This is a genomic window from Leptolyngbya sp. GB1-A1 (assembly GCF_039962475.1).
Classification (GTDB): Bacteria; Cyanobacteriota; Cyanobacteriia; order Elainellales; family Elainellaceae; genus Leptolyngbya_A.
In genome coordinates, this window is sequence record NZ_JAMPLI010000003.1 from 1 (window position 1) to 57671 (window position 57671).

The window sequence follows — 57671 nt, forward strand, 5'->3', positions numbered from 1 at the left end:
GGCATCCGTTAAATCGACGATGTAACGCTTCTGACTCATAATGATCTTCCTGGATTTGAGTCACCTTACCAGAAATAACCCCACCAGGCAAAGTTCCCTTGGCAGACTACTAGGGCCTAGGGGGCAAATCATACTCGAATTCAGCAACGCCGGATTTTATCAGGTTAAAAACGGTGATTTTGAATAACTTGCATCTTTGGATACCTCGCATCTATCTTGCAGCTAAGATAAGCGACGAGTTCTGAACTATGAGGCCTCCTGGCTCTCGATCGGAACCCAAACCGAGACAGAGCCGCCCTTACAGGAGAACTCGCCCCAGCCGTACTCATCGGTCATCACAGGTCTAGCAATGTGTTCAGTGATGTCGATATAAAGACGGTTGGGCTGACCCACCTCCATCCATTTACTGCCGCCTGCCCCGTTACTCAGCACCACTGCCATGCCACCCGGATGATCAGCGTTGCCAATGCGCGTCCAGCCAATCAGATTCGGATGATCAAAATAGTCATACTGGGAACCATAGGCATAGTTGCTCCGCGCCCATAGAAACTTGTCGATGATCCAGCGGTGACAGTCGAGCCAGATTTCGTGTTCGTTGCCGTCGTTGCCGCAGTCGCGATAGTGTGACCCGTAATAGTCGGCGTAGAAAACGCAGGGGTAGCCTTCGCGCCGCAGCAGGATTAAGGAGTAAGCGATCGGCTTAAACCAGGATTCCACGACCGATTCAAGCGACTGAAGCGGCTGGGAATCGTGATTGTCTACCAGCGTCACAGCGAGCGAAGGCTGCTGCTGCACCAGCGTATTGTCAAAAATCTGACGCATATCGTAGTGTTCACCACTTCGACTTGCCGCATGAAAATTGTAGTGGAGCGGCGCATCAAACAGAGCCACTTTTCCCTGGGTGAGCGAAATGAAATAGTGCAGTGCCTCAATTTCGTAAGACCAGTATTCGCCCACGGCAAACAGATCGCGCTGGGCATAGTGGCGAATGTGCTCAAACCAATCGTGGAAAAACTCGGCGGCAACGTGCTTCACCGCATCAAAGCGGAACCCGTCCACGTCGGTCAAGTCCATCAGCCATTCACCCCAATACTTTAATTCGCCGCGCACTTCGGGGTGTTCCATGTCCAGGTCGCAGCCCATCAGATAGTCATAGCTGCCTTTTTCCAGATCAACATTATCGTCAAACTGTTTGCCCTGGAGCAGATAAATGGCTTGCTCGTGCTCGTTCCATGAGTTGTAGTCGATCGCGTCAAAATGCCACCAGTGCCACTTCATGCTGGAGTATTTGTCGCCGCGTCCCGGAAAGTTAAAGTGCGTCCAGGCTTTAATTTTTTGATAGTCCCCGATCGGCGAGTAGCGATCTTCAGGATGAAACGGTGTAGCTTCGATTTCTTCCTGTTCGTCTGCGCCCATTTTGTGATTGAATACCACATCGGCATAAACGCGCAGTCCAGCTTGGTGTGCCGCTTTAATCGATCGCAAATATTCGTCTTTTGTGCCGTACTTTGTCCGAACCGTTCCCTTTTGATTAAATTCGCCTAAGTCGAATAAATCATATGCGCCATATCCTGGGTCTTCTACACCTGCATGACCTTTGTAGGCAGGCGGGAGCCAAAGTGACGTAATTCCCGCTTTCGCCAGATCAGCCGCATTTTTCTCAAGTTCTTTCCACAGGCTGCCGTCGCTCGGCACATACCAGTGGAAATATTGCATCATAACCCCATTCGGTTCAGACATTGGCTTATTGTAGTGGATTCAAAATAATGAAATTCGGCAAAATCAATCCGGGCAAAAACGCACACAAAAACGCACAGTAAAAAATCGCTTGAGATGCTGACCCGTGCAAAAACTCCCTCAAAACTTCCAGGGTCTTTGCAAGCTGGGCAAACGCTCAAACTTTATTCCTGTGATATGAAATTTACTGGAGCGATCGGCTCTATGCCATCCATCGAAAGACTTTACTGTGGTGTCTGTCCTGGGATAGGCTATCGCTAAAAACGCAAGCCGCAATGTCAGAACTTAATGTCAAAACTAAATATCAAAACTGCAATCGAAGGGTGAAGAAATCAGGTTAGATTAAAGGCAAGATTTACAATAAGGTAGACTGATCCCCGGCGTTTTCCGCTAACACTTCCGGCGGTAAAACAGCGATCGGCGGCAGCATTAAAAACTTGATTAGCATTCCGGTCAGGGTCATCAGCAGAATTACGACAAATCCCATTTCCAGATAGTTCGGAACTGCAAAAGCAAGCTCCAAGTGATTGAGCTGACTAGATTTGAGCTGCCAAGAGAGCTGCTTGCCCTGCTGTCGCATAATGATCCCTTTGGGCAACTGCGAATTAGCCGGATTAGCTACGCCATTGGCTGTTAAAACTCCGATGGCGGTGGGAGCTGTGAGGCGAAATTCCAGCTCCAGAAACTCATCCGAATTGAGTGCGGGATCTGACTGCGCGATGAGTTTTTTGATCGATCGAAAGTCAAAGTCCAGGGTCAAGCGTTCTCGCTCGCGAAACAGTCCATGACGAGTCTGCACCTGCATACGAATCGGCAAATTGAGCGGTTTTTGCTTGCGCTGGCTCCAGTAGCCGCCCTTAAGGGGAATCGTCCCCGGTGGCTGAAAGAACTGGTTGAACCGGGTTTCCAGATCCTTCGCGCTGTAGAAAGGAATTTTGAGCCACAGTTCTTCTTCCGAAACCGCGTTGACCTGTCCGCCAAACTGTTGTGCCTTTTCTTTCACACTGTCCAGCCAGCTTGCGGCGATCGTCTCACTTAACCCCGACGGCACTTTCTCAAGCCGAATTCGCTGCACCCACTCCCCATGATTGGCATCCTTAAAGCTCAAGCCCGTTTCATATCGCACACAGCCCGACAGGAAGACGATCGCAATCAGCGCAATTCCCAGCAGCCGCAGCCGCATCAACCCATGCCCCAAAGATCGCAGCAAAGTCAAACCCTCCTCTTACTCTCCCCGTGCCGCAACGCCCAGCTTCTCAAACAGAATCGGAGGCAAATAAGCTCCCCCGCCCACCCATTCTGGCTGGTCTCCCAGATCAACCAAGTGCTGAAAGGCTTCAAAAATGCTGCCTGCCACCATTGTATTTTTGACTCGTCCGACGATCTGCCCCTTTTCGACCTTGTAGCCCAGATCCAGATTGACCGAAAACTCACCTGCCAACTGGTTTGACTGACCCGCGCCCAACACCTGATCCACAATTAAGCCTTCGTCCATGCTGGCAATGAGCCGATCGATCGACGTACTGCCCGGAGCCATACAGAGATTCACCATATCAGGAGCCGGACGCGATAAGCCGCCCCGAAACCCGTTTCCGGTAGACTGTTTGCCTGCTCTGGCTGCCCAGCGGCGATCCCAGTAAAAACCCTGCACGGTTCCGGCTTCGATGTATGCCTTTTTGTGGGTCGGGGTTCCTTCGTCGTCAAACTTACAGGCGGAGACGCCTAGACTCGGATCTTCAAAGATGGTCAGGCGATCGTCAAACAGCTTTTCGCCCACCTTATCCGCCAGCGGCGAGGCTTTTTGCACCACTGCCTGACCCGACAGCACCGTATCAAACAAACCGCCGATCGTGCTAGCGACTGCTCTGGGCAGAAACAACACCGGATAGGAGCCGCTCTGAATTGTTGCACCGTGTTCGGCTCGCTGAAATTTTTGCAGTAGCTCGTTCAGGATGCGATCGTAGCTAGGAATGCCATCACGCGCCACGTCGTAGCTGTATGCCTCCAGAAAATCTTCGCCTCGCACCAGATTGCCGGAAACACTGGCACTCATGGTCTGGGTACTGCGCTCAGCGTAAACATCTTGATGGGTAGCAAGTTTGACTGTGCCCGATCGCACGTGAAAATTCACCCCCACCAGCACGTCTGGGTTATAGCGATGCACTTCCTGAATTAGAAACTCGCCCACCTCTACTAACTCAGAGGTAGCAGGCGGCTGAAAGCTCGATTGACCAGAACCGTCCCAGGCATGAAAGTTAGCGGCAAATTCGTACTCGACCGGACTGCCAATTTCTGAAGTTTGCACTGCCGCATCTACCAGATCTTCTAATCGCGTCAAATCAGTGGAACTGGCAAAGCCCAATCGTCCCTCGCGAATGACCCGTAGCGCAACGCCCTGAACGGCTTTCGTTTGCAGCGACTTTAGCCGATTGTTTTCAAACTCGATCGGCGTATCCTGACTGGAGACAAAATAGACTTCGGCAGCATCAGTTCGCTGGGCGGCAAGGTCGAGAATTTGTTGAAGAATCGAATCGTTCACGGTAAGCGCAATCTGAGGACTATCCCAATTCTAATGCTGGCTCAGCCAGACGAGTCCCCCCAGAATTAGCCCGATCACCCCCAGTGCCACCCAGATAAAGCCGTTGTCCTTTGTGTCTACCTGGCTCAGATCGATCGGCTCCAGCTCTGCCTGCGGTTGGGGACGGGCAGGACGGGCAGTAGGAGCCGGATAGGCAGACATCGCCTTGTTGGGCTCCTCGGCATCGGCAACGCCAGATAAATCGGGAATCTTCGTCATCCATTCTTCGCGGCGCTTTAGTTCGGGAGCCTTGAGAATGTAGAGCAATCGGCTACCTTCTTTGCGCGTTTTTAAATTGGGATGGTTTTGGAGCTGCTCACACAGGGCGATCGCTTCGGTTTGCTGTCCGTTTGCCTGATATGCCGTCACCAGCCAGATCTGGGACTCGCCGCCCAAAGTGGAATTTTGTCCCGCCAGGTTCACCGCCTTTTCCAGAAACTCGACCGATCGGCGATATTCCCCTCGCTCAAAGGCTGCCTGCCCTGCCTGATACTGTTCCCGCGCCAGTTCTGTATTGTCCTCTGCCACGATCGCCTCTTGTGATTGCTTTTCTTTTTAACCTAGCGCAAACCTCTTCATCAGAAGTAGAGACTCACGGAGGATAATAGGCGAATACCCCAGAGCGTGAGCGAGATGTTTGCCGATACCTTTTACCTGATTCGATCGCGCCAGGATGGACAGTACCTTGTTGCCCGCCCCCGCCGTGCCGATGCCGCTCGATCAGACGATTTGCCAGAACAGCCTTCTGCCGGATTTGTGCTGCTGTTTGGTGAACATGCCGATGCCCTCAGCTATCTCAACAGTCATGCCCGCGAACTCGCCGATCGATTTGCCGTCGAATCAATCCCCAAAACCCAGCTTGGCAGTCTGCTAAAACGCTGGAGCTTTGAAGGCTGCGGCATTGTTACCGATCCGCTCCTGCCCAAAGTTGAATTTCTGCTGCGAGAGCGACGCTTGCCCTAGCGTCTTCTGCCTGCCCGAATTCCTGTACGAATTTCCTTCGATCGACAGACGAAAACACTCGATCGCGCTGTCTAGGGTACGCAACAGTAGCAACCGTAAGCGATCGAAGGAATACAGGCAATGACCAAACACCAAGAAAAACATCACGACGATTACGACGAAAAATACACCGCCCCCGAACTGCGGCGACGGCTCAAAGATGAAATCATGGCATCAGACAAGGGCGGCGAACCGGGGCAGTGGTCAGCCCGCAAAAGTCAGCTTTTAGTGCGGGAATACGAGCAGCATGGCGGTGGCTATAAGGGCGAAAAAGACGAAGCCGCTCGATCGCTTGAAGCATGGTCGGAGCAGGACTGGCAAACGGAAGAGGGTGACGATCGTGCCCGCGAAGGCAATGTGACCAAGCGATACCTGCCGAAGGAAGTCTGGGAAAAGCTAACCGACGCAGAAAAAGCAGAAGCCGAGCGCACTAAAGAAGAAGCCTCAAAGCACGGTGAACAGCACGTTGGCTATACGCCTGCAATCAAACGCGCCCTGCACGAAGTCGAAGCCGAGCATCACCCCGATTCAGGCGAGCAGCAGCCTGACAAGAAAGGCTCTGAGAAAGATCCTGAGAACAGGACTTCTGACAAAAAACAAGCCAGCAAAAAGCAGTCTGAGTCAAAGCAGTCTGAAACCAAGCAGTCTGACAAGACCGACAAAAAGCAGTCTCAGCAGAAAGACAAATCGAATGATTCAAATGATTCAGAAGGTAGCCTGAGCCAGAGGGAACTGTACGAGCAGGCAAAAGAATTGCAAATTGCAGGACGCAGCAAAATGTCGCGCGAAGAGCTAAAAGCCGCAATTCATAAGGCAAAGCAGTAAACGCAGCTATCAACAGGGTGTCGCTTCTTCGGTACAATACGATCCGCAAGTTTTTAGCGTCGATCGCCTTCTACCGTAACTTTGTAGCACCCTTCCTAACACTATGACGAAACAATACCGCATCACGCTGTTACCGGGCGATGGCATCGGTCCCGAAATTATGACTGTCGCTGTGACCGTACTGAAGCGGGTCGGCGAGCTTTCGGGAATTGGGTTTCAGTTCAAAGAGGCTCTGGTAGGCGGGGCAGCGATCGACGCAACCGGAAATCCTTTGCCCGACGAAACCCTGGCAACCTGTAAAGATAGCGATGCAGTCCTGCTGGCGGCGATCGGCGGCTATAAGTGGGATACGTTGCCCAATGCTCAGCGACCGGAGAAGGGCTTGCTGAATTTGCGGGCGGGCATGGAGCTATTTGCGAATCTGCGTCCGGCGACGATTTTGCCGCAGCTCATTGATGCCTCCAGCCTGAAGCGAGAAGTCGTGGAAGGGGTGGACATTATGGTGGTGCGCGAACTGACGGGCGGCATTTATTTTGGGCAGCCGAGGGGTATTTTTGCCGCAGAAACCGGAGAGCGGCGCGGCGTGAATACGATGGTGTACTCGGAAGGGGAGATCGATCGCATCGGGCGAGTTGCCTTTGAAACGGCTCAAAAGCGCAAAGGACGGCTCTGCTCAGTGGATAAGTCGAACGTGCTGGAAGTCTCTCAGCTCTGGCGCGAACGAATGACCCAGCTTGCGAGCGAATATTCCAACGTGGAGCTGTCTCATTTGTATGTGGATAATGCGGCGATGCAGTTGGTTCGCAGTCCCAAGCAGTTTGACACGATCGTTACCGGAAATCTATTTGGCGATATTCTCTCTGACGCTGCCGCTATGCTGACGGGAAGTATTGGCATGCTGCCCTCTGCTAGCCTGGGGTCATCGGGTCCGGGCTTGTTTGAACCCGTTCACGGTTCCGCTCCTGACATTGCTGGACAGGACAAGGCAAACCCGATCGCCCAGGTGCTTAGTGGCGCAATGATGCTGCGCTATGGCTTGAATGAACCGGAAGCCGCCGATCGCATCGAGCAAGCAGTTCTCAAAGTGCTGGATATGGGCTACCGCACGGGCGATATTATGTCCGAAGGGATGAAGGCAGTCGGCTGTCAGGCGATGGGTGAGGCATTGCTATCGGCTCTGGGCTAGCCCCCTATTTTGCTAAAATGCCGAAAAAATTGTGGCTATCCCTTGCTGGAATTCCATAAATCGATTAGAGTCTAGGTCGAGTTACGCCAGAGGCAATTCTCATGGTCTATGCATCCCGGCCCGCAGTTCCCGCAGGCATCCCTGTTGAAGAAGGCAGTCTTTCTGCCCTGCTCGACCCCTCGCTGTTGCAGGCAGCCCGCAATATCTACCGCACCTATTACGAAGTGCATCCCGACGAAGTGCAGCGTCCGCTCGGCGTGGCGATCGATCGATTTAGCCTGCGTGGCAAGCTGATTTTCAACGGTAAGCCCGTCCTGCTGCCCAAGGAATGCTTTATTCCCATTAGCCAGATCGAGCCGGGATTGCGATAAACCGTCGATGACGCTCCCAGCTTCCGAAACAGCGATTCCTGATGTAGAAATTTCCTATGCGGCGATCGAGCAAGCTGCCGCCCGACTTGTCGATCGCGCTCAGATTACGCCTGTTCTCGGATCCCGCACGGTAAACGATCGCACCGGGGCACAAGTCTTTTTTAAGTGCGAAAACTTTCAGCGCACCGGGTCTTTTAAGTTTCGCGGCGCATTTAACGCTTTATCCCAGCTCACGCCCGAACAGAAGCAGCGCGGCGTTCTTGCTTTCTCGTCCGGCAATCACGCTCAGGGAATGGCGTTAGCAGGACAAATTCTGAATATTCCCACCACGATCGCTATGCCTCAGGACGCTCCTGCTGTGAAACAGGCGGCAACCCGCGGCTATGGTGCAGAAGTGATTTTGTACGATCGCGCCTCCGTGAAACGGGAAGAACTCTGTGAGCAAATCGCGATCGAACGAGGGGCAACCGTAATCCCACCTTATGATCATCCAGACATTATCGCCGGACAGGGCACGGCAGCCAAAGAGCTGATTGAACAGGTTGGATCGCTCGATCTGCTGCTGGTTTGCTGTGGCGGGGGTGGGTTGCTTTCTGGGTGTGCGATCGCCGCTCATGCGCTCTCGCCTCAGTGTCGCGTGATTGGTGTCGAACCGGCTGCGGCTGACGATGCTACCCGATCGTTTTATACCCGTACCCTGCAAACCGTTCACAACCCCGACACGATCGCCGACGGAGCCAGAACACCTTTCCTGGGCAAACTCACCTTTCCGCTGGTGCTGCGCCATGTGCAGGACATGGTAACGGTGAGCGATGAAGCACTGCTGCGATCGATGGCATTTCTCTGGGAGCGGCTCAAAATTGTGGTCGAGCCAACAGGTGCACTGGCAGCCGCTGCTCTGCTAGAAGGTATAGTGAAGGCTCCCGGAAGCCGAGTAGGCGTAATGATTAGCGGCGGTAATGTAGATTTGACCAAGATCGCGAGTTTACTAATTCACTAAATTCGCCGGGACTTTCCCGTCCATCCACTCATTCATCCACGCACCCGCTCTTCTACTTGCCCACCATCGCCCCTTCCTCAAACAGCTCCTGCGCCCGATCGCGAATCGCACACAAATTCACCACAAACCCACGTTTCAGCCGTCGTTCGATCAGCCCGATCGGCATGGTGCGAGGTGGCAGTACCCGAATTGTGTAGCTTAGCTCGGTGAGGCGATCGTTTAAGCGCAGCAGATCCCAGCTTCCCGAAAATTCCTTGAAGTCTCCTTCCACCATCTGAAACGCGATCCGATTGGGGAAACTTTCCACCATATCCAGCACAACTCGCGCCCGGAACTTGAAATTGAGGAATTTTTCTGCGCCGATTTGCTCGATGCGAATGCGGTGCGGATGAGAAAGTCGCTGGCTCTTTGCCAGGTTGGGCACAAAGTCTGCCAGACGATCGTAGTCCGTCAAAATCTGCCAGAGCTGCTCTGGTGGGTAGGTCAGTCGAATCCGGGCGGAAAGCTGGCGATGCCGTCCCTCAGCGCGATCGGTCGAAACCTCTACGTCTGCTGAATCGATCGGTTCTGCAACCGTCTCCTCGTTTTCTACGGGGTCGAGGGTGATGAAATCAGCTTGCAGTTCAGACTTCGCTTCCATAGATTCGGTGAAATAAACTTCAGTGCTGGAGGGGCGTTGGATGACTTGCGCTAGGCAATCCCTTAACAAAACTGGGGAACTGGACGGCAGAGCGGCGATCGTGAGCGGATGCCTCAGGAATGATGCCCAACCTTTACCTTATGATCACCTACATTTTCCGTTAATGCTACCTGATTCGATTTGCAAAATGGGTTTCTCAGAACTCATCAAAATAACTAAATTGAGTAGATTTGAGATAGATCACCTGTTCTTTTCCTATGATGATGGGAAAGGAGTTCATTTGATCTGATCTTCGACCATAACCCCTGCGGGTCTAAACTAACCGCTCTGACCGCGAAACCAGATCCGTGAATTCCCGTTATTATTCAGTACGCTGATTTTTTGCAAACGCTCAGCAAACCGATAAGCAAGAACGATCGCATTCCCTATGGTTTCAGCCCCTACTCGTATCGCGATGGCTCCAGTAATTGGCACGGTCAAAGGACCGGGGGAGAACGGCAACCAGTACGTTTTCATTACTGCCGATAACCGTCAGGTCAAAATCGGTGAATTTGTTTATTACCAAGCCACCATGTCGGGAGAAAACGGCTCTGAACCGTTGGTACTGCAAATCCTGGGGAAAATTTCCGATCGCCGCCTGCTGGATCATTTGCCCGATCGCATTTTTGCCGATACGGAAATCAGCCCGGAAACGATCGCCGCGCTGGTGGGTTTTGTCCATCCCAACCCGGAGATCTACGAAGTGACGGTCGAGGTGATTGGTCATTTTCATCCGGCATTAGGGTTTATGAACCCCCGACTCACGCCCGATCCGGGGGCAAAGGTTTATTTGGCAACCAACGATCGCCTCAAAGAAGTTCTGAGCAAAAAGCAGCCCGGAGCCATCGGGTCTGCCCATATTGGTTCGCTGCTGCTGCGTGATCCCCAGGCAGTGCCGATCGCCCTGGATGTCAAGGAACTCGTCAGCACCCACATGGCCATCCTGGCAGGTACAGGCTCCGGGAAATCCTACACCGCAGGCGTGCTGGTCGAAGAACTGTTGTCGCCCCACAACCGCGCTGCCGTCCTGATTTTTGACCCTCACGGTGAATACGGCACGCTGGCAGAACTGCGTGGACACCCTGCCTTCACTGCCCCCGACGGCTACGCGCCCCAGGTCAAAGTTCTGACGCCCGAAGATGTGAAAATCCGCATCTCGTCGCTGGACTACTACGATATTTTGACCTTGCTGCCGGAAATGAGCGATCGTCAGCAGTCGATTTTGAATAAGGCGTTTGTGATTGTCCGCAAGCACCGCTATGGAGATTACCGCTGGGGAGTGCAGGATCTGATTGCGGCTGTGTTTGAAGCCGATCGCACCCAGGACGACGAAGGCAACGAAAAAGTGGGAACCTCGGCTCCGGCGATCGAGTGGAAGCTGGAAAAACTGGCGCGATCGTCCTATTTCGACACCATGCAACACCTTTCGCCCAAGGATCTCTTTGCACCCGGACAAGTCACCGTTTTGCAAATGAACGAAATTAGCCAGGAGGAACAGCAGGTGATTTGCGCGGCAGTGCTGCGGCAGGCAAACCAGGCACGCATGAACACCCAAAAGGAGCTAATTACCCCAGACGACGAGAATTACTTGCCTTATCCGGTGTTTGTCTTGATCGAGGAAGCCCACCGATTTGCACCCGCCCACGAACCCTCGCGCTGCAAAATGATTCTGCGAACGATTCTTAGCGAAGGACGAAAGTTCGGCTTGGGCATGGGGCTGATTACCCAGCGTCCCGGCAAGCTCGATGCGGATGTGCTGTCGCAGTGTATGAGTCAGTTCATTATGCGAATCGTGAATCCGGTGGACCAGGACAGCCTCAAATACGGGGTAGAAGCCGCCGGACGCGATCTGCTCAAGGAACTTCCCTCCCTCACCAAAGGACAGGTCATCATCTCAGGAGCCTGCGTCAATACGCCTGTGCTGTGCCAAGTACGAAAACGCCTCACCAAACATGGCGGCGAGACCCTGGACGCTCCCCAGGAATGGCAAAAATTCTTCCAGTCTCATCAGGTGGAAGCCCGCAAAATTGAAGAAGCTCCAGTTGCAAGCCGATCGCGTCCCAAAACTTACAAAGGCTTGAGTATGGATTGAGCTTAATTCAGATTGGGTTGGCTCCTATTTATTACCAGCAGAACGTCATGCCGCAAAGTAAACAAACTTAACACAAACCTTAAATCATTCTAAAGCGCTTACCCAAATTAAATGGGGGGATCAATGGGTAAAATTCCCCTACTCAAGAAGCGTGCGCTAAGCAATCATAGATATATAGATAAAAGCTGCTGGCGTCCTGATATAGCCAGTTTTTCAAAAATCATCAACCCCGCGATTAGGTTGATAGTTATAAACACCAGACTCCAGGCTCCGGCTTGGGGTCTAATTGTTTTTAAACCGCTTCTAAGATGAAAAAGCCTCTCCAGTCAGAAGAGGTTCATGGGTGAATCAAAAGCATTGTTGCGATTAACTCTGAATTTCTAACTCTGATTTTTCAAAGCCTGCACAATCTCCTGCGCTAACTGTTTACTCCAAACCTGCTCAAACGGGCAGGAAACTCTGCTGTCTTCCCGCTCAAACCAGGTGAGGGCTTCTTCAAGCTGGCTCACAGAATAAGTGTCGTTAATCAGCATTTTGGTGAGCAGACAGCGCACAATCATCGCTTGAGCATCATTGAGCATCAGCATTACAGCAACTCCTGGCGATCGTGCTTGGACAAAATCACCATTGCTTTATCGATATCCCGCACTTTGATCGATCGGAGGGCAGCGAGAAGCGATCGAATCAATGCAACTTCGTCATCAGTGAGTGTGACCATTGGTAAAATCCTTTTTTCGTTTTGCCACATTGCCACAATACCATGATTGCATAATTTCGTATAGGAAAATGTGAGAGCAAAACTTGCATTAGGGTTTGGAATGAGCGCAAGAAGAAAGCCAGAGTTCAGAGTGTTTACAGAAGATGATGTGGCGACTCTGGTGAAAACGATGGCAGCCCTAAAGAACATCAGTATTTCTGAGCTGTTTAACGAGGCATTAGAGTTGTGGCTATCGCAACCTGAACAGCAAAAGCTGATTGAAAGACATAATCTGGACGCGATCGAGGAGGATGAAGGGTAAGTCCTCCTTCAGCAGAATGAGCCAAAATAGAGAAAATTTCTCTGTCAGTGGCCATGACGCAACCACCTGAACCGCAGGAGTCCACTTCCTTTTCAGCGCAATTGACTGACCTGGTTCTGAAAATCATTAAACCGGGAGGAGTGACGATCGGCGGTATCAGCGGTTTTTGGTTTCTGTTGGTACAGAGCGATATTCCGAAAGCGATCGCCTCTGCGGTAATTGGTTTGGGAGTTTCTTACGGGGCGAAACTGCTTCAGCCCATCCATGCAGGAAATGAGCGACGGTTAGAAAGTGCGGGGAAGGCGATTGACAAGACGATCGATAAAAGCACTCGATTTGTCCTGGACAAGATGAGCGGCGGAACGATCGAGGATCGGTATCTCCATGCTCAGGCAATGGATTGCCAGCGGTTGCGATCGGAGGGAGTTGCTCAACATTCGGGGATTTTTGTCCCGCTGTTGGAAGAGGTTTTTGTGCCGCTGTCGTTGGGTGTTGGGGCAAGTTTACCGGGGTTCAAGGTATCCGTAGACCCGATCGCTGATCAAGATGTGATTTTCGGGCGTAGTTTGAGCATTTGGGATGTGCTGGCAAAAGCCCCTAAGCAAGCGAATTTTCGACAGCTTGTGATTCTGGCATGGGGTGGGTATGGCAAAACAACGCTGCTAAAGCATATTGCTTACATTTACGGCACTCGTCAGCAGCAAAGACGCTATAACCTGCCGAAACGCATTCCCATTCTGCTCGCACTGCGAAAATATCGAGATCTGCTGGCACAGGAAAGCCCGCCGAGTTTACCTGAACTGATTGCAGCGCGACATATTCCTGATCTCCCTGAAGCCGCCGAACTACAGGTATCGCCACAGTGGACGAAGCAAATCCTCAAGGCTGGAGAGGCGATCGTGATGCTGGATGGCTTCGATGAGGTGGCGAAGGGGCAGCGTCCGGCAGTGGCTCGCTGGATTAATCAGCAGATGCATCAGTATAGCAAGTCTGTGTTTATCGTTACGTCTCGTCCGAGAGCATATACCGAGCAACCCACGAACGATCGCCTGGAACTGGCAACACCGCTGTGGGTACAAGACTTCAACGCTAAGCAGCGCAAATATTTCGTGGAGCGATGGTATCTCTGTCAGGAACGCTATGCCAGCGGCGGTGATGATACGCCTGATGTCCGACAGACAGCAATGCGATCGGCAACAGAGTTGCTAGAACAAATTGAAGCAAGACAGGAACTCAAGGTTCTGGCAAAAAATCCGCTCCTGTTAAACATGATTGTCACCTTTCATCGCCGCTATCCTGGTGCAGACTTGCCGAAACGACGAGTGGAACTTTATCGAGAAATCTGCCTCTTGCAGTTGCGCGATCGACCCAGTGCCCGAAGGCTAGACACCCTCCTAACTGAATGTGATGCCCAGGTGATTTTGCAAATCCTGGCATTAACGATGATGCGAAACCGATTGGAACGGATTGAACGCTCTCAACTTTTACAAGAACTGAATCAGATTTTGCAGCAGCAAGGCGAAACGATCGCAGCAACCGATTTTTTAGAGCAAGTTGTACAAATCAGTGAACTGCTGGTAGAACGAGAATCGGATGAATTTGAGTTTGCCCATCTCAGTTTTCAGGAATATTTTGCTGCAACGCAGTTTGCCCAGCAGCAGGAGGAACGTCCGCTCTATGACTACCTTCATGATGACTGGTGGAAGCCCACAATTCTGCTTTATGTTGCTCAGGTGAAAAACCCAACTTCCCTCATTCGTGAAGCACAGCAGCAAGGCGCGATCGACTTTGCCTATGCCTGTTTACAGGAAACTACTAAATCGCTCGATCCAGCATTGAAAGCAGAATTAACTGCCCTAAAACAAACTGTACAAACCTCGCGCTATGAGCAATTAGAAGCGTATTTGAGGGCACAGCAATGGAAAGAAGCAGACCAAGAAACCTATCGGCTAATGATTACAGCGATCGGCAAAGAAGAAGGACAGTGGTTTGAGCCGCAAGAGCTATTGAACTTTCCCTGTGATGCGCTGCGCTCGATCGATCAGCTCTGGGTGAAATACAGCAACGGTAGGTTTGGGTTTAGTGTCCAGAAACAGATTTATGTAGACTGTGGTGCTAAACTGGACGGCAATTATCCCGGAGAAGAAATCTGGGAGAAGTTTGGCGAGCGCGTCGGGTGGCGCAAGAATGGAAAGTGGCTGAAATACTCTAACTTGAGCCCCTCTTTTTCCTATCCCAAGGGAAATTTGGGAAATTTTCCAATGGGTTGGTTGGGTTGGTTGGGGTTTTGGATTCTCTTCTCTCGCATAGAGACTTGTGAAGTGTAGCACGAGCCAGTCCTGAGCGTTTTCAAAGTTTTATTTTCAGCGTTCTTTTTTACATAGAATCCCCTTTCAGAGATCCGTTACCTGACATTAGGGTAGATGTATTGCGGTCAGCACTGAGATGATCGCTCCGCTTTAAAGTGGAGGGGCGATCGCTGGAGTGGAGACGAGTATGGAATCGGCAGTTTACCAAATTAGTGCCTTTTGGGATGCAGATGCAGCCGTATGGGTTGCAACCAGTGATGATGTACCGGGATTAGCAACCGAAGCGGAGACGATCGAAGCATTGAGTCAAAAGTTGAGGGACATCGTTCCTGACTTGCTGATGACCAATCATGTAATTTCCGCAGACTATGCAGGTGCGATCGCGATTCAACTCATCAGCCATCGGCAGGGATTGATTGAGGTTGCCTCATAAATGGCTGCATCTCTGACACCTGCGCTCAAGAAACTGCTAATCGAAGCGGGATTACCCAAGGCTTTCTAGCATAGGAGTAGGCGAGAAGCTAGTCGATCGCTCTGTTCAGTTGACATCACCGCACCCGCCCATCCTCAGGCTAGAATTGAGCATTCCAGCTTTCAGGCAAAATTCCTTTCGCTATCAATCTTTCAATTCTTCCCCAATGGCAAACCCACTCGATCGCCTCAAACGCTTACCCTGGATGGAGCTATTGCTCAATGCGCTGCTAACGGCACTCTGCGTCACCGTGGCGGAATTTATCCTGGTAATTTTGATGCGAGCATTGACGATCGTGGCTCAGATTGCGATCGTGCTGCTTAATCCGCCGCTGGGCATTTTGACTCAACTGGCGATCGGGGTTGGGATTGGCGCATTAGCCGTTGTGCTGCTGGAGCGTTTCTTTCCCCAGGTGCGAATCGATACAGGCACGCTCTGGGCGTTGATTCCCTGTCTGATTGTGGCACTGATTGCAAGAACGCTGCTGCCGTCTCCGGTAAGTCTAATTAGCACCAGTCAGATTACCGCAGTGGCAATCCTGCTTGGCGTATTTTGGCGCGGCAGACGCTACTGGCGATATTGGCGGTAACGGGTGATGGGTCAATGCAAAAAGCCGATAAGGAAGCGATCGAATCAGCGATCGTCCTGATCATGAACTCCCCTGTTTAATGCGTTACGCTGCGCTAACACATCCGACGCGAACCTTCCTGGTCTGAAATTCCAAGTCCCCCAAATTGGGGGATTTAGGGGGCAGTGCAACACCTTCCTAAGCCGGAACTACGATCTTCTCAGTTCCCGATAGCTCAAATGCCGCGTGAACCGCCTGGAGTGCCCGCACGCCATCTTCTTCAGACACCACGCAGCTAATTTTGATTTCCGAAGTCGCGATCATCTGGATATTGATTTTCTCTTTTGACAGCGCATCAAACATTTTGGCAGCGACCCCCGGTTTTCCGACCATTCCGGTTCCGACAACGCTGACTTTCGCGATCGATTGATCCACGATCACTTCTCCGCATCCCAGCTCCACAGCAGCAGCATCGAAAATTGCTTTTGCCTCATCTGCGTCTGCCTGCGCCACCGTAAAGGCAATATCGCGAGTGGCAGTGCCATCAATTAAGCGGCATCGCTGCGACTGAATGATCATGTCTACGCTGATGTTGCGATCGGCAAGCAAGGTAAACACCCTGGCTGCCATGCCGGGGCGATCGGGTACATGGCGAATGGCGAGACGGGCTTGCTTCAGATCCAGAGCGGCTCCACGCACCGGAGGAATGTCACTGTCAGCCTTTCCACCTGGGGCTTTGAGCGGGGAAGTGTGAACTTCAAACTCACGACAGAGGGCGGCAATGGCTCGATCGCAGTCTGCCGCATCGATCGCACAGCTCACTTTTACTTCCGAGGTCGAAATCATCTGGATATTCACGCCTGCCGCTGCCAACGTGCGGAACATTTGCGCCGCCACCCCCGGACGACCAATCATCCCCGCTCCGGCAATGCTGACCTTTGCCATCTGGCGTTCCACCAGGACTTCCGCTTCTCCCGTGGTGGGGTCGCTGTAGTTTCGCAGCACAGGCGCGATCGCTGCCGCCACTGCTTCTGCCCGGTTGAGGGAATTTTTGACGACCGTAAAGGCAATATCGTTGCTGTTGCCTTCGTGAATCGACTGAATGATCAAATCCACGTCCAGGTCTTGCTGGGCAATTTCGCCAAACAGCTTTGCTGCCACGCCAGGGCGATCGGGCACGCGCAGCATTGCGATTTTTGCCTGATCCGTATCAAACTCGATCGCATCCACCGCATTGGCAATTTCTAGCCCTTCCAGCGGACGAGGTTGGCGGATCGGAGACATCACACGGGTTCCCGGATCGTCTGACCAGCTCGATCGCACCACCAGCATCACGCCATAGTTACGGGCAATTTCAACCGATCGCGGGTGCAGCACTTTCGCCCCCAGGCTGGCAAGCTCCAGCATTTCATCTGAGGTAATTTCGCGCATCAGGTGAGCATCGGGAACCAGTCGCGGATCAGTCGTAAGGATGCCGGGAACGTCTGTATAAATTTCGCAGCAGTCTGCTCGTAAAGCCGCCGCCAGTGCCACAGCAGAGGTATCGGAGCCGCCCCGTCCCAGCGTGGTAATTTCCAGGTCTTCTAAACTGGTGATGCCCTGAAATCCTGCAACAACGACGACTTTGCCATCCTGTAAATGCCGTTCCAGGCGATCGGTTGCGACGCTGAGAATTCGGGCGCGGGTATGCTCTGCTTCGGTGACAATGCCGACCTGTGTCCCCGTCATCGAAATTGCGGGCTGTCCGGCTTCCTGAAGTGCCATGCTCAGCAGGGCGATCGTCACCTGTTCCCCAGTCGAGAGCAGCATATCCATCTCGCGCCGATTCGGATTGGCAGAAATGTCGTGCGCCAGTTTCACCAAACCATCGGTGGTTTTACCCATCGCAGACACGACAACTACCACACGATGACCACCCTTAACGGTTTGCAGGACTCGCTGAGCCACTGCCTGAATTCGCTCTACCGTTCCAACTGACGTGCCGCCGTACTTCTGAACAATCAGTGCCATAGCTTTTGTGAACTGCCCAACCTGCTGGAGATGAATGAGGTGACCGGGAAATGCAGGGATCTAGCTCCTTTTTATGCGCTGCTAGCCTGTTTCTAACTCACCCGATCGAGGTAAATCGAGATACTTATGATCAGGATCGATCCGATCTAATAAAGGTAGCAGAGTCTTGGTGCGATCGAGCAAATGCTTTGGATTTCCTGACAATTTCCTCGGTGCGCTTAACCAGCTTAACCATATTTAATTTCCCCTCACTTGTCCCTTTTGCCCACTCACCGCATAATGGGGCAGGAGACTTCGCCTTACCCTAGGGAGCGTCGGGCAGGGTGGAGTCTCTCACCTGAAGACTTTGATTGCATCCCCGTTTCGCTACAGCAATCTGGAAAAGCCAGGTCAGCAAGATTCCTAAACCTCGTACACTAGTGAAAGATATCGGCTGTTCAAAAGCCGACGAATTCTATTGACTTTCACGAAAAATCCTATGTCTCAAGCGTCTGGCGATCTGGCAATTCAACTCAGCGATCTGCGACAGGAAGCGCAGCAGGCGATCGCCTCTACCACCAGCCTGGATGACCTCGAACAGCTCCGCATTCGCTATCTGGGCAAAAAGGGCAGTCTTTCCCAGGTACTCGGCGCAATGGGCAAGGTGGATGCGGCGGAACGTCCTCGCATTGGGTCGCTGGCAAACGAAGTCAAGGAAGTCATCCAGGGCGAACTGGAGCAAAAGAAATCTGGATTGCAAGCGGCAGCGATCGAGGCAAGATTGGCAGCAGAAGCGATCGATGTGACGATGCCGGGAACGTTTCGTCCGCAGGGTCATGCTCACCCGCTCACCAGCACGATCGATCGGGCGTTGGATATCTTTGTGGGTCTGGGCTACACCGTGGCGCAGGGTCCCGAAATGGAAACCGACTACTATAACTTCGAGGCACTGAATACGCCCGCCGACCACCCTGCCCGCGATATGCAGGACACCTTCTACCTGCCGGACGGCAACTTGCTGCGGACGCACACCTCCTCTGTGCAGATTCGCTATATGGAAAATAATGAGCCTCCCATTCGGGTTGCGGCTCCCGGTCGGGTCTATCGTCGGGATACCGTTGATGCGACCCACGCTGCCGTGTTCCATCAAATCGAAATTTTGGCGATCGATGAAGGGCTGACCTTTACCGACTTGCGCGGCACAATCAAAATCTTCCTCGAATCGATGTTTGGCGATATCGAAGTGCGGTTCCGCCCCAGCTTCTTCCCCTTCACCGAACCGTCTGCCGAAGTAGACGTGAAATGGCGCGGTCGCTGGCTGGAAGTCCTGGGCTGCGGCATGGTCGATCCTAATGTGCTGAAAGCCGTCGGCTATGACCCAGAAATTTACACTGGATTTGCTGCCGGATTTGGCGTCGAGCGTTTCGCGATGGTGCTGCACCAGATTGATGATATTCGCCGCCTGTATGCCAGTGATTTGCGCTTTTTGAGGCAGTTCTAGCTTTTTGAGGCAGTTCTAGAGTAAAGGCAGTTAGGAAGGCAGTCAGGAAGGTGAGAGGGGATAGATCGTTAAAGTACGGGAGTTAGAAAGTACAGGAGTTAGATAGGGCGTTGGAACCACCTTTGGCATCAATTACGAGCCGCATGATTTCCTATTCTCCTGTCCCCTCATCCCCCACTGTTCCACTCCCTCTCACCTCATCTCCAAACTGCTGCACTGCCTGCCCGATCGCCTCTCTCAAATTTGCATATTTCTTAGCAAAGGGCGGTTGCCATTCACCCATTCCAAGTAAATCAGAGGTCACAAGCACCTGACCATCGCAGCGATCGCCTGCGCCAATGCCGATTGTCGGAATCGTGAGCTTTTCAGTGATTTGGGCGGCTAAGTCTGCGGGGATGTGTTCCAGGATGATCGAAAAGGCTCCGGCTGCCTGGAGGGCGATCGATTCTTCCAGGATGCGGGCAGCGGCTTCGGGGGAAGTGCCCTGCTTGCGAAATCCACCAAGCTGATGGACGGATTGGGGCGTGAGTCCGACATGGCCCATCACGGGAATGCCTGCCTGAACCAGCCGTTTCACGGTTTCTGCCATTGCCGGATAGCCGCCTTCGAGCTTGACTGCCTGGACTCCGGCTTCCTTGAGTGCCCGTCCTGCCGATCGCATTGCCTGCACTGCATCTTCCTGATAGCTCAGAAACGGCAGATCAAGCACCAGTAGAGCATTTTTGACCGCTCGACGGACGGCTTTGGCATGGTGCAGAATTTCGTCCAGCGTCAGGGGCACGGTCGTTTCATAGCCCAGGGCGACCATTGCCAGGGAATCGCCCACCAAAATCACATCCACCCCCGACTGATCCAGCACTTGCGCGATCAGATAGTCCCAGGCAGTCAGGACTACAATTTTCCGTCCCTGCTGTTTGTAACGAATGAGCTGCTGTGTGGTGACTGCCATAAATGCTTGACCGACGATAAATGTAATGATTTGTGGGTGAATTAAATTCTCGCTCCCGCGAGGGACAGGATTTCTCCTACCATTTCTTTGAGAGTATCAGGAAGACTTGACACTGTGCGGAGACAGCCATGACCCAGGAGCCAAAATCCCCTTCTAAAGCCGCCACCCTTCAGCGTTTGCTGGGACAATTCAGCGGCATTGCTCAGACAGTGCTGGCAGCAGGCGTGAAGCTCGGTGGCAATTTGCTGCGATCGGCTGGAAAACTTTGGTGGAATACAATTCTGCCCTTTGTGCAAGGGTTGCTCCCGGCTCCCTGGAATCGTCGTTTGTCGAAACCTGTTCTCACCGGAATCACGATCGCCCTACTCACTCTGCTCTTGTGGCTTGCTTCTACGCTGTCTCGCCCTGCGGTTTCTTCGGTTGAGGAGCCTCCGACTTCCAGCCAGGAGCTGCGCGCTCCCGAATCCAGGGCTTCTCGTCCTGAACCTGCCCTCTCGCCCGAAAAGCTGATCCGCCTTCAGGAAAAGCTGGCGCAGGTGACAGAATCCTACGGCGAGGCATTTATCCTATCTGTGCAGCCCGGAGTCCGGCATCATCTAACGTTGACTCTAGGCGATCGTTGGTATAGCCTGCCTGCTGAAACTCAAGACCAGCTGGCCCGCGAACTCTGGGAGCGATCGCGCCAGTTTGACTTTACGCAGCTCGAAATTCTTGATCTAGAAGACCAGCGCATTGCCCGGAGTCCGGTGGTGGGGCAACAAATGCTAATTTTGAAGCGATCGGGGCGTCTGCCTGTGATTGAGCCGCAGTCCTCTGAAGGGGTCGAGCCTTCTCCAGAACTTGCTCCAGCAGACGTTTTAGAACCTGTTCTGGAACCCGCCTTAGAACCCGAAACTCCTTTTTTGGAATCGCCAGACCTGTAGAAGCCTGTAAAAGAAGGTTGGAGCAGTATATTGACTCCTTTGTTCCGTTGTTCAGTTTGGGTAGTAATGCCTTCTTTGCAACCTGCCCTTAACGCTCCTCGGCTTTAATAATGTGAAATCCGTTTAGAATGCCGATCGTCTCAACGTAGTAGGACGGCAATGACCCATCCAGCAGCGACGGCAGCAGCGGATCGAGAGACAGGTTGGTTTGATAGACGCTCCACAGCCCGTAATTCTCGCGACGTGTTCCCTTGGCAACTAGGCTGGCGATCGCGGTCTGATTGTCCTGAATTGCCTGACTGCAAGCACCCGTGAGCAGGCTACCTGCATCGGGGCAAACTTCGGTCTGCAAATATTCGCTGAGTCGCTCGGTCGCGTATTGATCGAACGATGCTGGGCGTGGGTTCGTGATTGCCAGTGCTGCTCCCAGTCCTGCAAAAACAATGCCTGCAATGGTCAGTCTGCGAAAATGTTTCATGCTCGATCGCCCAATTGCTGAACTCAAATTACCTATCTCCCGCTTGATTATGACATCTAGATCAACTGTGAAGCAGGATGCTATAATGACTAACGCATGGCGAGCGTGGCCAAGTGGTTAAGGCAGCGGATTGTGGTTCCGCCACTCGGGGGTTCGAGTCCCCTCGTTCGCCCTCAAAAAGGGATTGCAGCACTCACCATTTGCAATATCTACTAAGCGTTAGAAGGCAAACTGGGTTCTGAGGTTCCACTGTGTGATCTATCCTGCTGTTGCTCTTTCAGCAAAAGACTAAAACAAAGCCCCTAACTGCGACCGAGTTGAGGGGCAAAATTTTGGAGCTATCTCAGCAAAGTCGTCATTTTAGGCAGGATTTTAGGCAAGATTTCAGCCAATCAGTTTGCCTCAGCAGCAGAACAGAGCAATTAATCCTTGTCGTACAGATCTAAGCCCAGCCCAAACTTAGCGGCAGCACGGCGAAACGCCATCGATTCCGCGTTGCTGGAAGGATCGCCATAGCTGCCGCAGTCAAGCAGTTCTTGTCCGGTTGCGGTGCGAACAAAATCACCTTCTTCGGCGTGAATGGTCAGCGAGTAGGTCAGCACAATCCGTTCCCCCATCACCTGAATGTGGGTAATTTCCCCTTCCCAGGCCGGTGCGTAGAAGTCGAGCAGTTTTGCGACGTGATACCAGGGAATATAGTCTAGATAGCTGACTTTCCCAGTTCTGCGGTCTTTTTTCTCAAGCTGTCCGATAAAGCGACGGGGAATGGGTTTTGCTAGGTCAGCCAGGATATCGGCGATCGGACGCCTAAACGTTTTGTGCAGCGATTGCTCGGTTTGTGGCTTGAGAGGGGTTACTTTAGCGTGAGTCATCGTTCAAAATCCTTGAAGTCGAGTCGCTCTTGATGAAATTTGACTAGGTAGAGTCTGACCTTAAGTGGCTTCAAAAGTGGCTTCAGAAATGGCTTCAATATATTGGGCTTGTAGTTCAACTGTACTAAATCTTTCTGGAAATGACCATATTCGAGCAGCAAAAGAATTTTTTAGACAAGGTGGCGATCGTCACTGGTGGAGCACAGGGCATTGGCAAAGCGATCGCGCTGCGGCTGTTGCAGGCAGGAGCACGAGTGATAATTGCTGACCAAGATGCTGAGGCAGGACAAGAGACGATCGAGGAATATCGAGAACTGGGACAGGTGCGGTTTGTGAAAACCGATGTGGCAGATGAAACAGCAGTTCGATCGATGGTGGAGCAAACGATCGCAGAATTTAATCGCCTGGATCTTCTGGTGAACAATGCGGGGATTGCTAATCCAAACAATGAGCCGATCGAACAGCTCACTCTGGAACGTTGGAATCGAATGCTGGGCGTTAACCTGACGGGTGTGTTTCTCTGCACAAAATATGCCGTTCCCTATCTGAGGCGGCAGAGCGGAGCAATTGTCAATATTGCCTCCACGAGAGCAGCGATGTCTGAACCTGATACCGAAGCTTATTCCACTACAAAGGGTGGACTAGTCGCGTTGACCCATGCGCTGGCAAATAGCCTCGGTCCTCAAATTCGCGTGAACTGTATCAGTCCGGGCTGGATTGCGGTCAGTGAATGGCAAAAGCGATCGAAGCGTCGCCTACCAAAACTCAGCGAAGCCGACCATCAGCAGCACCCGGTGGGACGAGTTGGTAAACCCGAAGATATTGCAGCGATGGTGCTTTATCTGGCTTCAGAGGAAGCTGGATTTATTACAGGTGTGAATCTGACGATTGATGGTGGAATGACGCACAAGATGACTTATTTAGGATAGTCTCTGGCATTGCTGCATCACCGTTTTAATCGTGATCATGCTGCCTGCTGCTGCTGCTGCTGCACGGGAATTTCAATCGTGAATTCTGTTCCATTTCCTGGAGTAGAACCACAGCTAATTCTGCCAGCGTGCTTATTTACAATCACTTCATAGGCGATCGCCAAGCCTAATCCCGTTCCTTTTCCGACTCCCTTAGTCGTGAACAAATGATCATAAATTTTTTGCTTCACGTCCTCCGTCATTCCAATTCCATTGTCTTTGATTCGAATGACAACAGATTGTTTATCATCTGTCATGCCAGTTTTAATCGTAATTCGGTTGGGCTTTTCTTTGAGTGATTCAAAGCTGCGTCCCTGATTTGATTCCTCCAGTGCATCGATCGCATTCGCCAGAATGTTCATAAATACCTGATTAAGCTGTCCTGGAAAACAGGAAACCACTGGAATATTGTCATACAGCCGCACAACTTCGATCGCTGGACGTTCCTCGTTTGCTTTGAGGCGGTATTTGAGAATCAGGATTGTGCTGTCAATGCCTTCATGCAAATTGAACTCTACCGGATGGTCTGTGTCGGCTCTTGAGAATGCTCTCAGGCTGGTGCTGATATCGCGTATCCGTTCCGTTGCACCTTTCATCGAGTTAATGAGTTTGGGTAAGTCTTTGACCAGGAATTCCAGATCGATCGTTTCTGCATGGTCTTTAATTGTGGAAATCGGATCAGGATATGCCTGCTGGTACTGATGCAAATGGCTCAGCAAATCCTCAACATATTCCGTTGTGTTACCGAGGCTGCCTTTTAGGAATCCGATCGGATTGTTGATTTCGTGGGCAACGCCAGCCACAAGATTTCCAAGTGCAGACATCTTCTCACTCTGAATCAGCTGCATCTGTGCGTGCTGAAGATCCTGGATAGCTTGTTCTAAATCCTGTGCCTGCTGTCGAAGCCGTGCCTCTGACTGAAGTAAAGCTGCTTCTGCCTGTTTGCGCTGTGTGACTTCCTGTTCAAGCTGCTGATATGCTTCAACTCGCATTGCCGCCGCCTGAATTGTCTGGGCAAGAAACTGAATTTCGTTATCCGGCAATTCCGATGGCATCACAAAACGATCGATACTTTGACTTTCTGTAATCGCTTTGTTTAAACGCTGAATTGGACGCAGGATTGTCTGCTGGACTAGCATCGTCATGAGTACCAGAATCACTAACATTCCAACCAGCAGCGTCAGCGTTGAAGCCGAGAAAGTTTGCCAGGTCTGCTGCTGCAATTTTTCGACATCAAGAATCGCAACCACCAATCCGCGTTGGTCTGCTTGACCAAACAGGCTGCTGCTAAAGGGCAAAATTTCTACCAGTGCCGCTTTGCCGTCCACCGTCGTTCTAGAGCTTGTGTCTGAACCTGTGCGAGACGCTTGCTGCAAATCCTGCGCCAGCTCTGGATAAATCGAGGCATAGGGCAGACTTTGTGATACTGTGCCGCTACGAGCGAGAGTTTGCCCATCAGGACTGACGATCGCCACTTCAACCACGGTGGGGAGCGTGGCATAGTTTTGAACAATGCGCTTGATGATGCTGGTATTGCCCAGTTCGAGCAAACCTTCGGTGGAAAACCCGACTCCCTGCGTAATCGATTGGGCACGCTGCTGAAGCTCCTGCTCCAGTTTCACTTGAATCAGGAAGTAGTTTAATCCTAAGGTAGTTAAGCCAACGGTTACCAAGGAAAGACCAAATCCGGCAAGTAGTTGACGAGATAAAGAATGATTTCCAAATCGAGAGGGATATTTCTTCATGGCTTCCATGCTTTCATTGCCTCACTGACCAGTGCTCCACCGATTTCCACATCTTGTCGAATCGTGCGACCATGACGGCGATCGGTCTGCAATAGCTGAACAATTTCGGCTTGTGCAGCCTTGAGGCGACCATTTGCCTGAAACATGCGTTGGTTTAAAGCGATGTCTCCTTTTTCTAGTCCTGCATAGTCACTCGCAAAAGCTTCACCGCTTTGTCCAAGTTTTTGCCCAACGGTGTCAAATACCTGAGTCGGCTTTGTTTCGACGGCGTGCATAATGTCAAACCATGCCAGCATGAACTGCTTTAATTCTGCTTTTTTGGCATTCATCATGCTGTCACTAGACATCAATATGTCTATGACTAAGCTATCAACCTGTTTAGTAGTATGAATGACGTTGCCCTTGATCTTTGCAGCCGTTTCACTTAGCATTGGCTCCCACAAGACAGCAGCATCGATCGCTCCAGATGCAACTTGCTCCGCTGCGACCTCATTAGAATAATCGAGAATTTCGACTTCGCTGGGTTGAACTTGATGCGCTTTCAGTGCCTCTAATAAAATCAAATGATTGACGGTTCCTAGCTTTGCACCGACTCGCTTGCCGCGCAGGTCTTCAACTGCTTGAATACCCGATGTGGCAACCATTCCATCCGCCCCCGCAGAAATATTAGCCGTCATCAACACCACAGGTTTGGCATTGCCTGGATCAACCTGCATCACATCCCAGAAAGAAGTAAATGCGGCATCCAGGCTACCTCGCATTGCTGCCCGGCTAGCATCCTGGTTGCTTTCAAATCGCACCAGTTCAACGTCCAGTCCTCGCTGCTTGAAAATCTCCGATGGTTCACCATAGAGTGCAACATCAAAACCAATCCAATTGGGAATTCCTACTCGCAATGGCTGGAGCGACTGATTAAACCCGATACTACAGGCATTAATCAACACCGCGAGGGAAAGGGCGATCGCAAACAAACTGAAAAAGGCAGGCTGAATCCTAGGTTGCAGATTTTGCTTCCATTGCATCCCCAAACAAGCAGCGATCGGCGCAATTCTCATGAATTCCCTCACTAAGTCTTAGGAGTAAGGTTCAACATTCAGCATTCCCAAGGACTGAGAAGGCGTAACAAGAATTTTTAGGAAATAATAAAAAGAATCTTTTAGTTCCCTTGTGTCCGATCGCCCTAAATTTCAACTGGATTGGTTACAAATAAAATTGGCAAAATTTGAACTCTTGTAAAGAACTAGCACAATCTGTAAAACAAACGAATCAAATTAAAGAAATTCTGGGGATGATAAACGAATTATAGATAGCTCTAGCCTCACTCCGGTTTGGGCTTACTACGAGGAAAGACATTATGCAGATTTCGCTTCAAACTGCCTACAAAAATCTCCGCTTGCTGGATCAGGTAGATATTGCAACAAGCGCATCCTATCGGCAGTTGGCTCAAGACATTCTTGCTGATCCCTCGATTAGTCTGGAATGGCGACAAGCCATTAGCAATCGTTTGAATCGTGCTAATTATTTGCTGACTCTGGTTACCGTGAGCGGCGACGATAGCTATTAAAAGAAAAAGCTGATTGGCAGCAATTGGCAGGAAAAGGACTGTGTAGCAGTCATACTGTAGCAGTCACAAGGAGCTTTAAAGCTGGGTTGTAAGGGAAATCCCTCTTGCAGCCCCTTTGTTTTTAGGCTTATTGCTCGACGCAGCTCAAAGCGTTTTTTCTTCTGGGCGAGCGCAATTTGTCAGGCTCTGTTGGCAAGGTTAAGGAAAACCAAAAAAGATAATTTTGATACCATTTGCCGTCAGTAAATTCAGTGATTGGGAATCAATAGTTTACGCCGAAATAAAACTTTCTCTACAAGTAAACACCCCTCGCCATTGATTGATCTGGGGTTAACCCGTGGCTGACCTACTAATTGGCTAATTTGAAAGTCTTTTATAAAGTTGTGTTTCGTGTTGCCGTTAAGAACAGCGAGTAGCAATGCTATGATGAAAAACGCTTTTGCCTGAAGCATTGCGTAAAACACCCCCTGAAAATTCTAAATTTGTTAGTTTTTAATGCTCCAAATGAATGCTTCAAATGATTGAGTCAATGAAAGTTCTCGAATTGTTACGAATGCTGCTAGAAGACACCCAGTTGAGAATGCAGATCTGACAATTTCCTTAAGACCTGTGATGCGATCGCATAACTTATTAGAGAATCTCTCAATTAGCTCTCGAAGCGTCGCTTTTGAAGCGAGATAGAAAAACACCGGTTTTTGCCCCCACTTCCTGCCACTTGTAAGGCATTTATCAATGAACAGTAATCAACTGCCACCGAAACAAGGTCTCTACGATCCACAATTTGAACACGACGCCTGCGGTGTTGGCTTCATCGTTCACATGAAAGGGCAAGCCTCCCACGACATTGTCGAGCAGGCACTCACCATTCTGCTGAACATCGACCACCGGGGTGCCTGCGGAGCCGAAACCAACACGGGCGATGGAGCCGGAATTTTGCTCCAGATTCCGCACCAGTTTCTGAAGAAAGTCGCGGCTACCGAAAACATCGCGCTTCCAGAGGCAGGTCGGTATGGGGTGGGGATGATCTACGGTTCCCCTGACCCTATCCGGCGGGAAGAAGGTCGCCGAGTGTTTGAGCAGATTGTGGCAGAAGAAGGGCAGAAGGTTCTGGGCTGGCGCGATGTGCCAACAGATAACGCGTCGCTGGGCAATTCGGCAAAAGCGAGCGAGCCGTTTATGCAGCAGGTATTCATCCAGCGAAATCCAGACCTGAAAGACGATCTGGCGTTTGAACGGAAGCTCTACGTGATTCGCAAACGATCGCACAGTGCCATTCGATCGCCCCAAATTGATTCTGCTTGGTATCCCTCTAGTTTGTCGTGCCGCACGATCGTCTATAAGGGAATGCTGATGCCCGTTCAGGTGGGACAATACTATTCCGACCTGCATGATCCCGATCTGGAAAGTGCGCTGGCGTTGGTACACTCGCGCTTCAGTACCAACACATTTCCAAGCTGGGAGCGATCGCACCCTTATCGCTACATTGCCCACAACGGGGAAATCAATACGCTGCGCGGCAACATCAACTGGATGCACGCCCGTCAGTCTCTGTTTGAATCAGAGGCATTTGGGGAAGACATTCACAAAATTCGCCCGGTGATCAACATTGACGGCAGCGATTCGCTGATTTTCGACAACGCGCTGGAACTGCTGGTGCTGGCGGGACGATCGCTCCCCCACGCCATGATGATGATGATCCCGGAACCGTGGACAGCGCATGAGTCGATGAGTGATGAGAAAAAGGCGTTTTACGAATACCATTCCTGCCTGATGGAACCGTGGGATGGTCCTGCCTCGATCGCCTTTACGGATGGCACCATGATGGGGGCAGTGCTCGATCGAAATGGGCTACGTCCTTCTCGCTATTACGTCACGCACGATGATCTGGTGATCATGGCATCGGAGGCGGGTGTATTGCCGATCGAGCCAGAGCGGGTGAAACAAAAGGGAAGACTGCAACCGGGACGGATGTTCCTGGTGAATATGCAGGAAGGGCGAATTGTTGCTGATGAGGAAATTAAACAGCAGATTGCGACGGAGAATCCCTATCGAGAATGGCTGGATCAATATCTGGTGGATTTAGCACAGTTGCCGGAAGTGAATCTTGCCGATCCGGTTCTGGCAGCGAATCCTGACCTGACGACCGTAATGCAGCAACAGATCGCCTTCGGATACACCTTTGAGGAAGTGCGCTTACTGTTAACTCCGATGGCGCGAGATGGCGTAGAAGCCGTGGGATCAATGGGATCAGATACGCCGCTCGCTGTGCTGTCCGATCGCCCTAAGCTGCTCTACGACTATTTCCAGCAGCTATTCGCGCAGGTGACGAACCCGCCGATCGACTCGATTCGCGAAGAGATTATTACGTCTGCGGATACGACGATCGGATCGGAGCGCAATTTGCTGGAGCCAGTGCCGGAAAGCTGTCATTTAATCAAACTGAAAACGCCGATTCTTAGCAATGAAGACTTGGCGAAACTCAAGGGATTGAACGCGGACGGCTTTAAGTCGGTGATGATTCCGTCACTGTTTGATCCAAAGAACGGTGTACAGGGATTAGAACAGGCGATCGAATCTATCTGTGAACAGGCAGATCAAGCGATTGCGAATGGCGTAAATATCTTAATCCTGAGCGATCGGGGAGTGAATGCAAAGCAGGCTTCCATTCCTGCCCTGCTGGCAGTTGCCGGACTGCATCACCATCTGATCCGCCAGGGAACCCGGACGCGAGTGGGAATTGTCCTGGAGTCGGGCGAACCGCGCGAAGTGCATCACTATGCGACGCTGATTGGCTACGGCTGCGGCGGAATTAATCCCTATCTGGCGTTTGAGACGATCGCAAACATGATTGATCAGGGCTTGCTGGTGGGCGTAGACTACAAAACCGCCTGTAAGAACTACATCAAAGCCGCAACAAAAGGCGTGGTCAAAGTGGCTTCCAAAATTGGAATCTCGACGCTGCAAAGCTACCGGGGCGCGCAAATCTTTGAGGCGATCGGCTTGAATCAGACTGTGATCGATCGCTACTTTACCTGGACGGCTTCTCGCATTGAAGGGGCTGATCTAGAGGTCATTGCCAAAGAAGCGGTATCGCGTCATAGTCATGCGTTTCCCGAACGGGAAGTCAACGGTCACACGCTGGATGTGGGCGGCGAGTACCAGTGGCGGAAAGAGGGCGAGGCACACCTGTTTAGCCCAGAAACGATTCACGCATTACAAAAATCGGTTCGCACGGGCAGCTACGACCAGTACAAAACCTACGCCCGACTGGTGAACGAGCAAAACCAGAAGCATTTCACGCTGCGTGGTCTGCTCGACTTTAAACCCCGCCAAGCGATCCCGATCGAAGAAGTGGAACCGATCGAATCAATCATGGCTCGCTTCAAAACGGGAGCAATGAGCTACGGCTCGATCTCCAAAGAAGCCCATGAGGCGTTAGCGATCGCGATGAACCGGATCGGCGGTAAATCGAATACGGGAGAGGGCGGCGAAGATCCCGAAAGATATACCTGGACGAACGATCGCGGCGATTCAAAAAATAGCGCGATTAAGCAGGTTGCCTCAGGACGATTTGGCGTGACGAGTCTCTATCTCTCGCAGGCAAAAGAGATCCAAATCAAGATGGCACAGGGGGCAAAACCCGGTGAAGGTGGACAGTTGCCCGGTCGCAAAGTTTATCCCTGGATCGCCAAAGTGCGTCACTCGACTCCGGGCGTGGGTTTAATTTCGCCGCCGCCGCACCACGATATTTACTCGATCGAAGACTTGGCGGAACTGATTCACGATCTGAAGAACGCCAATCGCAATGCCCGGATCAGCGTCAAGCTGGTGTCCGAAGTGGGAGTCGGGACGATCGCTGCCGGAGTTTCCAAAGCTCATGCCGATGTCGTGCTGATTTCTGGATTTGATGGCGGTACGGGAGCCTCGCCCCAAACGTCGATCAAACACGCCGGGCTGCCGTGGGAATTGGGACTTGCAGAAACGCATCAAACGCTGGTGCTGAACAATCTGCGATCGCGCATCGTGGTCGAAACCGACGGACAAATGAAGACCGGACGCGATGTCGTGATTGCGGCTCTGCTGGGCGCAGAAGAGTTTGGCTTTGCCACGGCTCCCCTGGTGACGCTCGGCTGCATCATGATGCGGGTTTGCCACCTGAACACCTGTCCGGTCGGCGTGGCGACCCAAGATCCGCAGCTGCGGAAAAACTTTGTGGGTGATCCTGAACATACGGTGAACTTCATGAAGTTTATCGCGCAGGAAACTCGCGAACTGATGGCAGAACTCGGCTTCCGCACGCTAGACGAGATGGTCGGACGAACGGAGGTACTGGAAGCCAAGCAGGCGATCGATCACTGGAAAGCGAAAGGTTTGGATATTTCCAGGATTCTGTATCAGCCAGAAGCTGGTGATGAAATTGGGAGATATTGTCAGATCGCTCAGGATCATGGTCTGGAGAAATCTCTGGATATGACGGTGCTGCTAGATCTGTGCAAAGGGGCGATCGAAAATGGTGAACCCATCAAAGCTACCTTGCCGATTAAGAATATCAACCGCGCAGTCGGCACGATTCTCGGCAACGAAATCACCAAACGTCACTGGCAGGGATTACCGGAAGATACCGTTCATTTACACTTCCAGGGCAGTGCCGGACAAAGCTTTGGGGCATTTGTGCCAAAAGGGGTGACGCTGGAACTGGAAGGTGATGCGAATGATTACTTTGGGAAAGGGTTGAGCGGCGGCAAGATTATCCTGTATCCGCACAAGAACTCGACCTTCGTGGCAGAAGAAAACATCATCGTCGGTAACGTTGCCCTGTATGGTGCGACCTCTGGCGAAATGTACATTCGCGGTATTGCCGGAGAACGCTTTTGCGTCCGTAACTCTGGGGTCACTGCCGTGGTGGAAGCGGTGGGCGATCACGGCTGCGAATATATGACGGGCGGTAAAGTCGTGATTTTGGGAACAACGGGGCGCAACTTTGCGGCAGGGATGAGCGGCGGCGTTGCCTACATCCTCAACGAGTCCGGTGATTTTGCCGATCGCTGTAACAAACAAATGGTCGATCTCGAAACTCTGAACGACCCTGAAGAAATTGCCGAACTGCGGCAGATCATTCAAAACCACGCTGCCTATACCGGAAGCGAAAAAGCCAAACAGGTGCTCGAACACTGGGAGGCGATACTGCCCAAATTTGTCAAAGTCATGCCCAGAGATTACAAGCGCGTATTGCAGGCAATTAAGAATGCGATCGCTGCCGGACTCAGTGGGGATGATGCTCTGACCGCTGCTTTTGAAGAAAATGCTCGTGATGTTGCCCGAATTGGAGGAAGTTGAGACATGGGAAAACCAACTGGCTTTATTGAATATCTGCGCGAATTGCCTTCAGAACTGGAACCTCTAAACCGGATTCGGAATTGGGATGAGTTCCACCTGCCCATGCCGGAAGACCGACTCCGCACGCAAGGGGCACGCTGCATGGACTGCGGCACGCCTTTCTGCCATACCGGAACCATGATTAGCGGCATGGCGAGCGGTTGCCCGATTAATAACCTGATTCCCGAATGGAATGATCTGGTGTATCGCGGTTTGTGGCAGGAAGCCCTCGATCGTCTGCACAAAACCAACAACTTCCCCGAATTTACCGGGCGCGTCTGTCCTGCTCCCTGCGAAGGTTCCTGCGTCCTGGGCATTCATAACCCTCCGGTGACGATCAAGAACATTGAATACTCGATCGTCGAAAAAGGCTGGGAGAATGGCTGGATTACCGCAGATCCCCCCCCGAAACGGACGGGCAAAAATGTCGCGATTATCGGATCAGGTCCGGCTGGACTGGCGGCTGCCGCGCAGCTCAATCGGGCGGGTCACTGGGTTACGGTTTATGAAAGAGCCGATCGTCCCGGTGGACTGCTGATGTACGGCATCCCCAACATGAAGCTGGACAAAGAACAGGTCGTGCTGCGCCGCCTGGGAATCCTGGAGCAGGAAGGCGTGAAGTTTATCTGCAATACGGAAGTTGGAAAAGATATCCCTGCGGAAACGCTGCTGAAGGAATACGATGCGGTGGTTCTCTGCACAGGCGCAACCAAGCCGCGTGATTTGCCGATCGAAGGTCGTCCGCTTAAAGGGATTCACTTCGCAATGGAATTCCTGACGGACAACACCAAAGCGGTGCTCGATCGCCAGCCCGGAGACTCGTTCATCTCAGCGGCAGGCAAAGACGTGGTGATCATCGGCGGCGGAGACACCGGAACCGACTGTGTCGGCACTTCGATTCGGCACGGCTGCACCCAGGTCGTCCAGCTCGAAATCATGCCCAAACCGCCCTCTGAGCGGGCAGCAGACAACCCCTGGCCCGAATGGCCTAAGGTCTACAAAATGGACTACGGACAGGAAGAAGCTGCCGCACTGTATGGTCACGATCCTCGCGCTTACCTGACGACTGCGACCCACTTTGAAGGCGATGCCGATGGCAATGTCAAAGCCGTTCATGTGGTTGATGTGCAGTGGGAGCGGAACGAGAAAGGGCAATTCATCCCGAAACAGATTCCCGGTACAGAGCAAGTCATTCCTGCTCAGCTTGTCCTGCTGGCAATGGGATTTCTCGGACCCGAACAGCCCCTCCTCGATGCCCTCGGACTCGATCGCGATCCGCGCAGCAATGTGAAAGCGGAGTATGGCTCCTATGCCACTAGCATTCCGGGCGTGTTTGCCGCAGGCGACTGTCGGCGGGGTCAAAGTCTCGTGGTCTGGGCAATGAATGAAGGGCGAGGGGTTGCCCGCGAGTGCGATCGATATCTGATGGGAGCCACGGATTTGCCCTAAGGCAACGTCTTGGAGATGTCCTGAGTTGCACATCCTCTCCCATTTCAAGGAGTGATGTTCTAAAAGAGCGAGGGGGGACTTTGAGTATCGGGAGGATGCTCAGTTCCCCTCAGAATTGATCCGTTCGGAGGGCGATCTGAGTTGCAATCGCGACCTTTAAAACACCAAAACACCGTCTGAAATCAAGCCGATTAGACTGTTAATTAGACTAATTATCAGATTTTTCAATATGAGAACGAATATCGTTTAAATCAATATAGCGATCGGTGGCATTTCGCAGTTCTCGTGCAATCATGCCTTCGGTTGAAACGACTGTAATGTGGGTATTTTTGGCGCGCAGAAGTTCGATCGCCCGCTCAAAATCTCCGTCTCCGCTAAACAAAATCACCTGATCATACTGATCGACGGTGCTAAACATATCAACGACAATTTCAATGTCCAGATTTGCTTTTTGAGAGATGCGACCCGAACTATCGTCGTAGTACTCTTTCAAAATTTTTGTGCGAACGGTGTAGCCCAAACTGATTAGCGCGTCGCGAAAGCCTCGCTGATCCTGCGGGTCTTTTAGTCCGGTGTACCAGAAGGCATTCACCAGCTTGACATCAGTAATAGTACGGGTAAAGTATTCCAGCACCCGTCTTGGATCAAAGAACCACCCATTCTTTTGTTGAGCATAAAACATATTGTTGCCGTCTACAAAAATCGAAAGACGGTTCATCGATGAAGACATAGAAGCTTTAGACCTATATTTTTTAGAATTTTTAGGAAAAAGTTGAAGGATGGAAACTCAAATAAAGCGTTAGAGATAGGTGTGTCAATTGCGGCCCGCTGCCATTTTCAGGCAATCAGTAAAACCAGACAAATCAAAATCAACAAAATGATCGCTTCTGGCTGTAATCAGCCACTCGTAATCAGCCATTTGTAGTCAAGTCAATTTTATACGCGCAGCAGCCAGACTTGTAAAGTCAACTGTGCTGGATCACAGCAATCCGAGTTGAGAAGTCACAGCCGCCGCCGCAGTCAATCATCCTCCTAATGTCAGTGAAATGTCAGCAAAAACCTAAATTTGAGCATTATTTTGAGCATTATAAATTGAACATTATAGAATTGTTAAGTTAAAGTCAGCGATACGCCTCCAATGTTACAGCAAATCGCTCTCAGTGCAGCCTTTGACCCGATCGCAGGCTTCCTGTTGCTGATGGTAAAGGGCGTTTTCCTCAGGAGGCAGAGGATGTATCCGTCTGATACGAGCACCAGTCACTCCAGCTTCCGGCATAGAGCTTTCCCTGGGGCAAGTCTGCCATTGCCAGCGACAGCAGATTGACACAGGCCGTCACACCCGACCCGCAGTAGACCCAAATTTCTGGCGCATTTTGAATGTCTGACCATCGCTGCTGCTGAACCACCGGAGGCTGTGCCAATCCATCTGCGCCCGTCACTTCCTGCCAGGGATAGTTCACCGCACCAGGAATATGACCTGCGATCGGATCGATCGGCTCCCGTTCTCCTCGATAGCGTTCTGCTTCTCGCGAATCAACCAGCACAATGCCTGGATGATTTTGGCTTGCCCTGACTGTTTCGATATCGATTACCCAATCTGACCGCACCTGGGGCACAAAGTTGCCGGGTTGGGCGATCGAAGGTTCGCGGCTGACGGGATAGCCTTTGTCCTGCCAGGTTTGAAAGCCGCCGTCGAGCAGCACCACCTGATCATGTCCGAGATAGCGCAAGAGCCACCAGAGCCGCGCCGCAAAGCCAAACCGCGAATCGTCATAAGCCACGACGAGCGTTGGTTCCTGCCCCAATGCAGCTGATCGAATGCCGATCGCCTTGAGCTTCTCTGCTAGAATTGCCGGGTCGGGGAGGGGATGTCGTCCGCCGTGTTGCCCGACTGGACTGGATAAGTCCCGATTCAGATCCAGATAAAACGCGCCAGGAATATGGCTTGTGCGGTATTGCTCCTGTCCCAACTCAGGCTGCATCAGCGAAAAGCGACAGTCTACGATCGCAATCCGGGAATCGTTCAGATGCTCCGCCAGCCAATCGGGAGAAACAATCCAGCCTGAGCGTGAGACATTCCAGATCGGAGAGTGGGTTGAATGGGTCATTGCCTGTAATTTTGTTCTGGTTTGTTCTGGGTCGCCCGCACCGTTTCTTAGCCCTTCCATTTTGGGAAAGCCTGGCTTATTGGCTTAAGTTGATCAAAGAAAACCCGTTGCCAGCAGTGCGTCCTCGGCAATCTAGAAATCCTGTCCTGAATTATCTGAATTATAGGAATTATAAATAGTAAGTGCTGTGCATCAACTCTTGCGAGTCGGTCATCGCAGTCAGTCATTGCAATCAGTGATTGCGATCGCCCCAACTGTCCGGTAAAACCTTAGAGGAGGGTCTGTCACAATTGTGATCATGAAAACCCTATTTCGACAGTGAATTTCTTGCGTGAACGGGGGCGATCGGCGTGAAAATTTGGGTCAATGAGCAAATCGATTCTTCTGGGATTATCCGGGCTTGTATTGCTTGCTGCAACGAGGTTCAGGCGCAGGAGTGCCACGATTCGTTTGAAGCAAACCTGACGACGGCTCAGAAACAGGAGGGGTGGTTTACGCAGATGCGAGAGGTGGAGTCGTGGGATGAGGTTCCGGTGAATGCATTGAAGCTGGATTAGGGGGAGTCGAGGGAGTCGAGGGAGCTGAGGGGTGGAAAGGTGAGGGGATTACTTGGGATGGGGAGAGGTGCGATCGAGGAAGAGGGTGACCAGGGCATTGACCAAGCGATCGCCTGCCAAGGGTGCAACCTCTTTGCCATAGAGAATTTCTTGAGCAATTAAGAAAGAGATCAGGGAGCCGCAGAAGATCTGGGCAGTGGCTTCGGGGTCAGCGATGCGAAGTTCGGGGTGACGCTGGAAGTAGTCGGTCAGGATCGATCGCCCTCGCTGAATGACCGTGCGGGTGTAGAGGCTGGCGAGTTCGGGGAAGCGGGCAGATTCAGAAATAATAATTCGCAGCAGGCTCAGGAATTCTGGGTCTGCCATTTTTTGCAGAAACGATTCGGCGAAGTATCGCAGCAGTTCGGGTTCGTCGCTCAATTCCTCGGCACGGAAGATGTGCTGCATTCGATCGATCGTCACCCGTTCAATTAGAGCGGTAAATAGCCCTTGTTTATCTTGAAAGTAACTATAGATAGTTTGCTTGGAGACACCCGCCGCCGCCGCAACCCGATCCATGCTGGTGCTGGCGTAGCCCTGGCTTAAAAACACCTGCATTGCGCCCTGCAAAATCTGCTCTCGCTTGTCGCTGCCAATTACCTCAAGGGGGGAACTGCTGTGCATTGTGGCTTTGCTTGTCTCTGGCTTCAAGGGGTGGGTTTCAAAGAGGGGTTCAAGGAGGTTAAAGCTCTATCCTGTCCAAGAGGTCAGACCCAAGAATTTGCTTCATGCTCCTAGATCAGGGTCGTTTAATCCCTGCTATGTAAACAATTTTCAGGGATGCTTGTCCGGTTTGGGCGATCGCGCTAGGATTTTGCTTGTAATCATACTAGACAGTCTAGTGTGATCAAAGTTCCTTCCCCGGCTCCCTTTTCAAAACTTATTTCTCTCTGTATCTCCTTCTATCTCTTTCCTTCCCCGTATTTCTCTGAAATCTGTCTCAAGTCCCCCTCAAAGATTTCTCTCAAATCATTCGACTCTGGCGGTTCCCCGTATGGCACAAACACTTCCCAGTTCTGAAAAGACTGCCGTTCCGCCCGTGGTTCAGCCCCGATCGCGCCGCAAAAGGTTTCTGTTGCCGATCGCCCTGTTGGCTGCCGGGGGAGGATTAACTGCCTGGTATTTTCTGTCGCGCCCCGCTACAGACGAACTACAGCTCAGTGGACGGATTGAAGGCTACGAAACAGATGTGGGCACTCAGGTGCCGGGGCGAGTCGAAGAAGTCACCGTGCGGGAAGGGGCACAGGTGCAAAAAGGACAGCTTTTAGCGCGGCTGGACGATGATGAACTGCGGGCACAGCTCGCCGGAACCGAAGCCCGGATTCAATCTGCCAAAAATCAGGTACAAAATGCTCAGCTCCAGCTCAATGTGCTGCAAACTCAGATCGAGGAGGCACAGTTGCGGCTTCAGCAAGCAGAGGGCGATACGCAGGGGCGTGTTTCTCAGGCAGAGGCGCAGGTCGCCGCCGCCCAGGCACAGCTCGAACAGGCACGGGCACAGGTAACAGAGGCCCAGGCACAGCTTGAGCTAGCCCGCCAGGATCGCGATCGATTTGCTCAGCTCGTCCAGGAAGGGGCAGTCACTCAGCAGCGATTTGACGAAGCGAATGCCGCATTTCGCACCGCACAGGCAACCCTCACTAGTCGGCAAGCAGCGGTGAATGCAGCCCAGCGTCAGATTACGGCGGCTCAGGGCGGACTGACTCAGACGCAAACCACCACGCTTAACCCCGAAATTAACACCGTGCAGCTCGATCGCCTCAATGCTCAGGTAGCGCAGGCACGGGCACAGCTCGCCGCCGCCCAGGCAGAAGTCCGCAATGCCGAAGCAGAACGTCAGCGGATTGTGGCGCAGCTCAACGATCTAACGATCAATAGCCCGATTAACGGCGTGATTACCGATCGCACCGTAGAACCGGGAACGGTCGTGACGGCAGGCAAAACGCTGCTGACTGTGCTCGATTTAAACACGGTGTATCTGCGCGGCTTTATTCCAGCAGGACAGATTGGCTTAGTCCGAGTTGGGCAGCGTGCGAACGTGTACCTTGACTCTGACCCAGACCGCCCACTGGTTGCCAGCGTGGTCGAGATTGATTCGGAAGCCTCGTTTACCCCGGAGAATATCTACTTTCGAGAAGACCGGGTGCAGCAGGTGTTTGGTGTGAAGCTGGCGATCGAGGAACCGGGCGGATTTGCCAAGCCGGGAATGCCTGCGGACGCAACAATCGAACCTAATCGTTAGCCAATATGACTCAGACTCAGCCTGCTTCCTTTGCTTCTGCCCGTCCGGTTCCTGCTGCAACAGAACCCGTGATTCGAGTGGCAGGACTGCAAAAACACTATGGCAAAAAGAACAATCAGACGATCGCCGTTCAGAGCATTGATTTTGAGGTGCAGCGCGGCGAGATTTTTGGCTTGATTGGTCCTGACGGAGCCGGAAAGACGACGACGTTTCAAATTCTGGCGGGCGTGATGGAGGCAAGCGCAGGCGAGATTCAGGTGTTGGGACGATCGCCTCGCGATGCGCGGTTGGGCATTGGCTATTTGACGCAGCAGTTTTCGCTGTATCTGGACTTGAGCCTGGACGAAAACATACGCTACAGTGCCGGACTGCGCCAGATTCCGTCCGATCGTTTTCAGGAGCGGCGCGATCGCTATCTCAAGCTGATGGATCTCGATCGGTTTGGCGATCGGTTGGCGGGTCAGCTATCGGGCGGCATGAAGCAGAAGCTTGCCCTTTGCTGTGCGCTGGTGTCGGAGCCGGAAATTTTGCTGCTGGATGAACCCACGACAGGCGTTGACCCGGTTTCGCGACGGGAATTTTGGGATGTGCTGGCGACGTTGGCAAGTCAGGGCATGACGATCGTAGTCGCAACTCCCTACCTGGACGAAGCAGAACGCTGCAACCGAATTTCCCTGATGTATGAAGGCAAGATTCAGCAGACCGGAACATTGCGCCAGCTCAGGCAAAATCTGGGTTTATCTCGACTGGAACTGCGAACTCCTCAGCTTGCTGCCGTAGAACGGGCACTGTTAGCAGCGATGCGAAGCCCTTCCCCGTTGGGTGAAACCCGCGATTCGGCTTTAGTAGACGTGCAGACCTTTGGCGATCGGCTGGATGTGCTGGTGCATTCGCCGGAAGAGGGAACGAAAACGATTCAGCAAATTGCCCAACAGGAGCGGCTGAAAATATCGGAAATCGAACCCGTTGACGTGACGCTGGAAAATGTCTTCGTGACCCAGTTGCGCCATCAGGGGGCTGAGTCGCCGTTTGTGCCCTTTCCGCGATTACTCCCAAGCGGGAACTCCTTCGGATCGGATCGCGAAGGATCCAGAGCTGCGAAAGGAACTGCGGCGATCGAAACCCATCATCTCTACAAAACCTTCGGCAACTTTCAGGCGGTTAAAGATGTGACGCTGCAAGTTCGCTATGGCGAAATCTACGGCTTGTTGGGCGCAAACGGAGCCGGAAAAACCACCACGATCAAAATGCTCTGCGGCTTACTCTCTGCCAGCGGCGGCGAAATTTCCCTGGCAGGACAAACCAGTAATTTGCGCGACCCCGATTTGCGGCGACGGATTGGCTACATGAGCCAGAAGTTCACGCTGTACGACGACCTCTCGATCGTCCAAAATCTCGAATTCTATTGCGGGGTGTATGGCGTTCCTCGATCGCAGCGACGCGAAAAAATTGACTGGGTGCTGCACATCTGCGGTTTAGAAGGACAGGAGGACTTAATCACCGGAGGCTTGCCCGGAGGCTGGAAGCAGCGCGTTGCCTTTGGTGCATCCGTCATGCATGAGCCGGAAATCCTGTTTCTAGATGAGCCAACTTCGGGAGTTGACCCTCTGGCGCGGCGGCAGTTCTGGCGGTTAATTGAGGATTTTGCCCGTCGCGGCACAGCCGTTTTGGTGACAACGCACTATCTCGAAGAAGCGGAACACTGTAATTACATGGGATTTCTGGTGGCGGGCGAGGTCGTTGCAGAAGGATCGCCGACCCAGATCAAAGCAGCGCAGCCCGGACGATTAATCGAGCTGGTAACTAACCAAAATCAGGCAGCTTCAGATTTGCTAAAAACCCAGATGGAACCCTGGCGCGTCTCGATTTTTGGCGATCGACTTCACCTGGTTTTAGACAATCCCGATCGCGAGATGCCGCAAATTAAAACCTGGCTATTTGCCTATCAGAAGCCAGACGGAACCCGCATTGAAGTTCAATCAATTCGCCCAATTTCTTTCACGCTCGAAGATGCGTTTATCGGTATTGTGCAGCGAGCAGAAGCATAGCCAATTCAGAGGACAGCGCAATGATTAAGCCGCAGCGAATTTGGTCTCAGTGCATCAAAGAATTAGCTCAGTTCCGCCGCGATCGATTAACTGTTGCACTGGCGTTTTTGCTGCCTTTATTAACACTGTTTATTTTTGGCTATGCAATTCGATTGGAAGCAAAGAATATTCCGCTCACCGTACAGGATTTAGATAATACACTGCTAAGCCGCAGTTATATCGAAAGACTCTATGCGACAAATCAGCTGAATTTAGTTGAACGTCCCTTAAATCAGTCGGTGGTTGAGATGATCGATCGGGGCAAAGCGACAGCTGGAATTATTATTCCACCCGATTTCTCGCGCAATCTTAAGAACGGCGAATCTGTTACGGTTCAAGTTTTGATAGATGGAAGTGATGTCAATAATGCGCGGGTAATTCGCGGCAGCATTGAGTCTACCACGCGGTACTTTGTCAGAGTTTCTGGACTGCAGCAAAATCAGCCATTAATTGTTCCTCGAATTCGTATTTGGTTCAATCCGGGACGCAAAGAATCGCTCTACATTGTGCCGGGAACCTGTGCGGTGATTTTATGGATTTATCCATCGCTGCTATCATCGCTGGCAATGGTGCGGGAAAAAGAACAGGGCACAATTTTACAGGTTTATGCTTCCAGTTTAAGTGCGATCGAATTGATTCTCGGCAAGGCATTTGCCTATCTAGTGATTGGTTTATTGGAAGGACTGTTAATTATCGGCACAAGTGTGATTCTATTTGGCTTGCGCTTCACAGGCGACCCGACTCCATTTTTGATTGGAACGCCGCTGTTTATTCTGGTTGCGGTGCTGTTTGGCATCATGATCGGCACAAGAGCGGCAAGTCAAAATGCAGCAGTGCAGGCAGTCGCAACGATCGGCTTTCTCACCGCTTTTCTGCTCTCTGGTTTCATTTATCCGCTCAATAATATTCCCTTTCCGCTGTCGCTTATTTCTAATATTGTTCCTGCCCGATACTACATTCCCATTATTCGGGATGCCTTTGTGCGCGGAACCGGCTGGACTGGCGTGTGGTGGGCAGTGTTAATGCTGATTCTTTTGGGATTATTGTTATTTAATCGGGCACGGCAAAGTTTGAGCCGAATGCAGTTACCGGACTAAGAGGAGGTTTGAAACGTGATCACCACGACCCGAACCCCTAATTTTAAGGGAAACCGAGTTTTCTTTAAGATGCTCAAAGTTTCCCAGGCTTGAAGAGAATAGGGGCAATGTAGAACTCTTAAGACGGATTAAACAACTTCATCAATCAGGCAAACAAAGGTGTAGTTAAGGGTGATTCAGCGATGAAAAAAGTAATTGATTATCCACTGATCAATCGCCTGCTGAATAGCCGCGTTTGGGCACTGGCTCGCAAAGAAATTAATCAAATTCTCCGCAACAAACAGCTTATCTTTTTGCTGATCTTTCCACCCACCATTCAGCTTTTAATCTATGGATTTGCACTCAGCCCAGACGTGCATTTTATCAAGATGGGCGTGGTTGATTATGCCAACAGTAGCACGAGTCGCGAACTGGTGACGGCAATGACCGAAAACCGCATTTTTGTAACCGAAAATTATTTGTATAGCGAAGCGGAATTAGGGAAACAGGTACAGCTTGGCAAAATTACCGCAGGCTTGGTTATTCCACCAGATTTCGATCGCAAGTTAAAAGAAAATGAAACCGCAGAAGTCCAGGTTCTAATCGACGGCGTTGACGCTAATACTGCCGGAATCGCAAGCGGTTATCTCTCGCAAATTATCAATCAATTTAGCCGTCGATTGAATTCCAATCCTGTGTCTCCCTTGGTCGAGCCTGAAGTTGTTTTTCTGTATAATCCGGGCTTAATTAGTAGCTGGTTTTTTGTGCCGGGCGTGTTGGGACTGGTGCTCACGCTCACCGGCTCGTTGGTGTCTTCTTCAACCGTGGTGCGTGAAAAGGATACTGGAACCCTAGAACAACTTTTGATGACTCCCGCAGAAGCCTGGGAAATTTTACTAGCAAAAATTGTGCCGCTGTTTATTTTGCTGCTGGGGGATGTGTGTCTTGCGCTGACGGTGGGTAAGGTTGTGTTTAATCTGCCTTTTCGCGGTAATTTACTGCTGTTTTTCCTGATTTCTGCGCTGTATTTATGTGTGGGAATTGGGGTCGGAATTTTGCTTGCGACCATTTCTAAAAATCAGCGGCAGGTCGTTCTCACTTCGTTTTTTATTAACTTGCCGCTCATTCAAACTTCGGGGGCAATTGCGCCGATCGAAAGTATGCCTGCCTTTTTCCGCTACCTTTCCCTGCTCAATCCTCTCAGACATTATGTGGCGATCGCCAGAGGATTTTTATTAAAAGGCGTTGGCGTGGGTGAACTCTGGATCAATATTGTCGCGCTGGCTGTTTTTGCGATCGTCCTGCTTGGCTTCAGCATCCGACAGTTTCGCAATCAGTTGAGCTGATCAAAACTAAATTACAAACTGCTTTCTACAGTCCTTACAGAGATAGCACTGTTTGCCCCGTCGATACCCGTTCTTTGAGAGCTGTTTGGATTGGCAGTGAGGGCATATCATTACTTTCATTACATCACCTGACTGACGATCGCCCACATACGGTTCCAAATACGACACCATCACGTCCTCAATTTGCTGCATCAGTCGTTGACGATGTGCCGGATCAGGACTGCGAAGTGCCGCGAGAATCAGGGCATTGGTGCTATGCACACACACCTCTGCAAGGAGACTGTACTGCGCTTCAGGCAAGGCAGGGTTTCGATGCTTCAGAATATTCGCCATAAAGCCGATCGCGTCCTGCGTCATACTTTCATCGATCGATTGAAAAATCTGACGGGCTAGATAAAACTGTACAAACACCACACGCGATACTGGATGGGTAAACAGTTCTGCGGTTGCTGATACCAGTGTGTGAATCATTTGGCGCAGTGGTAGCTGAACGATCGAAGGAATCTCTGCCTGTTGCCAAAATGCGTTTACTCGCTCTGCATGGCGTAACTCCATCGCCTTGAAGATGGCAGCTTTGTCTGGAAAAAACTGATAGAGCGAACCGATCGCCGTTCCTGCTCTGGCAGCGATCATGTGAGTAGTTGCAGCTTCATAGCCAACCTCATCAAACACTGCCGCCGCCGCATCCAGAATTTTCTCAACCCGTGCCTTACTGCGCTGCTGTTTAGGCTGGCGACGCAAATTGATGGGCGAATGAGGGCTTGACGAATGTGAAAGTTCTGTCATATTTTGGAAACACGACGGATTTTTCACAATTTTAGCTTTAACGGAGAACACCATGCGCTCGATGCTTCCTGGTGCGCCTTGGCTATTGGCACATCAATCGATGCTAAAGGTAAACCAACCCCAAAAGATTGCTTTGTATGGCGTTGATTATGTGATGTGGAAGGATGGTGTGGGGAAAATTCATGCCTTACCCAATGCCTGTCCGCACATGGGAGCAATGCTGTCAGAAGGATGGTGCGAAATGCAAAAGGACGGCACCAGTGTGGTGGTGTGTCCTTTTCATGCCTTGCCCTTTGATCCGGCGGGCTGCACTGTTCTACCGGGTTCTGGTAAGAAAACATTGCCGCAATTGAAGCCCTTAGAACTCATTATTCAAGGCGATTTCATCTGGTCATACGGTGGATACGAACCCAAGGTTCCGATTCCGACCGTGTTGAATGAAATTGCCGAGAAATATTACTTTATTGGGCATACGGGCGATCGAAGTGTTGAAACTGATTTATTAACGATGCTGCTGAATATGCATGATTACAACCATCAAAACGGCACGCATCGAGACTTGTTTCGCATTACAGACGTAGAGTTTCATCAGTTTATGGATAACGGGCATCATTCCCATGCGTTTTATGACTTGCCCACCGCGCCCTACAAGCTAACCGAAAAACTGAGAAAACCTGATTTGTTTCTGCTTCCCACCGTAATTAAGGCACACCTGGAAAATCACTTTCCTTCTCTCATCATCTTTCATGGCGAAATGCCGTTGGGCAAAGCAGTACAGTGCCATTTCTTTGTCCCAGAAGCCGAGAATCGCACTCGCACCTACATTCTGCTGTTTGGTCAAGCGAAACATCCTGCCTTTAAGCTGTTTGGCAGTACCTATCTCAAATTCGGTAAGGTCGTTATTGATCAGGATGCTGACATTTTGGGCAAGCTTTATCCCGGCACGCTGCAGAAGATTAAACTCAACAACGAAGTGGGAATGGATTGGGTACGACGCAACTTTGAGAGTTTTCCCACTGTGGTCGAACCAAATCTTTCCAAATAATCACTCGTCTATTTACCCGTGAGCGAAGAAGCTCTTGCTCGAAATCCTGCCTGCATCAGGGCATTCACTGCGGCTTCCGGGTTGGGAATGCGAAACTGTGCCCCTAACCGCACCAGCTCACGCCGCTCCTGTCCGGTGACGACCGCGATTACAGGAATCTTACCCTGGTCGTCTGTGCCGCGCTGATCGAGCAGAATGGTTCGCAGTTCGTGCTGTTTGACGACATCGCCTGCCAGCCTTGCCTCTAACTCCACCATCACCATTCGCACTGCCTCGATCGCCTCCGCATCTTCAATCACAAGCTGATTGCGATCGTCTCGCCGATCGACCTTGCCCCACACCATCAGACGGGCATCGACTTCCAAAAGATGGGCAATTCGCTCATACGCTTTCGGGAAGACGACGGCTTCTGCCTGTCCGGTCAGGTCTTCGATTTGCAGCACTGCCATGCGATCGCCTTTCTTGGTCATCACGGGCTTGAGGTTGCTGATCATGACGATCGCGCTCAGGGTGACGCTATCCGGCTTGTCTCCCAGGTCAGAGAGGTTGATGGGTGCGAGCACTTTGGCGGCTTGATGCACGGATTTCAGCGGATGATCGGAGATGTAGAAGCCGAGCAATTCCTTTTCTAGCCTTAGCTTTTCCTGCGGCGGATAGTCCTCGGTGGAGGGAGCCTTGGGCGCACTTTCAAAGTTGGTAGTGGTGGTATTACTCTCACCCGTGCTGCCGAACAAATCAAACAAATTGCCCTGACCCACTGCCCGATCTTTTGCCCGCGACTGCGCCCAGTCCAGCACATATTCCAAATCGTTTACCAGCTGTTTGCGATTGAGATCGATCGAGTCCATTGCGCCGCACTGAATCAAAGCTTCTAAGGCTCTGCGGTTGACGGTGCGCGGATCAATTCGATCGCACAAATCTGCCAGTGATGTGAATTTGCCGCCTTCTGTTCGTGCCACCAAAACATGCTCGATCGCCCCTTCTCCGGCATTTCGCACGGCGGATAATCCGAACAGAATGGTGTCGCTTAAAGGTGTGAAGTCAAAGCCCGATCGATTAATGTCCGGCGGCTCAACCGTAATTCCCATGCTGTAGCAGGTGGCAATATATTTCTGCACTTTGTCCTGATCGCCGCTGTTTGCGGTCAGCAGTGCCGCCATGTATTCGACAGGATAATTTGCTTTTAGATAGGCAGTTTGAAACGTGACGTATCCATACGCTGTCGAGTGGGATTTGTTGAAGCAGTATTCGGCAAACTTAACCATTTGCTCAAACAAACCTGCTGCAACTTTAGGTTGGACTTGATTCTTTTTTGCCCCTTCCACAAAAATGCTTTGGTGCTTTTCCATTTCCTCCTTTTTCTTCTTTCCCATTGCTCTTCGAAGCAAATCCGCTTGTCCTAAGGAATATCCGCCCATATCCTGAGCGATCTTCATGATCTGCTCTTGATAGACCATAATTCCGTAGGTTTCATTGAGAATGCCTTTCAGCAATTCATGTTCGTATTCAATCTTTTCAATACCGTGTTTGCGATTAATGAATTTTGGAATCAGTCCTGCATCCAATGGTCCCGGACGATAAAGCGCAAGCACCGAAGAAATATCTTCTAAGCCCGAAGGTTTGAGGTCGCGCACGATTTGACGCATTCCCGAAGATTCAAGCTGAAAGATGCCTTCGAGTTCGCCTCTTGCAAGTAGTTGATAGGATTTGGGATCGTCTAACGGAAGGCGATCGAGATCCAGCTCAACCTGATGATTTGCCTTCACCAGATCCACCGTTTTCTGGATCATCGTCAGGTTTTTCAGCCCCAGAAAATCCATTTTCAGCAGTCCGAGCGATTCGATATCCTCCATCGGATACTGCGTCACTGCGCCGCCTTCCTTGCTCATTTCCAGGGGCACGATCTCATCCAGCGGTTCAGCAGAAATCACAACACCAGCCGCATGAACTCCGGTTGCTTTGTTCGTCCCTTCGATCCGCATCGCCATATCAATCCAGCGGCGATAAGTCACAGGCGGCTCAGTGGCTGGAACGACCATATCTTTGTCGTATTTCTCCTTGAATTCTGGAGCAGGCGTTCCCTCAGAAATCATGACCTTCAGCTTGGTCGGCTTGCCGCGAAAGACAGGAATCATCTTCGTCATGCGATCGGATTCGCCGTAGGGCACATTCAGCACCCGCGCCACGTCCTTCAGCACCGCCTTGGAAGCCATGCGGTTATAGGTAATAATCTGCGCGACTCGCTCTGTCCCGTATTTCTCGGTGACGTACTGGATGACCTCGCCCCGGCGATCGATACAGAAGTCGGTATCAATATCCGGCATCGATTTCCGTTCGGGGTTGAGGAATCGCTCAAACAGCAGCCCGTGATGCACCGGATCAATGTTGGTAATACCCAGCGCGTATGCCACCAGCGACCCCGCCGCTGACCCCCGGCCTGGACCCACGGGAATGCCATTATCGCGAGCGAATTTAATATAGTCCCACACCACCAGAAAGTAGGCATCAAAGCCCATCTGGTGCATCATTTGCAGTTCGTATTCCAGCCGCTCCTGATACTCCGGCTCAATTTCTGCGTAGGATTGGCAACCAAAGCGATCGACCAATCCTTTTCGGGTCATTTCCTCGAAATAGGCGGCGGTTGTGTAGCCAGGGGGAACTGGGTATTCAGGGATTCTTGGTTCTCCCAAAATGTTGTAGTCTTCGACTTTCTCTGCGACTTCCAGCGTATTGACGATCGCTTCTTCAATGATCTCTGTGATCAGGTGATCGCGGAATAGCCGCCGCATTTCGTCCGCCGATTTTAGATACTCTGTGCCGCTATAGCGCAGCCGCTTTTCTTCAGTGATAAGCTTTCCGGTTTGAATGCACAGCAGCGCGTCGTGTGCCTCCACATCGAAACAGGAGATGTAGTGCGAGTCGTTGGTGCAGATCAGCTTGATATCCAGCTCGCGCGCAATTTTCACCAGCTCCACGTTTACGATCCGGTCTTCCTGCGATCCGTGATCCTGAAGCTCCAGATAATAATCGTCGCCGAAAACTTCCTTGTACCAGCCCGCCCGCTCGCGTGCAATCTCGGGTCTGCCCTGCAAGATTGCCTGCGGTACTTCTCCACCCAGGCAGGCACTCGTTACCATCAGCCCTTCGCGATACTGCACCAGCAAATCTTTGTTAATGCAGGGACGCGCAAAAATGCCTTTCCCCTGGTAGCCCTTCAGGTGCGAAATCGTCGTCAGCTTCACCAGATTCTTGTAGCCCTGCTTATTCTTCGCCAGGACGACCTGATGATATTTCGGTCGGCGTTCTTGCTTTGTGATGTCGCCGTTGATCACATACATTTCATTGCCGATAATCGGCTTTACGCCCTTTGCCTTGCAAACCTTTAGCAGCTCGATCGCCCCATACATCACGCCGTGATCGGTAATGGCAACGGCAGGCATTTCCAGTTCCAGCACGCGATCGACGAGTTCGGGCAACTGACTCGCGCCATCCAGCAGGCTATAGTCGCTATGAATGTGAAGACCAACGAAAGACATAAGCTCTCATACCACACACAGGGCTGAGATAAGGTTAACCGAATTCCTGCAACGTGCAAACTATATATAGGATTTTCTACGACTTTTCACCGCGGCAAACGCTATAAGTAGGATATGTCGATAAAACTCGATGCAAAACTCGCTCCCGCTCAAACAAGGGTGGGCTCAAAGTAAAGATGGGCTCAAGCAAGGGTGGACGATCGGCAGAAACACTATCTACTTAGTACCAACGTACCAAATTTTTTAGGATCAGGTTCAGATCAGCGCAGGAATTTTTGGTGTTCGGGAATGCCAATGGTTTCAAGTCCTCTACTTGAGGGGGATTCGCGGGAGATTTCGGGGCGGGCAATCCGTGCAGTAAACCCCAGTAAATCAAACCACAAATCAAACCACAGTAACTCACTTGAACCCGATGCTTGAAGACTGGCTGGAAGTAAAGCAAGGCTTACCCCATTCAACGACAAAGCTCAAGAATGCGAGATAAAGTTCCGTATCGGAGCGTTAAATAAATCACCCCTAAGGAATAAAACAGCGTCTATTATCAGGGATGGTATGCACGCAGTTTCGGAGATGGTTCGACGGTGCTAGACCTGTTTCAAGGACTCCTTTCCCTTTTCTTTAGTCAACAAGAGCCAAAACTTCAGCTTTTGCGATCGACCAATCTTTCCCCCTGGCTCGATACTGTTTGGGTGCGATCGGCTGCCGTTCGCAAGCCCGACCCCCAGGCAGAACTCGCGGTGCGGCTCCATCTGGCAACCATGGCGCGGCTCAATTTACCGATCGAGGGCCAGGGTGTCTGGGTTCAGGCGGGCAACGAGATTCTGGCAGAAAATCAGGGGATTGCGCCGCTGTCGGCTGCATCTCTCACCAAAACGGCAACCACGCTTGCAGCCCTCCAAGCCTGGGGGATCGATCATCGGTTTGAAACGCTAATCAGCGCGTCAGGCCCGATCGAGGATGGCGTTTTGAAGGGCGATCTGATTGTGCAGGGGGGCGGCGATCCGTTTTTTGTGTGGGAAGAGGCGATCGTCCTGGGCAATTCGCTCAGCCAGAAAGGCATCCGGCAGGTGACAGGCAACTTGGTCGTATCTGGCAATTTTGCGATGAACTTTGAGACTGACCCCGCACAAGCCGGATCGCTGCTAAAGCAGGGAATTGATGCAAATCTCTGGTCAGCCGAAGCCGCAGCGCAGCACAGCAAACTTCCTCCCGGAACTGCCCGCCCGCAGATTCAGATCAACGGCACCATGCAGGTCAACTCCCTAGAGCAGCTTAAAGCCCGCTCGCTCACGCCCCTGATTCGCCACCGATCGCTGCCGATGATCGACATTCTCAAGGCGATGAATATCTACAGCAATAACATCATGTCTGAGATGATGGCGCAAATGCTGGGCGGGGCGGCAGGCGTGACGCAAAAAGTATTGCAGGCAACGCAGATTCCCCCGGAAGAGATTCAAATCATCAACGGTTCAGGCTTGGGAGAGCAAAATCGGCTGTCCCCCAGAGCCGTAACGGCAATTCTGATCGCAACGCAGCGATATCTTCAGCCGCGCCAGCTCTCCGTTGCTGATATTTATCCGATTCAAGGGCGCGATTCGGGCACGCTCAAATGGCGAGAACTGCCCAATGGCTCAGCCGTCAAAACGGGAACGCTGAATGCCGTCAGCTCGCTGGCAGGCGCGATTCCTACCCGCGATCGGGGCTTAGTCTGGTTCACAATCATCAACCTGGGCGCAGGCGACCTCGAAACCTTCCACCAACAGCAAGATCAGCTCCTCCAGAGACTTCAGCAAGCCTGGGGCGCACCCAACCCGCTCCCGCCAGCAATTCAGCCTAGCGATCGACCGCGTCCGTCTGCTTCTCGTCTGGGGGCTGCGGAGCGCAACGAGATACTATAGTCGCACCCGCTCTAAGCCCGTGTGGGATGGAAATATTGTGAGCTGGAAACGGTGAACTGGAGACTGTGAGCTGGAAACATTGAAGAGACCGGGTCAGCGAATCGGATCGTGAACGGTCACAAGCTTTGTACCGTCGGGAAAGGTGGCTTCGACCTGAACTTCGTGAATCATTTCGGGGATGCCTTCCATCACGTCCGCTCGTGTCAGCAGCGTTGTGCCATAGGTCATCAAGTCGGCAACGGTGCGTCCTTCTCTGGCTCCCTCCAGAATTGCTGCTGAAAGATAGGCGATCGCTTCTGGATAGTTAAGCTTGATGCCGCGATCCTTGCGTCTTTCGGCAACCAGAGCAGCCGTAAAAATAAGAAGCTTGTCCTTCTCTTGAGGAGTTAGTTGCATAAAATTAACTCTGAACTGGGGTGCTAGGATTCGAACCTAGGAATGGCGGGACCAAAACCCGCTGCCTTACCACTTGGCGACACCCCATCGTCTGCGCCTTCATCATATTACCAACACAGGTCGGCAAAGTGTCAAGCGGTTGGAAAAATTTTCCTGAGGCAAGGGCAGAACTCCTACCGTATTCGGGATGATATATAGAATCAGCCCTCCGGCAGAAGCAAACTGACCCCATTCTAGGCAATGGTGATTTTATACTCTGCTTACGGGGTTTGTGTGCGATCGAGCGATCGCCTCTCTTCACATAACCTTTGTTAAGGATAGATGGAACTCAGTGAGAACCGCATAAAGAGATTCTGAAACTTGAGCGCAGCGGCGTATTTCCCTTTTGCTTTACGTTAGCTTTTTGACCGTAGCTTCCCAGAATCTCAACTTATATCTCAACCTCATCTTGACCCTTCGACTCAGGTTCCAGCGATATTTTCATCGATCGATTTTTCTCTCGTGCGGGTAGATTAAAATTATCCCCCTCCCTCTTCACCCCTATGGATACTGTTCAAAGCCCCTTTAGTCGCGCCAATTATTCGTTTCGGCGGGCAGACTACGCTCACTGGCATCGACAGCAGAGCAAACAGCACATCCTTCGATCGCAGCTTGGCTTTCGGGACGTTAGCTCTTCGCGTCCAAGAGCCTGTGCGGGCTGTGTCCACTACCATGGCATTGCCTACGGCTATAATCGCGACAGTCGCAGTCTGCTGGTGTGTGGCTTTCATCCCTATGGCTGGCAACAGGACGATACCTGCCCAGACTGGAACGATCAGCAGTAGCCGCCCGATCGCTGTAAGATCCTACTGGATAGGTTTTGAGGAAAATGAATGCTGAAGCGGATTGCAGCAGTGCTGGTCGTTGTGTTGAGCCTGAGTCTACAGAGTTGCACTCCGGCGGCTACCGGAACCGGTTTGAAAAGCTATGTGAACACGTATCAGGGATACCAGTTCCTCTATCCCAACGGCTGGGTTGAGGTAAAGGTGAACAACGGTCCTGATGTAGTGCTGCATGACTTGATCGAGGAAACAGAAAACGCCAGCGTGATTATTAGCCCCGTCAGCGACAACAAAACGCTAGAAGACCTGGGCACTCCGACGGAAGTGGGTTATCGGCTCTCAAAAAGTGCGATCGCCCCAGAAGGATCAGGACGGCAGGCAGAGCTAGTATCCGCCGAAGCGCGGCAGGACGATGAAAAGACTTACTATCTGCTGGAATATGCTGTAACGCTCCCGAATCAGCTTCGTCACAGTATTGCCAGCGTGTCGGTGCGGCGGGGACAGCTTTATACCTTTAATGTTTCTACCACCGAGCGACGCTGGGGCAAAGTGGAAGACCTGTTTCGGGTCGTTGCCAAATCCTTCTCGGTCTATTAATCAATTTAATTTAGTGGAGTGAGGGTGGTTTCATGGCGGTTAATCCCTTGATTCCTCGCTTTGTTTTAGCGTCTGCGTCTCCGGCTCGTAAACGGTTGCTGCAAACGGCTGGAATTCCGGTGTTTGTGCAGCCGAGCGACTATGACGAGTCAAAAATTCAAGAATCAAAACCCGATCGCCTCGTTCAACAATTAGCCCAGGGCAAAGCCGAAACCGTTGCGCCGCTATTGTCGGATTCACTGATTCTGGGCTGTGACTCGGTGTTGGCACTAGAGGGCGAAATCTACGGCAAGCCGAAAGATGCGGCAGAAGCGATCGAACGCTGGCAGAAGATGCGCGGGCGAGTCGGGCAGCTTTATACCGGGCACTGCCTGATCGATCAGCCGCAACAAAAAACACTGGTGCGGGCTCAGGTGACGCAGGTGCATTTTGCAAACGTGAGCGATCGAGAAATTGAGGCTTATGTGGCGACGGGTGAACCGCTTCAGTGTGCAGGCTGCTTTGCGCTGGAAGGGCGGGGGGGACTGTTTGTAGAGCGACTCGAAGGCTGCCACAGCAACGTGATTGGGCTGAGTCTTCCCCTGCTGCGCCAGATGCTGGTAGATTTACAGTACGAGGTCGTGAACTTTTGGTTGAGCTAGCACTAAAAAATAAAAACTCGCCTCAGGGTTCATGTTGTCTTTATGAAGTCAATAGGGCTACGGATGCTATAGTCCCTAGGAAGACGGGACAATACGGATAAGCCGAGTGACAGCCGCACAAGTGCATGGATGCTTCAACTCCCCCTATCAATGATCTGCGTTCTGGCTCGCCTCAGCCAAGTCAACTCAATCAGCTCTGTGGTTCTGAAACGCGATTTCGCGATCGATATCAGATTGTGCGGGCACTGGGTCGGGGTGGCTTTGGGGTGACTTTTCTGGCAAGGGATGTTTTGCTGCCCCATCATCCCCTTTGCGTGATTAAGCAGCTCTGCCCCAAGGTTGCCAACCCGATCGTGTTGCAGCGCGCCTGCCAGCGGTTTGAACGGGAAGCAAAAACGCTCAGCCAGCTCGGAAGTCATGCCCAGATCCCCTGCTTGCTCGACTACTTTGAGCTGAATGGCGAGTTTTATCTCGTGCAGGAATATGTGCGCGGTCGCACCCTGGCAAAAGAAGTTAAACTGCGGGGCGTTTTTTCAGAAGCAGAAGTTAAAACTTTTCTGCGGGAGCTATTGCCCGTGCTGAGCTACATCCATCAGCAGCAGGTGATTCATCGCGACATTAAGCCACCCAATATTATTCGCTGTCAGGATGACGGCAGGCTGGTGCTGATCGACTTTGGAGCTGTGAAAGAACAGTTCATCAAGGTCGATGAAATGACTCATAAAGGGGCAACAACCCACTTTGTCGGAACGCTGGGCTTTGCTCCGCCGGAGCAGCTCTCTCTGCGGTCAACCTACGCCAGCGACATTTTTGCGATCGGTGTTACCTGCCTTTACCTGCTGACTGGAAAGCCGCCGATGGAGTTTGACTATGACATCGAAACTGGGGAAGTGAAGTGGCAGGATGCTGTGCAGGTGAGCGGCTATTTTGCCAAAGTGCTGGACAAAATGCTGAAGGTGTCGCCTCGCGATCGCTATCAGTCGGCAGAGGACGTGCTGCGAGCGATCGAGCTAGAACCGTATCTTGACAGTTTGGCGTCCTGCATGAGTAACCATCCCTTGGGAACGATCGAGGATGAAGACTTATTGCATGGCAGCTATCTTTCCCCGATCGTGCGAACCGCAATTGCGATCCGACGCTGGCGCAAACGTAGACTGGCAGCCGAACGGCAGCGAAAACGATCGGAGATGGTGATTTACTAAGAGGGGATTGGCGCAGGATTGAAGGGGCTGCAAAACCCGGAACACCGGCAGGATTAACTCGTGTACACACCATAGACGAATTCCTCTGTCAGAGAACTGCGCCGCATCGCCACATTCCACACCGTGCAATTCTGCCCCATACAGTTCTGCGCCGTACAGTTCTGCGCCGTACAATGAAGAGCGTTGAGCGATCGAAAGCAGAGCTATGCCAGTTGCCCCCTACGGTTCTTGGAAATCCCCGATTACATCAGAGTTGATTGTGGCGGGAAGTTTGCGCCTGGGTGAAATTCGCCTGGATGGACAGGACATTTACTGGAGCGAGGGACGACCAACCGAAAGCGGACGCAATGCGATCGTTCAAAGAAAGCCCTCTGGAGAGGCGATCGATCTCCTCCCCATGCCCTTGAATGCGCGGACGCGGGTGCATGAGTATGGCGGCGGGGCGTATATTGTGGCGGATAGCACTGTTTATTTCTCGAATTTTGTCGATCAGCGGCTTTATCGTCAGTCACCGGGTCAGGCGGCAGAACCAATCACGCCCGAAGCCGATTTGCGCTATGCCGATGCGGTGATCGATCGCGTCCGAAATTGCCTGATCTGTGTGCGCGAAGACCATACGGGGGGTGGACATGAGCCGATAAATACGATCGCCGCCATCAGCTTAGCGTCTTCCAATCCGCAGACCGTTCTCGTTTCAGGGTCAGATTTTTATGCGGCTCCGCGTCTCAGTCCAAAAGGCGATCGGCTGGCATGGCTCAGCTGGAATCACCCGAATATGCCGTGGGATGGGACGCAGCTTTGGGTGGCAGAGGTTCGCCAGGATGGGTCATTGGGCGAGGCGCAGCTTATCGCGGGGGGAGAAACGGAATCAATTTTTCAGCCAGAATGGTCGCCGGACGGGACGCTGTATTTTGTCAGCGATCGATCCAACTGGTGGAATCTGTATTGCTGGCGGGGGGGAGAAGTTCAGCCCATTTGTCCGAAGGCGGCGGAGTTTGGGCAGCCCCTGTGGGTGTTTCGCATGACGAACTATGGTTTTGACTCCAGCGATCGCCTCGTTTGTACTTATGTAGAATCGGGCATTCAGCATTTGGCACAGATCGATACCGCCTCGCTTGAACTCACAGAAATTCCAATTCCCTATTCCAGTCTGGGTGGTTTGCAGGTAGGGGATGGGTTTGTGGCGTTTGTGGGCGGCAGTGCAGCGGCTCCCAGCGCGATCGTTCGATTAGATCTGGCAACAGGGGAAACGGTAGAACTGCGGCGATCGAGTTCTTTGGAGATTGATCCGGGCTATATTTCTGTGCCTCAGGCGATCGAGTTTCCCACGGCAGAAGGAAAGACAGCGTTTGCTTTCTTTTATCCGCCGCAAAACAAAGACTTTCAGGCTCCCAACGGAGAACGACCGCCGCTGCTGGTCAAGATCCACGGTGGTCCCACGGCAGCAACTTCTGCTAGCTTTAGCCCCGGCATTCAATATTGGACGAGTCGTGGCATTGCCATTCTCGATGTAAACTATGGCGGCAGCACTGGATACGGACGCGAGTATCGGGAACGGCTGAAGGGCAGATGGGGCATTGTCGATGTGGAGGACTGCATCAACGGCGCGAAGTATCTGGTGGATCAGGGCTTGGTGGATGGCGATCGGCTTTGCATTGACGGCGGCAGTGCTGGGGGCTATACCACGCTGGCGGCTCTCACCTTTCATCACACCTTCCGGGCAGGGGCAAGTCACTATGGCGTGAGCGACCTGGAAGCGTTGGCAAAAGATACGCATAAATTTGAGTCGCGCTATCTGGACGGTTTGATCGGCAGATACCCGGAAGAAGTTGCGACTTACCACGAACGATCGCCCATTTACGCCGTCGATCGCCTCTCCTGTCCCGTCATCTTCTTCCAGGGCGATGAAGACAAAATCGTGCCGCCCAACCAGGCAGAAATGATGGTGGATGCGCTGAAGGCGAAAGGGCTACCCGTGGCCTATGTCCTGTTTGAGGGCGAGCAGCACGGCTTCCGCAAAGCTGAAAATATCCGGCGTGCCCTCGATGGGGAACTCTATTTCTATTCGCGGGTGTTTGGCTTTGACTTGGCAGAGACGATCGAACCTGTGGCAATCGAGAATTTATAATCAAGACTCTAGAAATTCTAGAAATCATGCGCATCAAAATCTGCGGAATCACTGACCCGGAACAGGGAAAATCGATTGCCCAAATGGGCGCAACAGCGATCGGGTTTATCTGTGTGCAGCAGTCGCCGCGCTACGTCACGCCGGAACAGATTCGCGCTGTGGTCGATGATTTGCCTGAAGGCTGCACAGTCGATCGCGTTGGGGTCTTTGCCAATGCGTCGATCGAAGAAATTCTGCAAGTGGTGGCGATCGGGCGGCTTAATGTGGTACAGCTTCACAGCAGCGAATCGCCCGAATTTTGTCATCGGTTGCGCGATGCCTGCAAAAACAAATTTGGGATAATCGAGCTAATCAAGGCACTGCGAATTCGCACAGAAGCAGACCTGGAACAGGCAGAAGCCTATCAAACCTGTGTCGAAACGCTCCTGTTGGACACTTACCATCCGGGAATGCTGGGCGGCACAGGTCAAACGATCGATTGGTCAACCCTGCAAACCTTCCGTCCGATGTGCAATTGGCTCCTTGCAGGCGGACTCACCCCCGATAACGTGCGCGATGCACTGCGGCTCACCCGTCCAGACGGAATCGATTTATCGAGCGGTCTTGAGCATTCTCCCGGTCAAAAGGATCTGCAAAAAGTAGCGCGATTGTTTGCGGAACTGCGACCGATTTAGGATGCGGGTCTATGGATGTGGTTCAGCAAATTCTACCGACGAATCCAGCCGTTTACCGTGAATCGACTATCCGCAAACGATCGCGAAGGACAGCGCACAGGCAACACTTCGTGCATATAGCGGCTGAGGAACAGAACGATGCTGTTATTCCTGGGATCGATTGTCTGGAAGGTGTCAGCCTGGACAAAGAAATTATCTTCGATGCGGCTATCGTAAATTAATAGCTCTCCGCCGGAAAAAGCCTTGGGTTGACGATAGAAATAGTAGACATAGGTGAGTTCGCGGGTAGCAGTGTCAGGACTGCCGTTATCGTTGTGGATGCGGTAATAATTGCCGTCATTGTGTCCGGTAATTTGCGCTTCGATATCCTGAGCGGTGAATGATGGTAGACCTAATGCTTTAACGACATCAGGAACGATCGAGCGAATGCGATCGGTGATGAAACTGTGAACTTCAGGGAAATCGTACAGCACAACCGACTGGCGATAACTTTCATCTCCGGTTGAAGTCGTGGTGCTTACAAATTCTGCTTCGCGCTCCAGAACGTAATTGAGCAGCATCTGATGTTCTTCTGGCGAAAGGAAGTCATCAATCTGAACGGACTCGGACGGTAAAACGCCATCTGAAAAGCGCGGAATGCCAGCCGGAACAGGGGTCACGCTCTGGGTTTGCATCACGATCGGCGGCTCGGTCACCATGCCCACCAGTCGATCGCACGGAAACGCCAACACTGCCTGTCCCTGATTGAGCGGGACCTGAAACAGCCGCCGCACCCGCTTGCCTTCCCAATCTGCCAGCACTTCAAACAATTGCTCCAGCAAAGGATTCTCAGACTGAATG

General features: G+C 51.8%; 48 protein-coding genes, 2 tRNA genes and 2 pseudogenes (1 of these 52 running past the window's edge). 30 read left to right on the forward strand and 22 right to left on the reverse strand.

Annotated features, from left to right (window positions below; translation table 11 throughout):
• Window positions 1-246 precede the first annotated feature (246 nt).
• From NDI45_RS03830 to NDI45_RS03845, 4 genes are all read right to left on the reverse strand, one after another.
• Window positions 247-1740 (reverse strand): alpha-amylase, encoded by a 1494-nt coding sequence (locus NDI45_RS03830; RefSeq protein WP_190792338.1) that lies wholly within the window; start codon window positions 1738-1740, stop codon window positions 247-249.
• 352 nt (window positions 1741-2092) lie between these two features.
• Window positions 2093-2947 (reverse strand): DUF3153 domain-containing protein, encoded by an 855-nt coding sequence (locus NDI45_RS03835; RefSeq protein WP_348246433.1) that lies wholly within the window; start codon window positions 2945-2947, stop codon window positions 2093-2095.
• A 15-nt stretch (window positions 2948-2962) separates the two neighbouring features.
• Window positions 2963-4276 (reverse strand): TldD/PmbA family protein, encoded by a 1314-nt coding sequence (locus NDI45_RS03840; RefSeq protein WP_348246435.1) that lies wholly within the window; start codon window positions 4274-4276, stop codon window positions 2963-2965.
• Between the two features lie 30 nt (window positions 4277-4306).
• The gene (locus NDI45_RS03845) at window positions 4307-4843 is read right to left on the reverse strand and encodes a hypothetical protein (RefSeq protein WP_348246437.1); all 537 of its coding nucleotides are present in this window, start codon (window positions 4841-4843) and stop codon (window positions 4307-4309) included.
• Window positions 4844-4948: 105 nt separating this feature from the next.
• Between NDI45_RS03845 and NDI45_RS03850 the strand changes: the two genes are divergently transcribed.
• The 5 genes from NDI45_RS03850 (at window position 4949) to NDI45_RS03870 (ending at window position 8699) form a co-directional block, all read left to right on the forward strand.
• Window positions 4949-5278 carry a hypothetical protein gene (locus NDI45_RS03850; RefSeq protein ID WP_190790658.1) on the forward strand — a complete coding sequence of 110 codons (330 nt, stop codon included), beginning with the start codon at window positions 4949-4951 and terminating at the stop codon, window positions 5276-5278.
• Between the two features lie 120 nt (window positions 5279-5398).
• The gene (locus NDI45_RS03855; protein WP_348246439.1) at window positions 5399-6142 is read left to right on the forward strand and encodes a hypothetical protein; all 744 of its coding nucleotides are present in this window, start codon (window positions 5399-5401) and stop codon (window positions 6140-6142) included.
• A gap of 103 nt (window positions 6143-6245) precedes the next feature.
• Entirely contained in the window at window positions 6246-7328 is a 1083-nt protein-coding gene (gene leuB / locus NDI45_RS03860) for a 3-isopropylmalate dehydrogenase (protein WP_348246441.1), read from the forward strand.
• Between the two features lie 101 nt (window positions 7329-7429).
• Window positions 7430-7699: a hypothetical protein gene (locus NDI45_RS03865; RefSeq protein WP_242067187.1), complete on the forward strand. Its 270-nt coding sequence runs from the start codon at window positions 7430-7432 to the stop codon at window positions 7697-7699.
• Window positions 7700-7706: 7 nt separating this feature from the next.
• The gene (locus NDI45_RS03870) at window positions 7707-8699 is read left to right on the forward strand and encodes a threo-3-hydroxy-L-aspartate ammonia-lyase (RefSeq protein WP_348246444.1); all 993 of its coding nucleotides are present in this window, start codon (window positions 7707-7709) and stop codon (window positions 8697-8699) included.
• Window positions 8700-8751: 52 nt separating this feature from the next.
• Here the strand turns inward: NDI45_RS03870 and NDI45_RS03875 are convergent, their stop codons facing one another.
• Window positions 8752-9339, reverse strand: a complete 588-nt coding sequence (locus NDI45_RS03875) for an SRPBCC family protein (protein WP_190790652.1) — start codon at window positions 9337-9339, stop codon at window positions 8752-8754.
• 427 nt (window positions 9340-9766) lie between these two features.
• On the opposite strand from NDI45_RS03875, the gene NDI45_RS03880 reads away from it, so the two are divergent.
• The gene (locus NDI45_RS03880; RefSeq protein WP_190790651.1) at window positions 9767-11470 is read left to right on the forward strand and encodes an ATP-binding protein; all 1704 of its coding nucleotides are present in this window, start codon (window positions 9767-9769) and stop codon (window positions 11468-11470) included.
• 380 nt (window positions 11471-11850) lie between these two features.
• On the opposite strand, the gene NDI45_RS03885 is transcribed toward NDI45_RS03880, so the two are convergent.
• The gene (locus NDI45_RS03885) at window positions 11851-12057 is read right to left on the reverse strand and encodes a hypothetical protein (RefSeq protein WP_348246446.1); all 207 of its coding nucleotides are present in this window, start codon (window positions 12055-12057) and stop codon (window positions 11851-11853) included.
• The gene (locus NDI45_RS03890; protein ID WP_348246448.1) at window positions 12057-12188 is read right to left on the reverse strand and encodes a hypothetical protein; all 132 of its coding nucleotides are present in this window, start codon (window positions 12186-12188) and stop codon (window positions 12057-12059) included. Before NDI45_RS03890 ends, NDI45_RS03885 begins: the two co-directional genes overlap by 1 nt.
• A 100-nt stretch (window positions 12189-12288) precedes the next feature.
• Here NDI45_RS03890 and NDI45_RS03895 point away from each other — a divergent pair, with 100 nt between their 5' ends.
• The 4 genes from NDI45_RS03895 to NDI45_RS03910 all read left to right on the forward strand — a co-directional run bounded on the left by NDI45_RS03895 (window position 12289) and on the right by NDI45_RS03910 (window position 15859).
• On the forward strand, window positions 12289-12489 hold the full coding sequence (locus NDI45_RS03895; RefSeq protein ID WP_348246450.1) for a hypothetical protein: 201 nt from the start codon (window positions 12289-12291) through the stop codon (window positions 12487-12489).
• Between the two features lie 53 nt (window positions 12490-12542).
• Window positions 12543-14816: a GUN4 domain-containing protein gene (locus NDI45_RS03900; protein ID WP_348246452.1), complete on the forward strand. Its 2274-nt coding sequence runs from the start codon at window positions 12543-12545 to the stop codon at window positions 14814-14816.
• Between the two features lie 169 nt (window positions 14817-14985).
• The gene (locus NDI45_RS03905; protein WP_348246454.1) at window positions 14986-15231 is read left to right on the forward strand and encodes a DUF1902 domain-containing protein; all 246 of its coding nucleotides are present in this window, start codon (window positions 14986-14988) and stop codon (window positions 15229-15231) included.
• Between the two features lie 205 nt (window positions 15232-15436).
• Complete coding sequence (locus NDI45_RS03910; protein ID WP_348246456.1) at window positions 15437-15859, forward strand: peptide chain release factor 1; 423 nt, start codon at window positions 15437-15439, stop codon at window positions 15857-15859.
• Window positions 15860-16036: 177 nt separating this feature from the next.
• On the opposite strand, the gene NDI45_RS03915 is transcribed toward NDI45_RS03910, so the two are convergent.
• Window positions 16037-17848: an aspartate kinase gene (locus NDI45_RS03915; protein WP_348246458.1), complete on the reverse strand. Its 1812-nt coding sequence runs from the start codon at window positions 17846-17848 to the stop codon at window positions 16037-16039.
• A 478-nt stretch (window positions 17849-18326) separates the two neighbouring features.
• On the opposite strand from NDI45_RS03915, the gene pheS reads away from it, so the two are divergent.
• Window positions 18327-19328 carry a phenylalanine--tRNA ligase subunit alpha gene (gene pheS / locus NDI45_RS03920; protein ID WP_348246460.1) on the forward strand — a complete coding sequence of 334 codons (1002 nt, stop codon included), beginning with the start codon at window positions 18327-18329 and terminating at the stop codon, window positions 19326-19328.
• Window positions 19329-19479: 151 nt separating this feature from the next.
• Here the strand turns inward: pheS and panB are convergent, their stop codons facing one another.
• Entirely contained in the window at window positions 19480-20277 is a 798-nt protein-coding gene (panB, locus tag NDI45_RS03925) for a 3-methyl-2-oxobutanoate hydroxymethyltransferase (RefSeq protein ID WP_348246462.1), read from the reverse strand.
• A 128-nt stretch (window positions 20278-20405) separates the two neighbouring features.
• Between panB and NDI45_RS03930 the strand changes: the two genes are divergently transcribed.
• A complete protein-coding gene (locus tag NDI45_RS03930) occupies window positions 20406-21200 on the forward strand; it encodes a hypothetical protein (RefSeq protein ID WP_348246464.1) in 795 nt (264 codons plus the stop codon).
• An 88-nt stretch (window positions 21201-21288) separates the two neighbouring features.
• Here NDI45_RS03930 and NDI45_RS03935 read toward each other — a convergent pair whose 3' ends face one another.
• A complete protein-coding gene (locus tag NDI45_RS03935) occupies window positions 21289-21705 on the reverse strand; it encodes a DUF4359 domain-containing protein (RefSeq protein WP_190793819.1) in 417 nt (138 codons plus the stop codon).
• 72 nt (window positions 21706-21777) lie between these two features.
• Here NDI45_RS03935 and NDI45_RS03940 point away from each other — a divergent pair.
• Window positions 21778-21850 (forward strand) — tRNA-His (locus NDI45_RS03940).
• 250 nt (window positions 21851-22100) lie between these two features.
• Here the strand turns inward: NDI45_RS03940 and NDI45_RS03945 are convergent.
• Window positions 22101-22550: a DUF1071 domain-containing protein gene (locus NDI45_RS03945; RefSeq protein WP_190793818.1), complete on the reverse strand. Its 450-nt coding sequence runs from the start codon at window positions 22548-22550 to the stop codon at window positions 22101-22103.
• 140 nt (window positions 22551-22690) lie between these two features.
• Here NDI45_RS03945 and NDI45_RS03950 point away from each other — a divergent pair, with 140 nt between their 5' ends.
• On the forward strand, window positions 22691-23479 hold the full coding sequence (locus tag NDI45_RS03950) for an SDR family oxidoreductase (protein ID WP_190793817.1): 789 nt from the start codon (window positions 22691-22693) through the stop codon (window positions 23477-23479).
• 35 nt (window positions 23480-23514) lie between these two features.
• Here NDI45_RS03950 and NDI45_RS03955 read toward each other — a convergent pair whose 3' ends face one another.
• Window positions 23515-25272, reverse strand: a complete 1758-nt coding sequence (locus NDI45_RS03955) for an ATP-binding protein (RefSeq protein ID WP_348246467.1) — start codon at window positions 25270-25272, stop codon at window positions 23515-23517.
• Window positions 25260-26318, reverse strand: a complete 1059-nt coding sequence (locus NDI45_RS03960) for an ABC transporter substrate-binding protein (protein WP_348246469.1) — start codon at window positions 26316-26318, stop codon at window positions 25260-25262. The genes NDI45_RS03955 and NDI45_RS03960 overlap by 13 nt, the downstream gene beginning before the upstream one ends.
• 299 nt (window positions 26319-26617) lie before the next feature.
• Here NDI45_RS03960 and NDI45_RS03965 point away from each other — a divergent pair, with 299 nt between their 5' ends.
• The 3 genes from NDI45_RS03965 (at window position 26618) to gltD (ending at window position 33652) form a co-directional block, all read left to right on the forward strand.
• Window positions 26618-26827, forward strand: a complete 210-nt coding sequence (locus NDI45_RS03965) for a hypothetical protein (RefSeq protein WP_348246471.1) — start codon at window positions 26618-26620, stop codon at window positions 26825-26827.
• A gap of 732 nt (window positions 26828-27559) precedes the next feature.
• The gene (gltB, locus tag NDI45_RS03970; protein ID WP_348246473.1) at window positions 27560-32164 is read left to right on the forward strand and encodes a glutamate synthase large subunit; all 4605 of its coding nucleotides are present in this window, start codon (window positions 27560-27562) and stop codon (window positions 32162-32164) included.
• 3 nt (window positions 32165-32167) lie between these two features.
• A complete protein-coding gene (gene gltD / locus NDI45_RS03975; RefSeq protein ID WP_348246475.1) occupies window positions 32168-33652 on the forward strand; it encodes a glutamate synthase small subunit in 1485 nt (494 codons plus the stop codon).
• Between the two features lie 208 nt (window positions 33653-33860).
• Here the strand turns inward: gltD and NDI45_RS03980 are convergent, their stop codons facing one another.
• Window positions 33861-34382, reverse strand: coding sequence for an NYN domain-containing protein (locus NDI45_RS03980; protein ID WP_348246477.1), 522 nt, complete (start codon window positions 34380-34382; stop codon window positions 33861-33863).
• A 487-nt stretch (window positions 34383-34869) separates the two neighbouring features.
• Window positions 34870-35760, reverse strand: coding sequence for a sulfurtransferase (locus NDI45_RS03985; RefSeq protein WP_348246721.1), 891 nt, complete (start codon window positions 35758-35760; stop codon window positions 34870-34872).
• Window positions 35761-36110: 350 nt separating this feature from the next.
• Here NDI45_RS03985 and NDI45_RS03990 point away from each other — a divergent pair, with 350 nt between their 5' ends.
• On the forward strand, window positions 36111-36317 hold the full coding sequence (locus NDI45_RS03990) for a glycogen debranching protein (RefSeq protein WP_190791761.1): 207 nt from the start codon (window positions 36111-36113) through the stop codon (window positions 36315-36317).
• A 48-nt stretch (window positions 36318-36365) separates the two neighbouring features.
• Here NDI45_RS03990 and NDI45_RS03995 read toward each other — a convergent pair whose 3' ends face one another.
• The gene (locus NDI45_RS03995) at window positions 36366-36980 is read right to left on the reverse strand and encodes a TetR/AcrR family transcriptional regulator (RefSeq protein WP_348246480.1); all 615 of its coding nucleotides are present in this window, start codon (window positions 36978-36980) and stop codon (window positions 36366-36368) included.
• 370 nt (window positions 36981-37350) lie between these two features.
• On the opposite strand from NDI45_RS03995, the gene NDI45_RS04000 reads away from it, so the two are divergent.
• The 4 genes from NDI45_RS04000 (at window position 37351) to NDI45_RS04015 (ending at window position 43107) form a co-directional block, all read left to right on the forward strand.
• A complete protein-coding gene (locus NDI45_RS04000; protein ID WP_348246482.1) occupies window positions 37351-38598 on the forward strand; it encodes an HlyD family efflux transporter periplasmic adaptor subunit in 1248 nt (415 codons plus the stop codon).
• A gap of 5 nt (window positions 38599-38603) precedes the next feature.
• Window positions 38604-40646 (forward strand): ATP-binding cassette domain-containing protein, encoded by a 2043-nt coding sequence (locus NDI45_RS04005; RefSeq protein ID WP_190791764.1) that lies wholly within the window; start codon window positions 38604-38606, stop codon window positions 40644-40646.
• A 20-nt stretch (window positions 40647-40666) separates the two neighbouring features.
• Window positions 40667-41782 carry an ABC transporter permease gene (locus NDI45_RS04010; RefSeq protein ID WP_348246485.1) on the forward strand — a complete coding sequence of 372 codons (1116 nt, stop codon included), beginning with the start codon at window positions 40667-40669 and terminating at the stop codon, window positions 41780-41782.
• A 182-nt stretch (window positions 41783-41964) separates the two neighbouring features.
• Complete coding sequence (locus NDI45_RS04015; RefSeq protein ID WP_348246487.1) at window positions 41965-43107, forward strand: ABC transporter permease; 1143 nt, start codon at window positions 41965-41967, stop codon at window positions 43105-43107.
• A 12-nt stretch (window positions 43108-43119) separates the two neighbouring features.
• Here the strand turns inward: NDI45_RS04015 and NDI45_RS04020 are convergent.
• Window positions 43120-43212, reverse strand: a pseudogene (locus NDI45_RS04020) (TetR/AcrR family transcriptional regulator); the annotation flags it as partial.
• A gap of 63 nt (window positions 43213-43275) precedes the next feature.
• Window positions 43276-43947 (reverse strand): annotated as a pseudogene (locus NDI45_RS04025) (TetR/AcrR family transcriptional regulator); the annotation flags it as partial.
• On the opposite strand from NDI45_RS04025, the gene NDI45_RS04030 reads away from it, so the two are divergent.
• A complete protein-coding gene (locus tag NDI45_RS04030) occupies window positions 43946-44938 on the forward strand; it encodes a Rieske 2Fe-2S domain-containing protein (protein ID WP_190791768.1) in 993 nt (330 codons plus the stop codon). The pseudogene NDI45_RS04025 and the gene NDI45_RS04030 sit on opposite strands and share 2 nt — an antisense overlap.
• 8 nt (window positions 44939-44946) lie before the next feature.
• Here NDI45_RS04030 and NDI45_RS04035 read toward each other — a convergent pair whose 3' ends face one another.
• A complete protein-coding gene (locus NDI45_RS04035) occupies window positions 44947-48474 on the reverse strand; it encodes a DNA polymerase III subunit alpha (protein ID WP_190791769.1) in 3528 nt (1175 codons plus the stop codon).
• A 581-nt stretch (window positions 48475-49055) separates the two neighbouring features.
• Between NDI45_RS04035 and NDI45_RS04040 the strand changes: the two genes are divergently transcribed.
• Window positions 49056-50372 (forward strand): D-alanyl-D-alanine carboxypeptidase, encoded by a 1317-nt coding sequence (locus tag NDI45_RS04040; RefSeq protein WP_190791770.1) that lies wholly within the window; start codon window positions 49056-49058, stop codon window positions 50370-50372.
• Window positions 50373-50465: 93 nt separating this feature from the next.
• Here NDI45_RS04040 and ureA read toward each other — a convergent pair whose 3' ends face one another.
• Together ureA and NDI45_RS04050 are read right to left on the reverse strand one after the other, a co-directional pair.
• On the reverse strand, window positions 50466-50768 hold the full coding sequence (ureA, locus tag NDI45_RS04045) for an urease subunit gamma (RefSeq protein ID WP_190791771.1): 303 nt from the start codon (window positions 50766-50768) through the stop codon (window positions 50466-50468).
• Window positions 50769-50783: 15 nt separating this feature from the next.
• Window positions 50784-50855: transfer RNA gene (locus NDI45_RS04050), tRNA-Gln, on the reverse strand.
• 455 nt (window positions 50856-51310) lie between these two features.
• On the opposite strand from NDI45_RS04050, the gene NDI45_RS04055 reads away from it, so the two are divergent.
• The 6 genes from NDI45_RS04055 to NDI45_RS04080 all read left to right on the forward strand — a co-directional run bounded on the left by NDI45_RS04055 (window position 51311) and on the right by NDI45_RS04080 (window position 56831).
• Window positions 51311-51592 (forward strand): hypothetical protein, encoded by a 282-nt coding sequence (locus NDI45_RS04055; RefSeq protein ID WP_190791772.1) that lies wholly within the window; start codon window positions 51311-51313, stop codon window positions 51590-51592.
• Window positions 51593-51640: 48 nt separating this feature from the next.
• The gene (psbP, locus tag NDI45_RS04060; RefSeq protein WP_190791773.1) at window positions 51641-52186 is read left to right on the forward strand and encodes a photosystem II reaction center PsbP; all 546 of its coding nucleotides are present in this window, start codon (window positions 51641-51643) and stop codon (window positions 52184-52186) included.
• A 32-nt stretch (window positions 52187-52218) separates the two neighbouring features.
• A complete protein-coding gene (locus NDI45_RS04065; protein ID WP_190791774.1) occupies window positions 52219-52827 on the forward strand; it encodes a nucleoside triphosphate pyrophosphatase in 609 nt (202 codons plus the stop codon).
• A 125-nt stretch (window positions 52828-52952) separates the two neighbouring features.
• Window positions 52953-54029, forward strand: a complete 1077-nt coding sequence (locus NDI45_RS04070) for a serine/threonine-protein kinase (RefSeq protein WP_348246491.1) — start codon at window positions 52953-52955, stop codon at window positions 54027-54029.
• Window positions 54030-54234: 205 nt separating this feature from the next.
• A complete protein-coding gene (locus NDI45_RS04075) occupies window positions 54235-56157 on the forward strand; it encodes a S9 family peptidase (protein ID WP_348246493.1) in 1923 nt (640 codons plus the stop codon).
• Window positions 56158-56183: 26 nt separating this feature from the next.
• A complete protein-coding gene (locus NDI45_RS04080; protein ID WP_348246495.1) occupies window positions 56184-56831 on the forward strand; it encodes a phosphoribosylanthranilate isomerase in 648 nt (215 codons plus the stop codon).
• A gap of 32 nt (window positions 56832-56863) precedes the next feature.
• On the opposite strand, the gene NDI45_RS04085 is transcribed toward NDI45_RS04080, so the two are convergent.
• Window positions 56864-57671: the 3' portion of a 2OG-Fe(II) oxygenase gene (locus tag NDI45_RS04085; RefSeq protein ID WP_348246497.1), read on the reverse strand. It continues 77 nt past the right edge of the window; only the last 808 of its 885 coding nucleotides appear in the window; its start codon lies beyond the right edge, outside the window; the stop codon is at window positions 56864-56866.

Coding starts and splice junctions, on each gene's coding strand:
- NDI45_RS03830 (WP_190792338.1), bottom strand. CDS start 1,740: ATGTCTGAACCGAATGGGGTTATGATGCAATATTTCCACTGGTATGTG.
- NDI45_RS03850 (WP_190790658.1), top strand. CDS start 4,949: ATGTTTGCCGATACCTTTTACCTGATTCGATCGCGCCAGGATGGACAG.
- NDI45_RS03855 (WP_348246439.1), top strand. CDS start 5,399: ATGACCAAACACCAAGAAAAACATCACGACGATTACGACGAAAAATAC.
- leuB (WP_348246441.1), top strand. CDS start 6,246: ATGACGAAACAATACCGCATCACGCTGTTACCGGGCGATGGCATCGGT.
- NDI45_RS03865 (WP_242067187.1), top strand. CDS start 7,430: ATGGTCTATGCATCCCGGCCCGCAGTTCCCGCAGGCATCCCTGTTGAA.
- NDI45_RS03870 (WP_348246444.1), top strand. CDS start 7,707: ATGACGCTCCCAGCTTCCGAAACAGCGATTCCTGATGTAGAAATTTCC.
- NDI45_RS03875 (WP_190790652.1), bottom strand. CDS start 9,339: ATGGAAGCGAAGTCTGAACTGCAAGCTGATTTCATCACCCTCGACCCC.
- NDI45_RS03880 (WP_190790651.1), top strand. CDS start 9,767: ATGGTTTCAGCCCCTACTCGTATCGCGATGGCTCCAGTAATTGGCACG.
- NDI45_RS03885 (WP_348246446.1), bottom strand. CDS start 12,057: ATGCTGATGCTCAATGATGCTCAAGCGATGATTGTGCGCTGTCTGCTC.
- NDI45_RS03890 (WP_348246448.1), bottom strand. CDS start 12,188: ATGGTCACACTCACTGATGACGAAGTTGCATTGATTCGATCGCTTCTC.
- NDI45_RS03895 (WP_348246450.1), top strand. CDS start 12,289: ATGAGCGCAAGAAGAAAGCCAGAGTTCAGAGTGTTTACAGAAGATGAT.
- NDI45_RS03900 (WP_348246452.1), top strand. CDS start 12,543: ATGACGCAACCACCTGAACCGCAGGAGTCCACTTCCTTTTCAGCGCAA.
- NDI45_RS03905 (WP_348246454.1), top strand. CDS start 14,986: ATGGAATCGGCAGTTTACCAAATTAGTGCCTTTTGGGATGCAGATGCA.
- NDI45_RS03910 (WP_348246456.1), top strand. CDS start 15,437: ATGGCAAACCCACTCGATCGCCTCAAACGCTTACCCTGGATGGAGCTA.
- NDI45_RS03915 (WP_348246458.1), bottom strand. CDS start 17,848: ATGGCACTGATTGTTCAGAAGTACGGCGGCACGTCAGTTGGAACGGTA.
- pheS (WP_348246460.1), top strand. CDS start 18,327: ATGTCTCAAGCGTCTGGCGATCTGGCAATTCAACTCAGCGATCTGCGA.
- panB (WP_348246462.1), bottom strand. CDS start 20,277: ATGGCAGTCACCACACAGCAGCTCATTCGTTACAAACAGCAGGGACGG.
- NDI45_RS03930 (WP_348246464.1), top strand. CDS start 20,406: ATGACCCAGGAGCCAAAATCCCCTTCTAAAGCCGCCACCCTTCAGCGT.
- NDI45_RS03945 (WP_190793818.1), bottom strand. CDS start 22,550: ATGACTCACGCTAAAGTAACCCCTCTCAAGCCACAAACCGAGCAATCG.
- NDI45_RS03950 (WP_190793817.1), top strand. CDS start 22,691: ATGACCATATTCGAGCAGCAAAAGAATTTTTTAGACAAGGTGGCGATC.
- NDI45_RS03955 (WP_348246467.1), bottom strand. CDS start 25,272: ATGGAAGCCATGAAGAAATATCCCTCTCGATTTGGAAATCATTCTTTA.
- NDI45_RS03960 (WP_348246469.1), bottom strand. CDS start 26,318: ATGAGAATTGCGCCGATCGCTGCTTGTTTGGGGATGCAATGGAAGCAA.
- NDI45_RS03965 (WP_348246471.1), top strand. CDS start 26,618: ATGCAGATTTCGCTTCAAACTGCCTACAAAAATCTCCGCTTGCTGGAT.
- gltB (WP_348246473.1), top strand. CDS start 27,560: ATGAACAGTAATCAACTGCCACCGAAACAAGGTCTCTACGATCCACAA.
- gltD (WP_348246475.1), top strand. CDS start 32,168: ATGGGAAAACCAACTGGCTTTATTGAATATCTGCGCGAATTGCCTTCA.
- NDI45_RS03980 (WP_348246477.1), bottom strand. CDS start 34,382: ATGTCTTCATCGATGAACCGTCTTTCGATTTTTGTAGACGGCAACAAT.
- NDI45_RS03985 (WP_348246721.1), bottom strand. CDS start 35,760: ATGACCCATTCAACCCACTCTCCGATCTGGAATGTCTCACGCTCAGGC.
- NDI45_RS03995 (WP_348246480.1), bottom strand. CDS start 36,980: ATGCACAGCAGTTCCCCCCTTGAGGTAATTGGCAGCGACAAGCGAGAG.
- NDI45_RS04000 (WP_348246482.1), top strand. CDS start 37,351: ATGGCACAAACACTTCCCAGTTCTGAAAAGACTGCCGTTCCGCCCGTG.
- NDI45_RS04005 (WP_190791764.1), top strand. CDS start 38,604: ATGACTCAGACTCAGCCTGCTTCCTTTGCTTCTGCCCGTCCGGTTCCT.
- NDI45_RS04010 (WP_348246485.1), top strand. CDS start 40,667: ATGATTAAGCCGCAGCGAATTTGGTCTCAGTGCATCAAAGAATTAGCT.
- NDI45_RS04015 (WP_348246487.1), top strand. CDS start 41,965: ATGAAAAAAGTAATTGATTATCCACTGATCAATCGCCTGCTGAATAGC.
- NDI45_RS04030 (WP_190791768.1), top strand. CDS start 43,946: ATGCGCTCGATGCTTCCTGGTGCGCCTTGGCTATTGGCACATCAATCG.
- NDI45_RS04035 (WP_190791769.1), bottom strand. CDS start 48,474: ATGTCTTTCGTTGGTCTTCACATTCATAGCGACTATAGCCTGCTGGAT.
- ureA (WP_190791771.1), bottom strand. CDS start 50,768: ATGCAACTAACTCCTCAAGAGAAGGACAAGCTTCTTATTTTTACGGCT.
- NDI45_RS04055 (WP_190791772.1), top strand. CDS start 51,311: ATGGATACTGTTCAAAGCCCCTTTAGTCGCGCCAATTATTCGTTTCGG.
- psbP (WP_190791773.1), top strand. CDS start 51,641: ATGCTGAAGCGGATTGCAGCAGTGCTGGTCGTTGTGTTGAGCCTGAGT.
- NDI45_RS04065 (WP_190791774.1), top strand. CDS start 52,219: ATGGCGGTTAATCCCTTGATTCCTCGCTTTGTTTTAGCGTCTGCGTCT.
- NDI45_RS04070 (WP_348246491.1), top strand. CDS start 52,953: ATGGATGCTTCAACTCCCCCTATCAATGATCTGCGTTCTGGCTCGCCT.
- NDI45_RS04075 (WP_348246493.1), top strand. CDS start 54,235: ATGCCAGTTGCCCCCTACGGTTCTTGGAAATCCCCGATTACATCAGAG.
- NDI45_RS04080 (WP_348246495.1), top strand. CDS start 56,184: ATGCGCATCAAAATCTGCGGAATCACTGACCCGGAACAGGGAAAATCG.